Annotated in this window: 56 protein-coding genes, 1 tRNA gene and 2 pseudogenes (1 of these 59 cut by a window edge); 30 read left to right on the forward strand and 29 right to left on the reverse strand. The window is 70.6% G+C overall.

Annotation, left to right across the window (positions count from 1 at the left end):
* Nucleotides 1–121: 121 nt before the first annotated feature.
* From fabF to fasR, 5 genes are all read right to left on the reverse strand, one after another.
* On the reverse strand, nucleotides 122–1,408 hold the full coding sequence (gene fabF, locus ACWGJM_RS30800) for a beta-ketoacyl-ACP synthase II (RefSeq protein ID WP_453415013.1): 1,287 nt from the start codon (nucleotides 1,406–1,408) through the stop codon (nucleotides 122–124).
* A gap of 83 nt (nucleotides 1,409–1,491) precedes the next feature.
* A complete protein-coding gene (locus ACWGJM_RS30805) occupies nucleotides 1,492–1,740 on the reverse strand; it encodes an acyl carrier protein (protein ID WP_015660680.1) in 249 nt (82 codons plus the stop codon).
* Between the two features lie 103 nt (nucleotides 1,741–1,843).
* A complete protein-coding gene (locus ACWGJM_RS30810; protein WP_390735834.1) occupies nucleotides 1,844–2,845 on the reverse strand; it encodes a ketoacyl-ACP synthase III in 1,002 nt (333 codons plus the stop codon).
* 9 nt (nucleotides 2,846–2,854) lie between these two features.
* The gene (locus ACWGJM_RS30815; RefSeq protein ID WP_453415014.1) at nucleotides 2,855–3,793 is read right to left on the reverse strand and encodes an ACP S-malonyltransferase; all 939 of its coding nucleotides are present in this window, start codon (nucleotides 3,791–3,793) and stop codon (nucleotides 2,855–2,857) included.
* A gap of 89 nt (nucleotides 3,794–3,882) precedes the next feature.
* Nucleotides 3,883–5,088 carry a fatty acid biosynthesis transcriptional regulator FasR gene (fasR, locus tag ACWGJM_RS30820; RefSeq protein ID WP_453415015.1) on the reverse strand — a complete coding sequence of 402 codons (1,206 nt, stop codon included), beginning with the start codon at nucleotides 5,086–5,088 and terminating at the stop codon, nucleotides 3,883–3,885.
* Nucleotides 5,089–5,150: 62 nt separating this feature from the next.
* On the opposite strand from fasR, the gene ACWGJM_RS30825 reads away from it, so the two are divergent.
* Nucleotides 5,151–5,804, forward strand: coding sequence for a pirin family protein (locus ACWGJM_RS30825; RefSeq protein WP_453415123.1), 654 nt, complete (start codon nucleotides 5,151–5,153; stop codon nucleotides 5,802–5,804).
* A gap of 289 nt (nucleotides 5,805–6,093) precedes the next feature.
* On the opposite strand, the gene ACWGJM_RS30830 is transcribed toward ACWGJM_RS30825, so the two are convergent.
* Nucleotides 6,094–6,924 carry a serine hydrolase domain-containing protein gene (locus ACWGJM_RS30830; protein WP_453415016.1) on the reverse strand — a complete coding sequence of 277 codons (831 nt, stop codon included), beginning with the start codon at nucleotides 6,922–6,924 and terminating at the stop codon, nucleotides 6,094–6,096.
* 18 nt (nucleotides 6,925–6,942) lie between these two features.
* Complete coding sequence (locus tag ACWGJM_RS30835; protein ID WP_453415017.1) at nucleotides 6,943–7,425, reverse strand: GNAT family N-acetyltransferase; 483 nt, start codon at nucleotides 7,423–7,425, stop codon at nucleotides 6,943–6,945.
* Nucleotides 7,426–7,523: 98 nt separating this feature from the next.
* Between ACWGJM_RS30835 and ACWGJM_RS30840 the strand changes: the two genes are divergently transcribed.
* Nucleotides 7,524–8,012, forward strand: a complete 489-nt coding sequence (locus ACWGJM_RS30840; RefSeq protein ID WP_453415018.1) for a MerR family transcriptional regulator — start codon at nucleotides 7,524–7,526, stop codon at nucleotides 8,010–8,012.
* Entirely contained in the window at nucleotides 8,009–9,025 is a 1,017-nt protein-coding gene (locus tag ACWGJM_RS30845; protein ID WP_453415019.1) for an aldo/keto reductase, read from the forward strand. The genes ACWGJM_RS30840 and ACWGJM_RS30845 overlap by 4 nt, the downstream gene beginning before the upstream one ends.
* A gap of 121 nt (nucleotides 9,026–9,146) precedes the next feature.
* Here ACWGJM_RS30845 and ACWGJM_RS30850 read toward each other — a convergent pair whose 3' ends face one another.
* From ACWGJM_RS30850 to ACWGJM_RS30860, 3 genes are all read right to left on the reverse strand, one after another.
* Nucleotides 9,147–9,998, reverse strand: coding sequence for a DUF4429 domain-containing protein (locus tag ACWGJM_RS30850; protein ID WP_453415020.1), 852 nt, complete (start codon nucleotides 9,996–9,998; stop codon nucleotides 9,147–9,149).
* A 67-nt stretch (nucleotides 9,999–10,065) separates the two neighbouring features.
* Nucleotides 10,066–11,283: an alpha/beta hydrolase gene (locus tag ACWGJM_RS30855; protein WP_453415021.1), complete on the reverse strand. Its 1,218-nt coding sequence runs from the start codon at nucleotides 11,281–11,283 to the stop codon at nucleotides 10,066–10,068.
* An 82-nt stretch (nucleotides 11,284–11,365) separates the two neighbouring features.
* Nucleotides 11,366–11,998 carry a TetR/AcrR family transcriptional regulator gene (locus ACWGJM_RS30860; protein ID WP_453415022.1) on the reverse strand — a complete coding sequence of 211 codons (633 nt, stop codon included), beginning with the start codon at nucleotides 11,996–11,998 and terminating at the stop codon, nucleotides 11,366–11,368.
* A gap of 63 nt (nucleotides 11,999–12,061) precedes the next feature.
* Between ACWGJM_RS30860 and ACWGJM_RS30865 the strand changes: the two genes are divergently transcribed.
* Together ACWGJM_RS30865 and ACWGJM_RS30870 are read left to right on the forward strand one after the other, a co-directional pair.
* The gene (locus ACWGJM_RS30865) at nucleotides 12,062–13,678 is read left to right on the forward strand and encodes an MFS transporter (protein ID WP_453415023.1); all 1,617 of its coding nucleotides are present in this window, start codon (nucleotides 12,062–12,064) and stop codon (nucleotides 13,676–13,678) included.
* A 227-nt stretch (nucleotides 13,679–13,905) separates the two neighbouring features.
* Complete coding sequence (locus ACWGJM_RS30870; RefSeq protein WP_453415024.1) at nucleotides 13,906–14,214, forward strand: small hydrophobic protein; 309 nt, start codon at nucleotides 13,906–13,908, stop codon at nucleotides 14,212–14,214.
* Nucleotides 14,215–14,409: 195 nt separating this feature from the next.
* Here ACWGJM_RS30870 and ACWGJM_RS30875 read toward each other — a convergent pair whose 3' ends face one another.
* Both ACWGJM_RS30875 and aceE read right to left on the reverse strand, forming a co-directional pair.
* Nucleotides 14,410–15,162, reverse strand: coding sequence for a potassium channel family protein (locus ACWGJM_RS30875; RefSeq protein ID WP_453415025.1), 753 nt, complete (start codon nucleotides 15,160–15,162; stop codon nucleotides 14,410–14,412).
* 77 nt (nucleotides 15,163–15,239) lie between these two features.
* Nucleotides 15,240–17,987 (reverse strand): pyruvate dehydrogenase (acetyl-transferring), homodimeric type, encoded by a 2,748-nt coding sequence (aceE, locus tag ACWGJM_RS30880; RefSeq protein WP_453415026.1) that lies wholly within the window; start codon nucleotides 17,985–17,987, stop codon nucleotides 15,240–15,242.
* Between the two features lie 450 nt (nucleotides 17,988–18,437).
* On the opposite strand from aceE, the gene ACWGJM_RS30885 reads away from it, so the two are divergent.
* The 6 genes from ACWGJM_RS30885 to ACWGJM_RS30910 all read left to right on the forward strand — a co-directional run bounded on the left by ACWGJM_RS30885 (nucleotide 18,438) and on the right by ACWGJM_RS30910 (nucleotide 22,914).
* The gene (locus tag ACWGJM_RS30885; RefSeq protein WP_453415027.1) at nucleotides 18,438–18,875 is read left to right on the forward strand and encodes a DUF3052 domain-containing protein; all 438 of its coding nucleotides are present in this window, start codon (nucleotides 18,438–18,440) and stop codon (nucleotides 18,873–18,875) included.
* A gap of 124 nt (nucleotides 18,876–18,999) precedes the next feature.
* The gene (locus ACWGJM_RS30890; protein WP_453415028.1) at nucleotides 19,000–19,458 is read left to right on the forward strand and encodes a peroxiredoxin; all 459 of its coding nucleotides are present in this window, start codon (nucleotides 19,000–19,002) and stop codon (nucleotides 19,456–19,458) included.
* A 114-nt stretch (nucleotides 19,459–19,572) separates the two neighbouring features.
* Nucleotides 19,573–20,148: a calcium homeostasis/redox stress adaptation protein gene (locus ACWGJM_RS30895; RefSeq protein ID WP_132851078.1), complete on the forward strand. Its 576-nt coding sequence runs from the start codon at nucleotides 19,573–19,575 to the stop codon at nucleotides 20,146–20,148.
* 100 nt (nucleotides 20,149–20,248) lie between these two features.
* Entirely contained in the window at nucleotides 20,249–20,824 is a 576-nt protein-coding gene (locus ACWGJM_RS30900) for a TerD family protein (protein ID WP_453415029.1), read from the forward strand.
* A 123-nt stretch (nucleotides 20,825–20,947) separates the two neighbouring features.
* A complete protein-coding gene (locus ACWGJM_RS30905; RefSeq protein ID WP_453415030.1) occupies nucleotides 20,948–22,087 on the forward strand; it encodes a DUF475 domain-containing protein in 1,140 nt (379 codons plus the stop codon).
* A gap of 89 nt (nucleotides 22,088–22,176) precedes the next feature.
* Nucleotides 22,177–22,914 carry a TerD family protein gene (locus ACWGJM_RS30910; protein ID WP_453415031.1) on the forward strand — a complete coding sequence of 246 codons (738 nt, stop codon included), beginning with the start codon at nucleotides 22,177–22,179 and terminating at the stop codon, nucleotides 22,912–22,914.
* A 16-nt stretch (nucleotides 22,915–22,930) separates the two neighbouring features.
* Here the strand turns inward: ACWGJM_RS30910 and ACWGJM_RS30915 are convergent, their stop codons facing one another.
* Nucleotides 22,931–23,719 carry a TerD family protein gene (locus ACWGJM_RS30915; protein ID WP_453415032.1) on the reverse strand — a complete coding sequence of 263 codons (789 nt, stop codon included), beginning with the start codon at nucleotides 23,717–23,719 and terminating at the stop codon, nucleotides 22,931–22,933.
* A 189-nt stretch (nucleotides 23,720–23,908) separates the two neighbouring features.
* On the opposite strand from ACWGJM_RS30915, the gene ACWGJM_RS30920 reads away from it, so the two are divergent.
* Genes ACWGJM_RS30920 through ACWGJM_RS30930 form a run of 3 tightly spaced genes read left to right on the forward strand, consistent with a single transcriptional unit; the run spans nucleotide 23,909 to nucleotide 28,690 of the window.
* Nucleotides 23,909–25,075 carry an HpcH/HpaI aldolase/citrate lyase family protein gene (locus tag ACWGJM_RS30920; RefSeq protein ID WP_453415033.1) on the forward strand — a complete coding sequence of 389 codons (1,167 nt, stop codon included), beginning with the start codon at nucleotides 23,909–23,911 and terminating at the stop codon, nucleotides 25,073–25,075.
* Between the two features lie 13 nt (nucleotides 25,076–25,088).
* Nucleotides 25,089–27,878 (forward strand): phosphoribosyltransferase, encoded by a 2,790-nt coding sequence (locus tag ACWGJM_RS30925; protein WP_453415034.1) that lies wholly within the window; start codon nucleotides 25,089–25,091, stop codon nucleotides 27,876–27,878.
* Entirely contained in the window at nucleotides 27,878–28,690 is an 813-nt protein-coding gene (locus ACWGJM_RS30930; protein WP_453415035.1) for an HAD family hydrolase, read from the forward strand. Before ACWGJM_RS30925 ends, ACWGJM_RS30930 begins: the two co-directional genes overlap by 1 nt.
* A gap of 42 nt (nucleotides 28,691–28,732) precedes the next feature.
* Here the strand turns inward: ACWGJM_RS30930 and ACWGJM_RS30935 are convergent, their stop codons facing one another.
* Nucleotides 28,733–28,951 carry an FmdB family zinc ribbon protein gene (locus ACWGJM_RS30935; protein WP_453415036.1) on the reverse strand — a complete coding sequence of 73 codons (219 nt, stop codon included), beginning with the start codon at nucleotides 28,949–28,951 and terminating at the stop codon, nucleotides 28,733–28,735.
* Nucleotides 28,952–29,309: 358 nt separating this feature from the next.
* Between ACWGJM_RS30935 and ACWGJM_RS30940 the strand changes: the two genes are divergently transcribed.
* Nucleotides 29,310–31,565: a transglycosylase domain-containing protein gene (locus ACWGJM_RS30940; protein ID WP_453415037.1), complete on the forward strand. Its 2,256-nt coding sequence runs from the start codon at nucleotides 29,310–29,312 to the stop codon at nucleotides 31,563–31,565.
* A gap of 50 nt (nucleotides 31,566–31,615) precedes the next feature.
* Nucleotides 31,616–32,914, forward strand: a complete 1,299-nt coding sequence (locus ACWGJM_RS30945) for a hypothetical protein (protein WP_453415038.1) — start codon at nucleotides 31,616–31,618, stop codon at nucleotides 32,912–32,914.
* On the opposite strand, the pseudogene ACWGJM_RS30950 reads toward ACWGJM_RS30945, so the two are convergent.
* Nucleotides 32,907–34,087: pseudogene (locus ACWGJM_RS30950) on the reverse strand (RNA-guided endonuclease InsQ/TnpB family protein). The gene ACWGJM_RS30945 and the pseudogene ACWGJM_RS30950 overlap by 8 nt on opposite strands.
* A 150-nt stretch (nucleotides 34,088–34,237) precedes the next feature.
* Here ACWGJM_RS30950 and ACWGJM_RS30955 point away from each other — a divergent pair.
* Nucleotides 34,238–35,416: an amidase domain-containing protein gene (locus tag ACWGJM_RS30955; protein ID WP_453415039.1), complete on the forward strand. Its 1,179-nt coding sequence runs from the start codon at nucleotides 34,238–34,240 to the stop codon at nucleotides 35,414–35,416.
* On the opposite strand, the gene ACWGJM_RS30960 is transcribed toward ACWGJM_RS30955, so the two are convergent.
* The 3 genes and pseudogenes from ACWGJM_RS30960 to ACWGJM_RS30970 all read right to left on the reverse strand — a co-directional run.
* The gene (locus tag ACWGJM_RS30960) at nucleotides 35,404–35,982 is read right to left on the reverse strand and encodes a DUF4383 domain-containing protein (RefSeq protein ID WP_453415124.1); all 579 of its coding nucleotides are present in this window, start codon (nucleotides 35,980–35,982) and stop codon (nucleotides 35,404–35,406) included. The two genes, ACWGJM_RS30955 and ACWGJM_RS30960, sit on opposite strands and share 13 nt — an antisense overlap.
* Before the next feature lie 112 nt (nucleotides 35,983–36,094).
* Complete coding sequence (locus ACWGJM_RS30965; RefSeq protein WP_453415040.1) at nucleotides 36,095–37,363, reverse strand: hypothetical protein; 1,269 nt, start codon at nucleotides 37,361–37,363, stop codon at nucleotides 36,095–36,097.
* 74 nt (nucleotides 37,364–37,437) lie between these two features.
* A pseudogene (locus ACWGJM_RS30970) lies at nucleotides 37,438–38,037 on the reverse strand (DUF4097 family beta strand repeat-containing protein); the annotation flags it as partial.
* Between the two features lie 64 nt (nucleotides 38,038–38,101).
* Between ACWGJM_RS30970 and ACWGJM_RS30975 the strand changes: the two are divergent.
* Nucleotides 38,102–38,173: transfer RNA gene (locus tag ACWGJM_RS30975), tRNA-Val, on the forward strand.
* 44 nt (nucleotides 38,174–38,217) lie between these two features.
* Here ACWGJM_RS30975 and ACWGJM_RS30980 read toward each other — a convergent pair.
* Together ACWGJM_RS30980 and ACWGJM_RS30985 are read right to left on the reverse strand one after the other, a co-directional pair.
* The gene (locus ACWGJM_RS30980) at nucleotides 38,218–38,589 is read right to left on the reverse strand and encodes a hypothetical protein (protein WP_453415041.1); all 372 of its coding nucleotides are present in this window, start codon (nucleotides 38,587–38,589) and stop codon (nucleotides 38,218–38,220) included.
* Between the two features lie 67 nt (nucleotides 38,590–38,656).
* A complete protein-coding gene (locus ACWGJM_RS30985; protein WP_453415042.1) occupies nucleotides 38,657–39,109 on the reverse strand; it encodes a MarR family winged helix-turn-helix transcriptional regulator in 453 nt (150 codons plus the stop codon).
* Between the two features lie 60 nt (nucleotides 39,110–39,169).
* On the opposite strand from ACWGJM_RS30985, the gene ACWGJM_RS30990 reads away from it, so the two are divergent.
* Both ACWGJM_RS30990 and ACWGJM_RS30995 read left to right on the forward strand, forming a co-directional pair.
* On the forward strand, nucleotides 39,170–39,541 hold the full coding sequence (locus ACWGJM_RS30990) for a hypothetical protein (protein WP_453415043.1): 372 nt from the start codon (nucleotides 39,170–39,172) through the stop codon (nucleotides 39,539–39,541).
* 23 nt (nucleotides 39,542–39,564) lie between these two features.
* On the forward strand, nucleotides 39,565–39,795 hold the full coding sequence (locus ACWGJM_RS30995) for a DUF2277 family protein (RefSeq protein ID WP_453415044.1): 231 nt from the start codon (nucleotides 39,565–39,567) through the stop codon (nucleotides 39,793–39,795).
* Nucleotides 39,796–39,854: 59 nt separating this feature from the next.
* Here ACWGJM_RS30995 and ACWGJM_RS31000 read toward each other — a convergent pair whose 3' ends face one another.
* The 4 genes from ACWGJM_RS31000 to ACWGJM_RS31015 form a co-directional block, all read right to left on the reverse strand.
* Nucleotides 39,855–40,478: a DedA family protein gene (locus ACWGJM_RS31000; RefSeq protein WP_453415045.1), complete on the reverse strand. Its 624-nt coding sequence runs from the start codon at nucleotides 40,476–40,478 to the stop codon at nucleotides 39,855–39,857.
* Between the two features lie 131 nt (nucleotides 40,479–40,609).
* Entirely contained in the window at nucleotides 40,610–41,065 is a 456-nt protein-coding gene (locus ACWGJM_RS31005; protein ID WP_453415046.1) for a DoxX family protein, read from the reverse strand.
* A 276-nt stretch (nucleotides 41,066–41,341) separates the two neighbouring features.
* Entirely contained in the window at nucleotides 41,342–42,982 is a 1,641-nt protein-coding gene (locus ACWGJM_RS31010) for an alkaline phosphatase D family protein (RefSeq protein ID WP_453415047.1), read from the reverse strand.
* A 63-nt stretch (nucleotides 42,983–43,045) separates the two neighbouring features.
* A complete protein-coding gene (locus tag ACWGJM_RS31015; protein ID WP_453415048.1) occupies nucleotides 43,046–43,699 on the reverse strand; it encodes an HNH endonuclease family protein in 654 nt (217 codons plus the stop codon).
* Nucleotides 43,700–44,095: 396 nt separating this feature from the next.
* Here ACWGJM_RS31015 and ACWGJM_RS31020 point away from each other — a divergent pair, with 396 nt between their 5' ends.
* Together ACWGJM_RS31020 and ACWGJM_RS31025 are read left to right on the forward strand one after the other, a co-directional pair.
* Nucleotides 44,096–44,677, forward strand: coding sequence for a TMEM165/GDT1 family protein (locus ACWGJM_RS31020; protein WP_453415049.1), 582 nt, complete (start codon nucleotides 44,096–44,098; stop codon nucleotides 44,675–44,677).
* Between the two features lie 161 nt (nucleotides 44,678–44,838).
* Nucleotides 44,839–45,504 (forward strand): HAD-IA family hydrolase, encoded by a 666-nt coding sequence (locus tag ACWGJM_RS31025; protein WP_453415050.1) that lies wholly within the window; start codon nucleotides 44,839–44,841, stop codon nucleotides 45,502–45,504.
* A 35-nt stretch (nucleotides 45,505–45,539) separates the two neighbouring features.
* Here the strand turns inward: ACWGJM_RS31025 and ACWGJM_RS31030 are convergent, their stop codons facing one another.
* Nucleotides 45,540–46,454, reverse strand: coding sequence for a peptidoglycan-binding domain-containing protein (locus ACWGJM_RS31030; protein WP_453415051.1), 915 nt, complete (start codon nucleotides 46,452–46,454; stop codon nucleotides 45,540–45,542).
* Nucleotides 46,455–46,630: 176 nt separating this feature from the next.
* Between ACWGJM_RS31030 and ACWGJM_RS31035 the strand changes: the two genes are divergently transcribed.
* Complete coding sequence (locus ACWGJM_RS31035; RefSeq protein WP_453415052.1) at nucleotides 46,631–48,679, forward strand: DHA2 family efflux MFS transporter permease subunit; 2,049 nt, start codon at nucleotides 46,631–46,633, stop codon at nucleotides 48,677–48,679.
* On the opposite strand, the gene ACWGJM_RS31040 is transcribed toward ACWGJM_RS31035, so the two are convergent.
* Entirely contained in the window at nucleotides 48,672–49,163 is a 492-nt protein-coding gene (locus ACWGJM_RS31040) for a GNAT family N-acetyltransferase (RefSeq protein WP_453415053.1), read from the reverse strand. The two genes, ACWGJM_RS31035 and ACWGJM_RS31040, sit on opposite strands and share 8 nt — an antisense overlap.
* Before the next feature lie 274 nt (nucleotides 49,164–49,437).
* Nucleotides 49,438–49,953 (reverse strand): winged helix-turn-helix transcriptional regulator, encoded by a 516-nt coding sequence (locus ACWGJM_RS31045; protein WP_453415054.1) that lies wholly within the window; start codon nucleotides 49,951–49,953, stop codon nucleotides 49,438–49,440.
* 99 nt (nucleotides 49,954–50,052) lie between these two features.
* Here ACWGJM_RS31045 and ACWGJM_RS31050 point away from each other — a divergent pair, with 99 nt between their 5' ends.
* The 6 genes from ACWGJM_RS31050 (at nucleotide 50,053) to ACWGJM_RS31075 (ending at nucleotide 53,870) form a co-directional block, all read left to right on the forward strand.
* Nucleotides 50,053–50,838 (forward strand): SDR family oxidoreductase, encoded by a 786-nt coding sequence (locus ACWGJM_RS31050; RefSeq protein ID WP_453415055.1) that lies wholly within the window; start codon nucleotides 50,053–50,055, stop codon nucleotides 50,836–50,838.
* Nucleotides 50,839–50,863: 25 nt separating this feature from the next.
* Entirely contained in the window at nucleotides 50,864–51,223 is a 360-nt protein-coding gene (locus ACWGJM_RS31055; protein ID WP_453415056.1) for a nuclear transport factor 2 family protein, read from the forward strand.
* 128 nt (nucleotides 51,224–51,351) lie between these two features.
* Nucleotides 51,352–52,071: a helix-turn-helix transcriptional regulator gene (locus ACWGJM_RS31060; protein WP_453415057.1), complete on the forward strand. Its 720-nt coding sequence runs from the start codon at nucleotides 51,352–51,354 to the stop codon at nucleotides 52,069–52,071.
* A 79-nt stretch (nucleotides 52,072–52,150) separates the two neighbouring features.
* On the forward strand, nucleotides 52,151–52,570 hold the full coding sequence (locus ACWGJM_RS31065) for a nuclear transport factor 2 family protein (RefSeq protein WP_453415058.1): 420 nt from the start codon (nucleotides 52,151–52,153) through the stop codon (nucleotides 52,568–52,570).
* 98 nt (nucleotides 52,571–52,668) lie between these two features.
* Nucleotides 52,669–53,328, forward strand: a complete 660-nt coding sequence (locus ACWGJM_RS31070; RefSeq protein WP_453415059.1) for a hypothetical protein — start codon at nucleotides 52,669–52,671, stop codon at nucleotides 53,326–53,328.
* A 5-nt stretch (nucleotides 53,329–53,333) separates the two neighbouring features.
* Nucleotides 53,334–53,870 (forward strand): hypothetical protein, encoded by a 537-nt coding sequence (locus ACWGJM_RS31075; RefSeq protein WP_453415060.1) that lies wholly within the window; start codon nucleotides 53,334–53,336, stop codon nucleotides 53,868–53,870.
* Here ACWGJM_RS31075 and ACWGJM_RS31080 read toward each other — a convergent pair.
* A complete protein-coding gene (locus tag ACWGJM_RS31080) occupies nucleotides 53,859–54,311 on the reverse strand; it encodes a DnaJ family domain-containing protein (RefSeq protein ID WP_453415061.1) in 453 nt (150 codons plus the stop codon). The genes ACWGJM_RS31075 and ACWGJM_RS31080 overlap by 12 nt on opposite strands.
* A 98-nt stretch (nucleotides 54,312–54,409) precedes the next feature.
* Here ACWGJM_RS31080 and ACWGJM_RS31085 point away from each other — a divergent pair, with 98 nt between their 5' ends.
* A complete protein-coding gene (locus ACWGJM_RS31085; RefSeq protein ID WP_453415062.1) occupies nucleotides 54,410–54,802 on the forward strand; it encodes a hypothetical protein in 393 nt (130 codons plus the stop codon).
* On the opposite strand, the gene ACWGJM_RS31090 is transcribed toward ACWGJM_RS31085, so the two are convergent.
* Nucleotides 54,799–54,817, reverse strand: partial view of a hypothetical protein gene (locus tag ACWGJM_RS31090; protein WP_453415063.1) — the 3' portion only. Its footprint extends 593 nt past the window's final position; 19 of the gene's 612 nt are visible here — the last part of the coding sequence; its start codon lies beyond the right edge, outside the window; it ends in the stop codon at nucleotides 54,799–54,801. The genes ACWGJM_RS31085 and ACWGJM_RS31090 overlap by 4 nt on opposite strands.

Here is a 54,817-nt window from a genome sequence, read left to right on the forward strand (position 1 = left end):
GGGGGGCCGCCCCCCCCCCCCCCTGCCCCGCTGGGGGGGTACAACAAACCACCAAGCGGGGTGGGCCCGGCCTCCGAGAGGGAGTCCGGGCCAACGCCGTTCAGTACAGCCCCGGCCGAGTTCAGATCGTCCGGAAGGCCAGCACCACGTTGTGGCCGCCGAAGCCGAACGAGTCGTTCAGCGCGGCGATGCGGCCCTCGGGCAGCTGACGGGCCTCACCGCGCACGACGTCCGCGTTGACCTCGGGGTCGAGTTCGTCGAGGTTGATCGTCGGCGGAGCCACCCGCTTGGTCAGGGCGAGGATCGACGCGACCGTCTCGATGCCGCCGGCGCCACCGAGCAGGTGACCCGTCATCGACTTGGTCGCGGAGATCGCCATGTGGTCGACGTCGTCGCCGAACACCTTCCGCAGCGCCTTGACCTCGGCGACGTCACCCTGCGGCGTCGACGTGGCGTGCGCGTTCACGTGCACGACCTCGGCCGGCTTGAGGTCGGTGTTGTCCAGCAGGTTCTGCAGCGCGTGCGCGATGCCGTTGCCGGACGGCTCGGGCTGCGTGATGTGGTGGCTGTCGGACGAGATGCCCTGGCCGACGGCCTCTACGTAGATCCGGGCGCCGCGGGCCTTCGCGTGCTCCTCGGACTCCAGGACGATCACGCCGGCGCCCTCACCCATGACGAAGCCGTCGCGGCCGGAGTCGTAGGGACGCGAGGCGCCCTGCGGGTCGTCGTTGTTCTTGGACATCGCCATCATGTTGCCGAACGCGACGATCGGCAGCGGGTGGATGGCCGCTTCCGTGCCACCGGCGACGACGACGTCGGCGCGGCCCGTGCGGATCATCTCGATGGCGTAGCCGATGGCCTCCGCGCCCGAGGCGCAGGCCGAGACCGGGGTGTGCACACCGGCGCGGGCGCCCAGCTCGATGCCGACGTTGGCCGCCGGGGAGTTGGGCATCAGCATCGGCACGGTGTGCGGGGAGACACGGCGTACGCCCTTCTCCCGCAGAACGTCGTACTGGTCGAGCAGGGTGGTCACACCGCCGATGCCGGAGGCGATGACCGCACCCAGCCGGTCGGGGTTCACGGACGTGCCCGACGCGGAAGCGTCTGGTGTCACAGCACCGGCCTTGGCGGTGAAACCGGCGTCCTTCCAGGCCTCCTGAGCGGCGATCAGCGCGAACTGCGCGGACCGGTCCAGCTTGCGGGCCTGCGGGCGGGGGATGATCTCGCCCGGTTCGACGGCGATCTGCGCGGCGATCTTGACCGGCAGTTCGGCCGCCCACTCCTGCTCCAGGAGGCTGACGCCGGACTGGCCGGCGATCAGGGCCTCCCAGAACGAGGCTACGTCGCCACCCAGCGGTGTGGTTGCGCCGATACCGGTGACGACCACGGTGCGATTGGTCGGGCTCACGGGAATTCTTTCTCCAACGGAATGGGGATTCAACGGCGCCACCGCCGGGTGGCGGGGCCTAGCAGCCTGAGGGCCTAGAAGGCTCAGGCCTGGTGCTTGAGGATGTAATCGGTCGCGTCGCCCACGGTCTTGAGGTTCTTGACGTCCTCGTCCGGGATCTTGACGTCGAAGCGCTCTTCGGCGGCGACGACGACCTCGACCATGGACAGCGAGTCGACGTCCAGGTCGTCGGTGAAGGACTTGTCCAGCTGGACGTCCTCAACCGGGATGCCGGCGATCTCGTTCACGATGTCGGCGAGACCGGCGACGATCTCTTCCTGAGTGGCGGCCATGTCAGGCGCTCCTTCTTAGATATCCAGACGGTGTGTGGCGTCCCGCCGCGTGAGCGGCAGGCAGGTGCAGACCGCACCGGATGCATGATCCGGCACGGAGTGCCTAGGGGAGGGTAACGACCGTCGCGGCGTAGACGAGACCCGCCCCGAATCCGATGACGAGTGCGGTGTCGCCGCTCTTCGCCTCGCCGGTCGCCAGGAGCCGCTCCATCGCGAGCGGAATCGAGGCGGCCGAGGTGTTGCCGGTGGTGCGCACGTCGCGGGCGACCGTGACGTGTTCCGGCAGCTTCAGCGTCTTCACCATCGAGTCGATGATCCGCTCGTTGGCCTGGTGCGGAATGAAGACGTCCAGTTCGTCCGGGCTGATCCCGGCCGCGTCCAGCGCCTGCTGGGCGACCTTCGCCATCTCGAACACGGCCCAGCGGAACACCGCCTGGCCTTCCTGCGTGATCGCGGGGAACTTCTCCACCGCGCCGGCCCGGTAGTCCGTCCAGGGCACGGTCTGCTTGATGGTCTCGGACTTGTCGCCCTCCGAGCCCCAGACGGTCGGGCCGATCGCGGGCTCCTTCGACGGGCCCACGACGACCGCGCCCGCGCCGTCACCGAACAGGAAGGCCGTCGCCCGGTCCTCCAGGTCGGTCAGGTCGGACAGCCGCTCGACACCGATGACGAGTACGTACTCCGCCGAGCCCTCGACGATCATGCCCTTGGCGAGCGTGAGGCCGTAGCCGAAGCCCGCGCAGCCCGCCGAGATGTCGAAGGCCGCGGCCTTGTTCGTACCGAGCTTGTCGGCGATCTCGGTCGCGACGGCCGGGGTCTGCTTGAAGTGCGACACGGTCGAGACGATCACGCCGCCGATCTGCTCGGCGGAGATACCGGCGTCGGCGATGGCCTTGCCGGACGCCTCGACCGACATGGCGGCGACGGTCTCCTCGTCGTTCGCCCAGTGCCGGGTCTCGATGCCGGAGCGCGAGCGGATCCACTCGTCGGACGAGTCGATCGTCTCGAGGATCACCTCGTTGGGCACCACCCGGGTCGGGCGGTAGCCGCCCACACCGAGGATGCGCGCATACGGGGCGCCCTTGCTGGGCTTGATCTTCGCCATCAAGGCTCCTTAGGCACCGTGCTCGGCGATGAGCGCGCGGGCCGCGTCGAGGTCGTCGGGGGTCTTCAGGGCGAGCGTCGGCACGCCGGGCAGAGCGCGCTTGGCCAGGCCGGTCAGGGTGCCGCCGGGGCACACCTCGATCAGCGCGGTGACACCGAGTTCCTTGAAGGTCTCCATGCACAGGTCCCAGCGGACCGGGTTGGCGACCTGACCCACCAGCCGCTCGAGCACCTCGGGGCCGGAGGCGACGGTCCGCCCGTCCTTGTTGGAGACGTACGTGACCTTCGGGTCGGCCGGCGCCAGGGCCGCGGCGGCCTTGGCGAGGGTCTCGACCGCGGGGGCCATGTGGTGCGTGTGGAAGGCGCCGGCGACCTTCAGCGGGACGACCTTGCGGACGCCCTCGGGCTTGTCCTCGTTCAGCGCGGCCAGCTGCTCCAGCGTGCCCGCGGCGACGATCTGGCCCGCGCCGTTGATGTTCGCCGGGGTCAGGCCGAGCTTCTCCAGGTGCGCGACGGACACCTCCGGGTCGCCTCCGAGCAGCGCCGACATACCGGTCTCGGTGATCGCCGCGGCCTCCGCCATGGCCAGGCCGCGCCTGCGTACGAGGCCCAGCGCGGCGGTGTCGTCCAGTACGCCCGCGAAGGCGGCCGCGGTGATCTCGCCGACGCTGTGGCCGGCGACCGCGCCCGGCAGCCCCGCCGCGGCAGCGGCAGGTGCCGCGACACCGAGTGCCGCGGCGGACAGGAGCCCGGCCGCGACCAGCAGCGGCTGGGCCACCGCGGTGTCGCGGATGGCGTCCGCGTCGGCCTGGGTGCCGTAGTGGGCGAGGTCCAGGCCGATGGCGTCCGACCAGGCGGCGACGCGGTCGGCGGCGCCGGGCAGTTCGAGCCAGGGAGTCAGGAAGCCGGGCGTCTGGGCGCCCTGGCCGGGAGCGACGAGTACGAGCACTCTCACACTCTCTCTTGGGGACGGCCACGGCCGCCCGTGAGGACAGGGACGAAGAACAGGAGGGGGTTTTGTAGGCCCCCGACAAAAGCCTAGGGTTGGGCATCCCCATCGGCCAGACGCCCCAGGATCAGCGCGATCCGCAGCGTGAACGCGGATCGTACATCGGAGGGCGACCAGCCGGTGACGTCAGTCACACGTCGGAGCCGGTAGCGCACGGTGTTGGGGTGGACGAAAAGCATGCGCGCCGCTCCTTCCAGACTGCTCGCCTGCTCCAGATAGACGCTCAGGGTTTCCAGAAGCGCCGACCCGGCTTCCTCCAGTGGTCTGTAGATCTCCTCCACCAGCTGCTCGCGCGCCCCGGGATCACCGGCGATGGCGCGCTCCGGAAGCAGATCGTCCGCCAACACCGGCCGCGGCGCGTCCTGCCACGCCGAACAGGCCTTCAGTCCGGCCGCCGCGGCCTGCGCGGACCGGGTCGCGGCCAGCAGGTCGGGCACCACCGGGCCCGCGACGACCGGCCCCGCGGCGAACGGCCCGATGAGCGACCGGGCGACGGCCAGAGGATTGTCGCTGCCGCCCGCGATGACGACCAGCCGGTCCCCGAGCACCCCCGTCAGCACCTGGAGCTTGGCGTGGCGCGCGGCCCGCCGGATGGCCTCCACGGTCAGCTCGCTGTCCCCGTCGGGGGCGGTGCCCAGCACCACGCACACATGCTCGGGCGAGTTCCACCCCAGCGCCGCGGCCCTGCTGACAGCCCCCTCGTCGGCCTCCCCGCTGAGCACCGCGTTCACGACCAGCGACTCCAGCCGCGCGTCCCAGGCACCGCGTGCCTCGGCAGCCTGGGCGTACACCTGGGCGGTGGCGAAGGCGATCTCCCGCGCGTAGACGAGCAGCGCCTCCCTCAGCACCGACTCGTCGCCGGGCGCCGCGACCTCGTCGATCGCGGACTCCATGACCTCGATGGTGGTCCGCACCATCTCCACGGTCTGCCGCAGCGTGATCGCCCGGGTCAGCTCGCGGGGCGCCGTCCCGAACACGTCCGTGGAGATCGCCTGAGGCGCGTCCGGGTGCCGGAACCACTCGGTGAACGCGGCGATACCCGCCTGGGCGACCAGCCCGATCCAGGAACGGTTCTCCGGAGGCATCGCCCGGTACCACGGCAGGGTCTCGTCCATCCGCGCGATGGCCTGCGCGGCGAGACTCCCGGAGGACTTCTCCAGCCGCCTCAGGGTCGCTTGGTGCGAGTGGACGTCGGGCGCTGCGTGTTCGGTCTTGCCGGTTTCTGGTTCGGGCACGTGGACAAGACTGCCTTATCGGGACGGGCGGGTGCGCCGCCGGGTCTACCGTGGTGCCCGTGATCGACGTAAGGCGCGCCACGGAGCGCTACCACGGAGGAGACCCGGTGGCCGGGATCGACTCCCGCCACGCCTTCTCCTTCGGCCCGCACTACGACCCCGACAATCTCCGCTTCGGCGCGGTCATCGCCTGCAACGAGGAGCGGCTCGCCCCCGGCGCCGGCTTCGACGAGCACCCGCACAGCCACACGGAGATCGTCACCTGGGTCGTCGAGGGCGAACTGACCCACCGTGACTCCACCGGCCGCGAGACGGTCGTCCGCCCCGGCGACGTCCAGCGCCTGAGCTCGGCGTCGGGCGTCCGCCACGTCGAACGCAACGCCGCCGCCGTTCCCCTCACCTTCATCCAGATGTGGCTGGCCCCCGCCGCCCCCGGCGGCACCCCGTCCTACGAGATCGTCCACGGCATCGCCGACTCCACCCCGTACGCCGTCCCCTCGGCCGGGGCGATGCTCCACGTACGCCGCCTGACCCCGGGCGAGCGGACGGCGCTCCCGGACGCGGCGTACGTGTATGCGCACGTGGTCCGGGGCGAGATCGAACTGGCGGGGGAGAAACTGTCCCCCGGGGACTCGGCACGGATCACCATGGCCGAGGGCCTTGAGGCGGTGGCGACGAGTACGGCGGAACTCCTGGTGTGGGAGATGACCGCATAAGCCCAATGCACATCAGGCCACTGGGGGCTCCGCTCCCAGACCCCCGGGCCTATGCCCACCCACCACCCGTGCGAGTGGGCTGAGAGGCACGGCTCCCCTCTCCCGTCGGGGCCGACTGGGAGGCGAGGTCCCCCTTACAGCCCGTCCGGCGTTTGAGGACGAGGCCGTTCAGGCCGATGGGGGTCCAGGGGGCGGAGCCCCCTGGCGGGGTCGAAGGGGCGGAGCCCCTGGGGATGGGAATGGGCAGGGGCGGTGGGGGCGAGAAACCTCCCCCCGGGCCGAGCCCGCCTCAGCCCCGCAACTCCGCCAGCACCGCGTCCGTGAACACGGGCCACGCCTCGACCGCCCAGGGGCCGAACGCGCGGTCGGTCAGGGCGACCGTCGCCACCCCCGCCACCGGGTCGATCCACAGGAACGTACCGGACTGACCGAAGTGGCCGAACGTGCGAGGCGACGAGGAAGAACCCGTCCAGTGCGGCGACTTGGCGTCGCGGATCTCGAACCCCAGCCCCCAGTCGTTGGGGTTCTGATGCCCGTACCCCGGCAGCACGCCCTTCGTACCGGGATACTGCACAGTCATCGCCTCGGCCACCGTCCGCGGATCCAGCAGCCGCGGCGCCTGCACCTCCGCCGCGAACCGCAGCAGGTCGTCCACGGTCGACACCCCGTCCTTCGCGGGGGAGCCGTCCAGCGAGGTCTGCGTCATTCCCAACGGGGCCAGCACCGCCTGCCGCAGATACTCCGCGAAGGGAATGTCCGTCGCCTTGGCGACGTGATCCCCCAGCTGCTCGAACCCGGCGTTGGAGTACAGCCGCCGCTCCCCGGCCGCCGCCGTCACCCGGTGCTCGTCGAAGGCCAGCCCCGAAGTGTGCGCGAGCAGATGACGGACCGTCGAGCCGGGCGGCCCCGCCGGTTCGTCGAGCTCGATCGCCCCCTCCTCGTACGCGACGAGCACCGCGTACGCCGCCAGCGGCTTGGTGACCGAGGCCAGCGCAAAGCGCCGCCCGGCGGGCCCATGGGTCCCCAGGACCGTGCCGTCGGCCCGTACGACACCCGCCGCTGCGGTCGGCACGGGCCAGTTCTCGATCAACGCCAAGCCGGCCAAGCTGTTCAACGCCATGTCCCGAGCCTATGCGGATCAGAGCGCCAGCCGCATCGACGGGTCCGGCTTGCGCACGAAGCCCAGCGCCGCGTACAGCGGCTCGGCCTCGGCGGACGCGTTCAGGTCGACCTGCCGGGCACCCCGCTCGCGGAACCAGTCGAGCAGCTCCTCCATGCACGCGCGCGCGTACCCCCGCCGCCGCGCGTCGGGATCGGTGGCGACGCTGAAGACGTGCCCGACCCGCCCGTGCGGGTTGCCGGCCCGCCCGATCCGGTACTCCAGCGTCCCCACCACCAGCGCGGCCAGCGCTCCCGGCCGGTCGGGGTGGTCGACCACGAAGGCCGCGAAGTCCCCGTCGGGTTCGGCGAGTCGGGCCCGCAGGGTCGGCAGGGACTCCCCGTGCCAGTCGGCGGCACCGCCGTCCCCCGGCCCCGTCGCGAAGACGGAGTCGATCATGACCTGGCGCAGCCGCAGTACTTCGGCGGCGTCCTCCTGCGTGGCACGGCGTACGAGACTCATGGCCCGCACGCTAACGACCGCGCCCCCGGCCCGTCCTCCGGATTTCTTACCGGTTTCTGCTTGCTTGGAGTGCACTCCAAGGTCATAGCGTGGGGGCCATGACGGTGATGCAGACCACGCCAGCGGCCACCGAGCGAGAAGCGAACAACCCCGCCGACATCTGCTCCGCCCCACCACGACGGCACCCGCGTCCCGACGGCCAGGACAGATACACGATCAGCGAGGTCGTGGCCTTCACCGGCCTCACCGCCCACACCCTGCGCTGGTACGAGCGGATCGGCCTGATGTCCCACATCGACCGCTCGCACACCGGCCAGCGCCGCTACTGCAACCGCGACCTGGACTGGCTGGACTTCGTGACCAAGCTGCGGCTGACCGGCATGCCGGTCGCCGACATGGTCCGGTACGCCGAGCTGGTGCGCGAGGGCGACAACACGTTCGAGGAGCGGCAGGAGCTGCTGGAGGCGACCCGGCGGGACGTGCTGGCCCGGATCGCCGAACTGGGGGACACGCTGTCCGTACTCGACCGGAAGATCAGTTTCTACGCGGACGCGGGACGCGTCCACGCCACGGGGAGCAATCGATGACCGACAGCAGGATCCCGACGGTACGGCTCGGCGAGACCGGCCCGGAGGTGAGCGTCCAGGGCCTCGGCTGCATGGGCATGAGCGCCGCGTACGGCCCGGCGGACGCGGGGGAGGCGAGGGCCGCCCTGGAGCGCGCGCTGGAGCTGGGCGTGACGCTCTACGACACCGCGGACATGTACGGCTCCGGGGAGAACGAGCGGTTCCTCGCCCCGTTCGTCAAGGCGCACCGCGATGAGCTCGTCATCGCCACCAAGTTCGCCCTGTCGATCCCGCCGGACGATCCGAGCCGGCGGGTCGTGCGCAACGACCCGCCGTACATCCGCCAGGCCGTCGAGGCGAGCCTGAAGCGGCTGGACGTCGACGTCGTCGACCTCTACTACATGCACCGCCGCGATGTGAACGTCCCCATCGAGGAGACCGTCGGCACGATGGCCGAGCTGGTGCGCGAGGGCAAGGTCAAGCACCTCGGCCTGAGCGAGGTCACCGCCGACGAGCTGCGCGCGGCCCAGGGCGTGCATCCGATCGCCGCCGTCCAGTCGGAGTGGTCGCTGTTCAGCCGCGACATCGAGGCGAACGTGGTACCGGCGGCCGCCGAACTGGGCGTGGCCCTGGTGCCGTACTCCCCGCTGGGCCGGGGCTTCCTCACGGGCTCCTTCGCCAACGCCGAGAAGGACCTGACGGCCGGTGACTTCCGCCGCCATCAGCCCCGCTTCACCGGCGAGAACGCGGCGGCCAACGCGGCCCTCCTGGAGTCGATCCGCGACATCGCCGCCGCCCACGGCGCCTCCCTCGCCCAGGTCGCCCTCGCCTGGACCCACCAGCGGACCACCGTCCACAACCTGCCGGTGATCCCGATCCCGGGCACGACCAAGCGGCACCGGGTGGAGGAGAACGCGAAGGCTGTGACCATCAAGCTGACCGACGAGGAACTGTCCCTCCTGGAACCGATAGCGACAAAGGTGGCGGGAGACCGCTACGCGGACATGTCCTTCGCATCGGCAGGCCGGGAGTGACCAGCGCCCCGAAGGGGCGCGGGGCTGTATCGATCTGCGGCTCCGCCGCGTGGGCGCGAACGCCCCCCAACGACCCGCGGTCGACGCAACACCGCACCCGGCGGACGAACAGTCGCACCGGCTAAAGCTCCGCGAGGAGCTCCGCCTTCTTGAAGGAGAACTCCTCGTCCGTCACCAGCCCCGCCTGATGCAACTCCCCGAGATGCCGGATCCGCTCCGCGATGTCAGCGGGGTCGCGGCGCGCCGCCGCGGCCGGGACAGCGGCCGCCGGTCGTCGGTCCCGCACCGCCGCCAACACAGCGGCAGCGAACGGCAGCGACTCGTGCACCGGCCCGTACCCGAGCCCGAACACCACCGCCGCCGGATCCTGGTCCGCCGGCGTGGGCCGCTCGTTCGCCGAGTGGCGGGGCACGAGGCGGAGATGGCCCTCGAGGACCTCGGGGGAGCGCCACTCGACGCCGCCCAGGTCGGCGACCGGGAAGCTCTGGTCGCCGGCCTTCCACTTGGCCGTGGAGGCGCCCGTCCGGAACCACCGGAACCGTACCGAGGTCCCGTCGAAGAACGCCTTGCCGTCGTACGCCTTGAACTGGAGCGGTCCCGAGGGCGCCGCCACCAGGTGCCGGTCCGCCGGCCCTGACTCGGTCAGCAGCCCCCGCAGTTCGTCGGCGTAGTACTCCGCGAGTGTCTCCCGCTCGGCGGGCACCACCAGCCGGTACGGGTCGTAGGCGTCCTTCAGCTGTCCGGCCGCCGCCTCGATCAGCGGATCGGCGCCGGCGCGGGGCACGGCCCGCAGTACGACGGTCCCGCGCCGGCCGGGGGCGAGCGCCACGTCTTCGAGCGCGGCCAGGGGGATACGTCGTTCGCCCAACGCCTGGAACAGCTTCGGTGTTCGAATCCCCCGTTCGTAGCGGATGAGCACGGAGTCGGACTCGAACTCCCAGACGGCATGAAATCCGGCCAGTACGTCACCCATGCGGCTCATCGTAAGCGGCACCGGCTCCTCACGTCCCTCCCCGCGCGGACCGCACTTCCTGCTGTCTCTACGCGCGTCCGGCTGTCGTCGTACCGGACAAACCGTCCCGGCACCCGTCATCGCTGTGGGCGCACCGCACCGAGTCGTACGCGCCGACCCCGATGTCGGCGAAGTTGCGCAGGCTGTCCGTGCCCGGCTCGAAATAACCGGCGTGCCCCTCGGCGTCCTGGGCCGACAGCACCCGCGCGCCGAACGCCGTGGAGACCGGGTCGGCGCCGTGGCCGAGCCCGCCGAGCTCGAGGTACGGCACGTCCTGGATCCAGTCGGAGGCGTCCCGCATGGCCCACACCCGCGCTCCGGTGCCGAGGTGCGAGGCCTGTGAGGCGTGCATGCCGGGGCTGGCGGCCACGGCTATGTCGGCCACCCGGCGCGGCATCTGGTGCGCGGCCACGCCGCACAGTACGGAGCCGTAGCTGTGGCAGAACGTGGTGACGGGTGCGCTGCCGGGCAGCGCGCGCAGCAGCGCGTTCAGGCGTACGGCGCCGTCCTCGGCGCGCATCGCCGTGGCCGCGTCCACGCCGAGCCCGCTGGGCGCGGTGTAGTCGGCCCAGGCGATCACGGCCGTACGGGTCGTGGGGCTCGCGGTGCGCTCGGCCGCGTACAGGGCCTCGGCCATGCCGACCGGCGCGGTGTACTTGCGGTTCGTCCGCTGGAAGGTGAGCAGGTCGGTGTCGACGCCGGGGACGACGACGGAGATCCGCTCGGCCTCGTCGAGGTCGCCGAACACCTCGGCGATCCGGCCCGAGCCGTCGGGGTCGAAGGCGAGGATCTGCCGGCCCTTGCTCATGAGTGACTCGAAGCGGTGCATGCGGCGGCCCGCCTGCTCCTGCCCGGCCGGGGAGAGCCGGCTGTCGTGCATGCGCTTCTTCTCCACCTTGCGCTGCTTCTTCAGCGCGATGCGGTTGGCCCGGTAGCGCAGCTCGACGGGGGCGCCGTTCATGTTGCCGACCGCGAGCGGGTAGCTGTGGGCGAGGCCGGCGCGCTGCCGCTCGGTGAGCGAGGTGAAGAAGCGGGCGAGCCGGGTGGGACTCTCGTCCGGGTCCGGCAGCCGGTGCCCGCCGATGCGGCCGTGCTCCCAGGCGGAGAGCGAGGTCTGTAGGGGGGTCGTCTCCCGGTGCCCGCGCAGGGCGGTCCAGCCGGTGGTCGCGAGCATCACGAACACGACGGCCAGAGCGAGCAGCGCGCGCCAGACGTTGAGTTGCGGGGAGGTTTCGAAGGAAGTCACTGGGAGGACACACTAAGAGAACGGGAGGGTCTCGCGGTAACCGAGTGACAGGGATCACGTTTCGGTAGGTGTGACGGGGAACTCAGACGGACCGCCAGTTTCCGGTCAGCGCGGGCCCCACCTGGTCCAGGTAGGCGGCGGTGAGCTCGCGGATCGCCTCGACACTGCACTCCTCGCCCACTGACCAGGTCCGTTGAGTGACTCGCATCACTCCACCGAACAGGGCCACCAGGAGGCGCGGGCGCGGGTCGGCGCCCACGTCGAGGCCCTCGCGTTCGGCGATGATCCTCGCGATCTCCTCCTCCACTTCCTCCTGGCGCCGCAGATGAGCGGCGAGCAGAGCGGGTGTGGCCTCGATCATCTTGTAGGCGCGCAGGTGGAGTTCGACCGGGACGACCTGCTCGATGGCCTCCCCGATGGTGTCCCAGCTCGCCATGACGGCCTGTCGCAGCGCCTCCAGCGGGGCCTCGTGCGGCGGGCGTTCGCGTACGGCCCGGACGTAGTGCGACTCCGCGAGCCGGGTGACGAAGAAGGCCGCGTCCTCCTTGCCGGCGAAGTAGCGGAAGAAGGTGCGCTGCGAGACGTCGACGGCCTCGGCGATCTCGTCGACGGTCGTGTGCTCGTACCCCTGGGTGAGGAACAGTTCGAGCGCGGCGCGCAGCAGCGCGTCCCGGGTGCGCCGCTTCTTACGCTCGCGCAACCCCGCTTCACTCATGTGCTTCTCTCCGTAACTGAAATGTTTTGTCAATTGTCAGCGGCTGACACTAGCCTCACGCGTATGACTAGTCAGACCATCGACTCGACGGGGCCGGGGGACAAGGCACCGGCAGCCCCGTCGGACCCGACCCCGGCCGGCGGGCTGCGCGGTCACCCATGGTTCACCCTGATCACCGTGGCCGTGGGTGTCATGATGGTGGCCCTCGACGGCACCATCGTGGCGATCGCCAACCCGGCCATCCAAAAGGACCTCGGCGCCACCTTCGCGCAGGTCCAGTGGATCACCAACGGTTACTTCCTCGCCCTCGCGGTGTCCTTGATCACCGCGGGCAAGCTCGGCGACCGGTTCGGCCACCGGCAGACCTTCCTGATCGGCGTCGTCGGCTTCGCCGCCGCCTCGGGCGCCATCGGCCTGTCCAGCAGCATCGCCGCGGTCGTCACCTTCCGTGTCTTCCAGGGCCTGTTCGGCGCGCTGCTGATGCCGGCCGCCCTCGGCCTGCTGCGGGCCACCTTCCCGGCCGACAAGCTCAACATGGCGATCGGCATCTGGGGCATGGTCATCGGCGCCTCCACCGCGGGCGGCCCGATCCTCGGCGGTGTCCTGGTCGAGCACGTCAACTGGCAGTCGGTGTTCTTCATCAACGTGCCGGTCGGTCTCCTCGCCCTCACCCTCGGTCTGGTGATCCTGAAGGACCACCGCGCCGAGAACGCGCCCCGCTCCTTCGACATCCTCGGCATCGCCCTGCTCTCCGGCGCGATGTTCTGCCTGGTGTGGGCGCTCATCAAGGCCCCCACCTGGGGCTGGGGCGACGGCAAGACATGGGGCTTCATCGCCGCGTCCGCGGTGCTCTTCGCCGTGTTCTCCTTCTGGGAGACGAAGGTGAAGGAGCCGCTGATCCCGCTGGGCCTGTTCCGCTCGGTGCCGCTGTCGGCGGGCGTGGTCCTGATGGTCCTGATGGCCATCGCGTTCATGGGTGGCCTGTTCTTCGTCACGTTCTACCTCCAGAACGTGCACGGGATGAGCCCGATCGACGCCGGTCTCCATCTGCTCCCGCTCACCGGGATGATGATCGTCGGCTCCCCGCTCGCCGGCGCCATGATCACCAAGCTGGGCCCGCGCATCCCGCTCGCGGGCGGCATGGCGGCCACCACGATCGCCATGTACGGCATGTCCACGCTGGAGACGGACACCGGCAGCGCCGTCATGTCCCTCTGGTTCGCCCTGCTGGGCCTCGGCCTCGCGCCCGTCATGGTCGGCGCCACGGAGGTCATCGTCGGCAACGCCCCGATGGAGCTCTCCGGTGTTGCCGGTGGTCTCCAGCAGGCCGCGATGCAGATCGGCGGCAGCCTCGGTACGGCCGTGCTGGGCGCCGTGATGGCCTCCAAGGTCGACAGCGACCTGCCGGGCAACTGGACCGGCGCGGGGCTGCCCGAGCTCACCCCCGCCCAGCTGGACCAGGCCTCCGAGGCGGTCCAGGTCGGTGTGGCGCCGGTGGCCAAGGGCACGCCGCAGCCGCTGGTCGAGAAGATCACCGCCGTCGCGCACGACACCTTCATCTCCGGCATGAGCCTGGCGTCCCTGGTCGCGGCGGGTGTGGCCGCGGTGGCCGTCCTGGTCGCCCTGCTCACCAAGCGCGGCGAGAACGCGGAGGCGGGCGCGGGCGTGGGCCACATCTAGGTCTGCCGTCGCTTCCGGGCGAAGTTCCCCTATCAGGGTGACTCCGCTAAAGATTCCTCGCCCCCGGCACGCGCCGCAGGTCACAGTGGGTCAAGTCCTCCGCAGGGCATGGGAGGACAGTCGGACCGTGGCGCGCTGCCGGAGGGGGGCAGCGCGCAGGTCTGGGGACGCGGAACAGGGGTACCCGAGCATCGAACCCGAACAGTCCATGAGCGACCAGGGAGTTGATGATGGCGGGATTCGGGCACGGAACGCGCAGGTACCCCCGTTCACGCGGCCGGACGTGGCAGCGGAGCGGGCCGGATCGCGCAACGCTCGGAATTATCGGGACCATATGCGCGGTCGCCGGCTTCTTCACCCTGGGCATCATCCTCGGCCCGGTGGCAGTCGTCTGCGGCTGGCTGGCGATGGGCCGCACATGGTCGTCCGACCGCAACATCCCCGCTCTGGTGGCCCTGGTCCTGGGCGCCATCGACACCCTGCTGGCCATCATCTGGCTGGCGGGGTCGGCGACGATGGGCAACGGGTTCTTCTGAGCGGCGGTCTCCGGGGGCCCCGCCCCCGGACCCCGTTCGCCCCGGCTGACGCGGATCCTGTTCGGTCCGGCTGACGCGGTCCCTGTTCGGCCCGGTTGAGGCGGTCCCTGTTCGGTCCGGCTGGCGCGGGCCCCGTTCGGTCCTGGTGACACGGGGCCCGTTCGGTTCGGCTGACACGGACCCCGTTCGGCCCGGCTAACGCGGCTGTTCCTCGACGACCCGCTCCCGCGCGGTCAGCGCCGCGACTTCGGCCCGCAGCAGGCGGACCTCCTCCGTCAGAGACTCGATGGCCTCCGTCTGCCGACGTTCCTCGAGGTCGTCCTTGGCGAACTGCCCGATGAACCACGCGGCGATGTTCGCGGTGACGACACCGAGCAGCGCGATCCCCGACAGCATCAGCCCGACCGCGATCATGCGCCCGAGCCCGGTCGTCGGCGCGTGATCCCCGTACCCCACGGTCGTCATCGTGGTGAAGGACCACCACACCGCGTCACCCAGCGTCCGGATGTTCCCCTGCGGTGACTCCCGCTCCACGGACAGCACCGCGAGCGAGCCGAACATCAGCAACCCCACCACCGCTCCGGCGACATACGTCGTCAGCCGGATCTGCGAGGCCATCCGCGCCCGCCGCCCCACCAGCAGCAGCGTCGACACCATCCGCAGCAGCCGCAAGGGTTGCAGCATGGGCAGCACCACCGCGCACAGGTCCAGCCAGTGCGTCCGTACGAACTCCCCGCGCCGCGGGGCGAGCGCCAGCCGTATCAGGTAGTCGGTGGCGAACGCCGCCCACACCACCCACTCCGTGGCCGTGCACAGGACCGTCAGGGACCGGTTCGCCGAACTGTCCACGATCGGCACGGCATAAGCGACGGCGAAGGCCACCGCAAGCGCCAACAGGGGCCGTTGGGTGCGCCGTTCCCAACGTGCTTGCGCCGATTGTTGCTCCATGCCCGCATCGTAAAGAAAGGGTAAGGGCGGTGGAGACTCGAACTCCACCGCCCTGATCCGCTCAGGCCGCGCAGCGACTACGCGTCGCCCCCGGCCGCGCCCGGGTCCGCCGCCGACACGTCGAGCAGCTGGTACCGGTCGATGGCCTGCTTGAGCACGGACCGGTCGACCTTGCCCTCGCGCGCCAGCTCGGTCAGCACCGCCACCACGATCGACTGCGCGTCGATGTGGAAGAACCGCCGGGCCGCGCCCCGGGTGTCGGCGAAGCCGAAGCCGTCCGCGCCCAGCGACTGGTACGTGCCCGGCACCCACCGCGCGATCTGGTCCGGGACCGAGCGCATCCAGTCGGACACCGCCACGAACGGACCCTCGGAGCCGGCCAGCTTCCGCGTCACGTACGGCACCCGCTGCTCCTCCTCCGGGTGCAGCAGGTTGTGCTCCTCCACCGCCACGGCCTCGCGGCGCAGCTCGTTCCAGGAGGTCGCCGACCACACGTCGGCCTTGACGTTCCAGTCCGCGGCGAGGATCCGCTGGGCCTCCAGCGCCCACGGGACCGCCACGCCCGACGCCATGATCTGGGCCGGGATCGAGCCCGAGGTGGCGGCGCCGATCCTGTGGATGCCCCTGAGGATGCCCTCGACGTCCACGTCCGCCGGTTCGGCGGGGTGCTGGATGGGCTCGTTGTAGACGGTGAGGTAGTAGAAGACGTCCTCGCCGTACGGGTGCTCCGCGTCGCCGCCGTACATGCGGCGCAGGCCGTCCTGGACGATGTGGGCGATCTCGTACGAGTACGCCGGGTCGTAGGCGACACAGGCCGGGTTCGTCGAGGCCAGCAGCTGCGAGTGGCCGTCCGCGTGCTGGAGGCCCTCACCGGTCAGGGTCGTACGGCCGGCGGTCGCGCCCAGGACGAAACCGCGCGCGAGCTGGTCGGCCATCTGCCAGAACTGGTCGCCGGTGCGCTGGAAGCCGAACATCGAGTAGAAGACGTACACCGGGATCAGCGGCTCGCCGTGCGTGGCGTACGCCGAGCCGGCCGCGATCAGCGAGGCCGTGCAGCCCGCCTCCGAGATGCCGTCGTGCAGCATCTGCCCGGTCGGCGACTCCTTGTACGCGAGCAGCAGCTCGCGGTCGACCGACTCGTACTGCTGGCCCAGCGGGTTGTAGATCTTCGCGCTCGGGAAGAAGGAGTCCATGCCGAACGTGCGGTACTCGTCCGGCGCGATCAGCACGAACCGCCTGCCGATCTCCTTGTCCCGCATGAGGTCCTTCAGGAGCCGGACGAAGGCCATGGTCGTCGCGATGGACTGCTGGCCTGAGCCCTTCTTCACCGTCGCGTACGTCTTGTCGTCCGGCAGCGCGAGCGGCTTGGAGCGCACGACGCGCGTCGGGACGTACCCGCCGCACTTCTTGCGCTGGTCGTGCATGTACTGGAGCTCCTCCGAGTTCCGGCCCGGGTGGTAGTACGGCGGCGCGCCGGACTCCAGCTCCTTGTCGGAGATCGGCAGGTGCAGCCGGTCGCGGAAGCGCTTGAGGTCGTCGACCGTCAGCTTCTTCATCTGGTGCGTGGCGTTGCGGCCCTCGAAGTTCGGGCCCAGCGTCCAGCCCTTGACCGTCTTGGCCAGGATGACCGTCGGCTGGCCCTTGTGCTCGTTGGCCGCCTTGAACGCCGCGTAGATCTTCCGGTGGTCGTGACCGCCGCGGCCGAGCATCAGGATCTGGTGGTCGGTCATGTTCTCGACCATGGCGCGCAGCCGGTGGTCGTCGCCGAAGAAGTGCTCGCGGATGTACGCCCCGGTCTCGGTGGCGTACGTCTGGAACTGGCCGTCCGGCGTCGTGTTCATCCTGTTGACCAGCACGCCGTCCCGGTCCTGCGCGAGCAGCGGGTCCCAGGAGCGGTCCCAGATCAGCTTGATCACGTTCCAGCCGGCACCCCGGAAGACCGACTCCAGCTCCTGGATGATCTTGCCGTTGCCGCGCACCGGGCCGTCGAGGCGCTGGAGGTTGCAGTTGACGACGAAGGTCAGGTTGTCCAGGCCCTCGCGGGCGGCGATGCTCAGCTGGCCGAGCGACTCCGGCTCGTCCATCTCACCGTCGCCGAGGAACGCCCACACGTGCGACTTGGAGGTGTCCGCGATGCCGCGCGCCTCCATGTAGCGGTTCATCCGCGCCTGGTAGATCGCGCCGAGGGGGCCGAGGCCCATGGAGACCGTGGGGAACTCCCAGAAGTCCGGCATGGAGCGCGGGTGCGGGTAGCTGGACAGGCCGTCGGGGTACTTTGACTTCTCCTGGCGGAAGCCGTCCAGCTGCTGCTCGGAGAGCCGGTCGAGCAGGTACGCGCGTGCGTAGATGCCCGGGGAGGCGTGGCCCTGGAAGAAGACCTGGTCGCCGCCGTCGCCCTCGTCCTTGCCGCGGAAGAAGTGGTTGAAGCCCACGTCGTACAGGGAGGCGGAGGAGGCGAAGGTGGCGATGTGGCCGCCTACGCCGATGCCGGGGCGCTGCGCGCGCGATACCATCACGGCCGCGTTCCAGCGGGTCGCGTTGAGGATCTTGCGCTCGATCTCCTCGTTGCCGGGGAAGAACGGCTCGCTCTTTGTGGGGATGGTGTTGACGTAGTCCGTGCTGCGCATCTCGGGCACGGCCACGCGCTTCTCGCGGGCCCTCTCGATCAGGCGCAGCATGAGGAACCGGGCCCGTTCCCGGCCTCGCTCGTCGACGGCGGCGTCCAGGGAGTCGAGCCACTCCTGGGTCTCTTCGGGATCGAAGTCAGGAACCTGACTCGGAAGGCCGCCAATGATGATCGGGTTGCGATCGGATCCGGAAGCCACGCTGTTCCTTACCTGTCAGAGGGCCACTTTTTGTTGCTCGTGCCTACACCGTTCCCCATCGTGTACCTCGGGAAGGCGTACGTCATCTCTACCGTGAGGTAACCGAGGCGTCCGTACGGTCCCTCTCGAGTGGCGCTCGGGCAGGCCCGGCCAAAACGCAACGATACGCCCGACGAGTGATGGGGCTGGCAAACTTGTTCGAGGGTCGTATCCCTGGATGATTTTGAATGATTTCAAACCTCGCAAACCGGGCACAAGGGTGTGGTGTACGTCGGCCGGGCTCGCGATACGGTGCCGTAAGTTGCGGCGACACGGCCCGGATCGTCACCGTTTCGACGGTCCGGACGGCCGGGTACTTGCGCGATCCGCCCCGCCCGTGTGGACTACGGCCAATGCTTCGCGCACGCGCGTGGCTGAGATATTCACCAAGACATGATCAGGAGGCAACCCGTGAGCGCGACCGCGGACCACGCGGAGGAGCGGACGAGCCCTGCCGTCAGGCTGGGGTTCCAGCCCGAGCAGGTGGTCCAGGAGATCGGCTACGACGACGACGTCGACCAGGAGCTCCGCGAGTCCATCGAGGAAGTCATCAGCGGCGAGCTGATGGACGAGGACTACGACGACGTGGCCGACGCCGTCGTGCTCTGGTTCCGCGACGATGACGGCGACCTGACGGATGCGCTGGTGGATGCCACCACGTACATCGAGGAAGGCGGCGCCATCCTGCTCCTCACGCCGAAGACCGGCCGTTCGGGGTACGTGGAGCCGAGCGACATCTCGGAAGCCGCGGCCACCGCGGGGCTGACGGCGTCCAAGAGCGTCAGCGTCGGCAAGGACTGGAGCGGCTCGCGCCTGGCGACGCCGAAGGCCGCGAAGTCCAAGAGGTAGTCCCCTCGTCCCCGACACCGGACAGCGGACGGGCCGAGCCGTGCTCGGCCCGTCCGCCGTCCCGGGGTGGGCGCTGCGTAGGGTGTTCCCACCCGAACAGCCCCACCGAAGGGAAGCAGGACGCATGGCGATCCAGATCGGCGACAAGGCCCCCGGCTTCGAACTGAAGGACAACCACGGCAGGACCGTGAACCTGTCCGACTTCCACGGCCGGAAGAACGTGGTGCTGCTCTTCTACCCCTTCGCCTTCACCGGCGTGTGCACCGGCGAACTGTGCGAGGTGCGCGACAACCTGCCGCAGTTCGACGACCGCGACACCCAGGTGCTCGCCGTCTCCAACGACTCCATCCACACCCTGCGCGTCTTCGCCGAGCAGGAGGGCCTCGAGTACCCGCTGCTGAGCGACTTCTGGCCGCACGGCGAGGTCTCTCGCGCCTACGGCGTCTTCGCCGAGGACAAGGGCTGCGCCGTGCGCGGCACCTTCGTCATCGACAAGGAGGGCGTGGTCCGCTGGACCGTCGTCAACGCGCTTCCGGACGCCCGTGACCTGAATGAGTACGTCAAGGCGCTCGACACCCTGTGATTCTTCACCTCCAGGGACTGCGGGGTGCGGGAACCCGTCACTAGGATCGAATCGTTGATCCGGTATCCGACGCACGACGGGGCTCCCCGCCCCTGGACACCACATGGAGGACCCGTGGGAGTCAGCCTCAGCAAGGGCGGCAACGTATCGCTGACGAAGGAGGCCCCGGGCCTGACCGCCGTCATCGTCGGTCTGGGGTGGGACGTACGTACCACGACCGGCACCGACTTCGACCTCGACGCCAGCGCGCTGCTGCTGAACAACTCGGGCAAGGTCGCGAGCGACCAGCACTTCGTTTTCTTCAACAACCTCAAGAGCCCGGACGGCTCGGTCGAGCACACCGGTGACAACATCACCGGTGAGGGCGAGGGTGACGACGAGCAGATCAAGGTCAATCTGGCCGGCGTCCCGGCCGACATCGAGAAGATCGTCTTCCCGGTCTCGATCTACGACGCAGAGAACCGCCAGCAGTCCTTCGGCCAGGTCCGCAACGCGTTCATCCGCGTCGTGAACCAGGCCGGCGAACAGGAGATCGCCCGGTACGACCTGAGCGAGGACGCCTCCACCGAGACGGCGATGGTCTTCGGTGAGCTGTACCGGCACGGCGCGGAGTGGAAGTTCCGCGCCATCGGCCAGGGCTACGCCTCGGGCCTGCGCGGGATCGCCCAGGACTTCGGCGTCAACGTCTGAGGTACCCCGCTCGCTCTCTCCGGCGCCGCACCGTTTACGGTCGGCGCCGGACGCGCAGGACAACCGAAGAAGAGAAGTACCCCCGGGGAGGACCAGCAACATGGGCGTCACGCTCGCCAAGGGAGGCAATGTCTCCCTCTCCAAGGCCGCACCGAACCTCACCAACGTCATGATCGGACTCGGCTGGGACGCCCGCTCCACCACCGGCGCCCCCTTCGACCTGGACGCCAGCGCGCTGCTGTGCACCAGCGGAAGGGTGCTCGGCGACGAGTGGTTCGTCTTCTACAACCAGCTCACGAGCCCGGACGGCTCGGTCGAGCACACCGGCGACAACCTCACCGGTGAGGGCGAGGGCGACGACGAGTCGATCCTGGTCGACCTCCAGAAGGTGCCGGCCGGCTGCGACAAGATCGTCTTCCCCGTCTCCATCCACCTGGCGGACGAGCGCGGCCAGACCTTCGGCCAGGTCTCCAACGCCTTCATCCGGGTCGTCAACCAGGCCGACGGCCAGGAACTGGCCCGCTACGACCTCAGTGAGGACGCCTCCACCGAGACCGCCATGATCTTCGGCGAGCTCTACCGCTACGGCGGCGAATGGAAATTCCGCGCGGTGGGCCAGGGCTACGCCTCGGGACTGCGGGGTATCGCCCTGGACTTCGGGGTCAACGTCTCGTAGGGGCCAGGACCGGAACGCCCCTCCTGGCCGGGCTTGAGGGCCACACTCTAGACTTCGGGGTCAACAGTGAGTAAAGCCGAGTACGGCCCGGGGCGGACTCGTACCGACACGATGGGGTAAGCAGTGCTTCTCAAAACCTTCGGCTGGTCGTTCGCGGTGACCGCGATCGGCCTGGTCGCGGCGATCTTCTACGGGGGGTGGGAAGCCTTCGGCATCGTGGCCATCCTCGCCGTCCTGGAGATCTCGCTGTCCTTCGACAACGCGGTGGTCAACGCCGGGATCCTGAAGAAGATGAACGCCTTCTGGCAGAAGATCTTCCTCACGGTCGGCGTGCTCATCGCGGTCTTCGGTATGCGACTGGTCTTCCCGGTCGTGATCGTCGCCATCACCGCCAAGATCGGCCCGATCGACGCGGTCGACCTCGCGCTGAACAACAAGGACCACTACCAGCAGCTGGTCACCGACGCGCACCCGGCGATCGCGGCCTTCGGCGGTATGTTCCTGCTGATGATCTTCCTCGACTTCATCTTCGAGGACCGGGACATCCAGTGGCTGCGCTGGATCGAGCGCCCCCTGGCCAAGCTCGGCAAGGTCGACATGCTGTCGGTCTGCATCGCGCTGATCGTCCTGCTGATCACCTCCTTCACCTTCGCCACCCACGCCCACCAGCACGGCGGCGCGCACGTCGACAAGGCGCAGACGGTGCTGATCGCCGGCATCGCGGGTCTGATCACGTACATGATCGTCGGTGGTCTCTCCGGCTACTTCGAGGACAAGCTGGAGGAGGACGAGGAGCGCGAGCACGAGGAGGAGGAAGAAGCCGTCCGCACCGGCAAGAAGCGGTCCGCGGTCGTGCTGGCCGGCCAGGCCGCGTTCTTCATGTTCCTCTACCTCGAGGTCCTCGACGCGTCCTTCTCCTTCGACGGCGTGATCGGCGCGTTCGCCATCACCAACGACATCGTCCTGATGGCGCTGGGCCTGGGTATCGGCGCGATGTACGTCCGGTCGCTCACCGTCTACCTGGTCCGCCAGGGCACCCTGGACGACTACGTCTACTTGGAGCACGGCGCCCACTACGCGATCGGCGCGCTGGCCGTGATCCTCATGGTCACCATCCAGTACGAGATCAACGAGGTCATCACGGGTCTCGTCGGCGTCGTCCTGATCGCCTGGTCCTTCTGGTCCTCCGTCCGCCGCAACCGCGCACTGGCGGCCGCGGAGGGCGAGGCGGACGCGAAGGCCGAGGTCTCGTCCGGGGTGTGACAGCCCGCCGGGTGAGGAACGCTCTGAGCGGGGCGGCCGTCGACGGCGGCCGCCCCCTTCGCTTGTGATCTGAGGAGCTGGGGGCGGGAATGGGCTTCTTCGACGGGCTGCTGGGCGCGCGTGCGAACGATTTCGACTCGGGCAGCGCCGCGAGCAACGCCATCGAGCTCACCAAGCGGCACCACCAGGTGTCGCTCACCAAGCAGGGCGCGGCCACCGGGCACCTGCGCGTCAACCTGACCTGGCGGATGCGGACGTCCGACTTCGGTGACGGCCCGCGCGGGGGCCTGTTCCGGCGCCCCTTCCAGGCGCTCAAGCCGCCGGAGATCCTCGGGCACGGGCAGAGCATGGTCAACGTCGACCTCGACCTGGGCTGCCTGTACGAGCTCATGGACGGCAGCAAGGGCGTGGTGCAGCCCCTCGGCGGCTACCTCGGCGACGTCAACGGGCCGCCGTACGTCAAGCTCAGCGGCGACGACCGGTTCGGCTCCGCGTCCGGCGAGACGATCTACGTCAACCTCGACCACCGGGAGAACATCAGGCGCCTGCTGGTCTTCGTCTACATCTACGACCAGACGCCGGCGTTCGACCGCACGCACGCGATCGTCACCCTGTACCCGAGCAACGGCCCCCGCATCGAGATAGGCCTGGACGAGCGCCACCAGCAGGCCCGCTCCTGCGCCGTGGTGATGATCGAGAACGTCAAGGGCGAGCTGGTCGTCCGCCGCGAGGTGAAGTTCGTGTACGGGTTCCAGGCGGAGCTCGACCGGCTGTACGGGTGGGGGCTCCAGTGGGGGCGCGGCTACAAGACCAAGGCGGAGAAGTGACCGCCCGCGGGTCCGCTCAGCGTACGAACTGCGGTCCCTGTGGCGGCAGCCGGAAGTCCGGGTCCGGCAAGGCCGTCGCCGCGGGCGGGTAGCCGTATGCCGGCGGGCTCGTGGGGCTCGTCGGCTGGGGGTATCCGTAGGCGGGCTGCGTGGTCGGGGGCTGCTGTTGCTGGGGATAGCCGTACGTGGGCTGCGGCGGGACCGAGGTCGTCGGCTGCTCGGGGGGCAGCGGCTGGGACGGGGAGGGCTCCTCCGCCGTCTCCGACTCGTCCACCGAGATGCCGAAGTCGGTCGCCAGACCCTTGAGGCCGTTGGAGTAGCCCTCGCCCAGCGCGCGGAACTTCCAGCCCTCGCCCCGCCGGTACAGCTCACCGCAGATCAGCGCGGTCTCGGCGCCGGTCTCGGGCTTGATGTCGAAGTGGGCCAGCGGCTCCCCGTCCGGAACCGTCGCGTCGTACAGCAGGATGCGCAGGGCCTGTACGTGTTCGAAGGGGACGCCGTCGGCCGAAGCGACCAGGAGAATCCGGCCGACGCCGGGCTCGACACCGGTGAGATCTGTCTGGATCGTGTCGGTGAGGCCCTCGGCGGCACGCTTCTTGCCGAGCCGCCACACCTTCCCGGAGGGGTGCCGGGGCTGGTTGTAGAACACGAAGTCCTCGTCGGAGCGCACACGACCGCCGGGGCCGAGGAGCAGCGCCGAGGCATCGACGTCCGGGACCCCCTGCCCGGGCGTCCAGCGCAGCACGGCGCGCACCGCCGTGGCTTCGAGCGGGACGTTCGACCCCTTCAGCATCGCGTGCGTCATGCGGTCATCCTGCCCTCTCGGTCCTGGTCACGACAATGCGGGGTCCGGCTGCGGAAAAAGCACGCGCGCACACCCGCCGTTACTTGAAATTCATGCCCCGGGGGAACCCGGGACATAGACGTCTACGTACTATTACCGGCCACCTGTCTTCCAGAATCCACAGGCTTACTTTGTGCCACGGGGGAGTTTATGCGTCATTTCGGGCACATCGCCCCTGAGGTGCGGCGGCGCCTCTTCCACCAGGAGCCCTGCGAGTTCACCGCCGACTCCCCGGCCCGGCTGCTGTCCGCGGCCCTGGGGGCCACGCTGTACAGCCCCGCCACCCGGCCGCGGCTCGCCGACGACATCGTCAAGCAGGCCGGCAACGGCGTGGTCTCGATGGTGCTGTGCCTGGAGGACTCGATCGACGACGCGGACGTCGTGGAGGGCGAGGAGAACCTCGTACGCCAGTTCGCCGATCTGGCCGCGCGGAACGGTGCCGAACTGCCCCTGCTCTTCATCCGGGTCCGGGTGCCCGAGCAGATCCCCGACCTGGCCCGCCGGCTCGGCCCCGCCGTCCGGCTGCTGTCCGGATTCGTCATACCCAAGTTCACCGAGGAACGCGGCATCCTCTTCCTGGAGGCGCTGGCCACCGCGGAGACGGAGAGCGGCCGACGGCTGTTCGCCATGCCGGTGCTGGAGTCGCCCGAGCTGCTGTACCGGGAGTCGCGGGTCGATGCACTGGAGGGGATCTTCCGGGCGGTCGACAAATACCGCGACCGGGTGCTCGCCCTGCGCCTCGGCGTGACCGACTTCTGCTCCTCCTACGGGCTGCGCCGGGCCCCCGACATGACCGCGTACGACGTGCAGATCGTCGCCTCCGTGATCGCCGACGTGGTGAACATGCTGGGGCGGGCCGACGGCACGGGGTTCACGGTGACCGGGCCGGTGTGGGAGTACTTCCGGGTGCCCGAGCGCATGTTCAAGCCGATGCTGCGGCACAGCCCCTTCCTGGAGGGGCAGGCCGTGGGGCTGCGCGAGCGGCTCATCGAGCACGCGATGGACGGGCTGCTGCGGGAGATCTCCCTGGACCAGGCCAACGGCCTGCTCGGCAAGACCTGCATCCACCCCTCCCACGTGCTTCCCGTGCACGCGCTGTCCGTGGTCAGCCACGAGGAGTTCAGCGACGCGGTGGACATCCTGCGGCCGGAACGGGGCGGTGGGGGTGTACTCAGGTCGGCCTACACGAACAAGATGAACGAGGTGAAGCCGCACCGCGCCTGGGCCGAGCGGACCATGCTGCGCGCCGAGGTGTTCGGCGTCGCCAACGAGGACGTCGGCTTCGTGGAGCTGCTCGCCGCCGGGATACCCGGCTGAACACAAGGGACGCATGAACAAGGCACTGAACGACGGGGTCTGGTCCGGCGCCTGGGTCACCGAGCGGCTCGGGGTCGAACTCAGGGGCGACGACGGGCTGACGGACCTGCTGGGAATGGCCCTGCGCCGCAACCCCAAGCGGGCCCACCTGCTCGTCTCCCATGTGCTGGGCAAGCACGTACCGCAGTCGCCGTCCGTGGTGTACGGCCACGGGGTCGCCCTCGGCCGCCGGGTCCGTGAGCTGCTCGGCGACGAGGAGGCGGCCCGGGCGGTCGTCCTCGGCTACGCGGAGACCGCCACCGGCCTCGGCCACTCGGTCGCCGACGGCCTGGGCCTCGCCCCGTACCTGCACTCCACCCGCCGCCCGGTCGCCGGCGTCGCCCCGGCGGGGGGCTTCGAGGAGTCCCACTCGCACGCCACCTCCCACCTCCTGCTCCCCGCGGACCCCGGGCTGCTGGCGGGCGACGGCCCGCTGGTCCTCGTCGACGACGAGTTCTCCACCGGCAACACGGTCCTCAACACCATCCGCGACCTGCACGAGCGCCATCCACGGCGGCGGTACGTCGTGGTCGCCCTGGTCGACATGCGCTCCCCGCAGGACGCGGGCCGCCTCGCGGACTTCGCCCGGCGGATCGGGGCCCGCGTGGACCTGATCGCCGCCGCCTCCGGCACGGTCCTCCTGCCGGAGGGCGTGCTGGCGAAGGGACAGGAACTGGTGGCGCGGTACGAGTCCGCCGCGCCGGACACGCCGTGCGACACGGCTGCCGCCGCGATAGGCACCATCGGGACCCGCCCGGCCGCCCAGCCCCCCGCGACCGCCCCGGCCGAGCCGGGCGGTCCTGCGGCGGAGGCGGGAGTGGCCGAGGCGGTCGGTGGTGTGCCGGGCGCCGGCGTGACCGGCGATGCCGAGACGGCGGTGGACAGCCACCGGACGGCGGCGGAAGCGGCGGCCGGTGCCGTTGTGGCCGACGGCCGGGTGGCCGACGGTGGCGCGGCGGTGGGGGGCCGTGCAGCCGGTACGGCAAGCCCTGGAGCCGCGACCGCCGTGGGCGGGGGCCGGGCCGTCGGCGGGGTCGTGGCTGAGGCTGGGGCGGGGGCTCGTGGGCCGGTCGGCCGGGTCGCGCTCGGTTGGCCCGTCGGGGTCCCCGACGGGGGGCGGCACGGGTTCACGCCTGGGGACCGGGTTCGGCTCGAGGACGCGTTGCCCGGTATGGCCGCTCGGGTCGCCGAGGCGCTGCCCGCCGGGGCCCGGCGGGTGCTGGTGCTCGGGTTCGAGGAGCTGATGTACGCCCCGCTGCGGCTGGCCGAGGCGCTGGAGCGGGCGGTGGAGGGCGAGGTGCGGTACTCGACCACCACCCGTTCGCCCGTGCTCGCGGTCGACGACCCCGGCTACGCGATACGCAGCCGAATCGTTTTCCCCGCCCATGACGACCCCGCCGACGGCCCCGGCGAGCGCTACGCCTACAACGTCGCGGGCGCCGGCTTCGACGCGGTCGTCGCCGTCGTCGACTCGGTCGCCGACACACCCGCGCTGCACGCCCCGCACGGCCTCCTGGCCCGACTGGCCGAGCATGCCCCGTACGTCCTGCTCGGCGTCGTACCGTCATACGTCCCCGAGCCCCCGCACGCCCCCGAAAGGCCAGCCATGCTGCCCGAGCCCCTCCGCGGCCCCGCCTTCTCCTCGTACCCGCCCGAGGAGGTCGGCTGGCTGCTCCAGGACCTCTCGGACGTGACGCTGGAGGCGCCGACCGAGGAGCGCGAGGAGGCGATCCAGAGCGGCGGCGCGCACTACGCCGAGTCGCTGCCCGTCGAATACCAGCCGAGCGAGCAGTACCAGGCGCTGTTCCACGCCGCCCTGGAGGCCTCGGCGGCGCGGATCGCGCGGGCCGTGGGAGTCGTGACCGAGACCGTGATCGCCGAGCGGTCGCCCCGTCCGGTGCTGGTCTCCCTGGCCCGCGCGGGCACCCCCGTCGGCGTGCTGATGCGCCGCTGGGCGAAGTTCCGGCACGGTCTCGAGCTGCCGCACTACGCCGTGTCGATCGTGCGCGGCCGGGGCATCGACGCCAACGCCCTGCGCTGGCTGGCGGCCCACCACGACCCCCGGGACGTCGTCTTCGTCGACGGCTGGACCGGCAAGGGAGCGATCACCCGCGAGCTCGCCGACGCGCTCACGGAGTTCGAGGACTCCGACGGGGTCACCGGTTTCGACCCGGAGATCGCGGTGCTGGCCGACCCGGGCTCGTGCGTGCGGACGTACGGCACCCGCGACGACTTCCTCATCCCCTCCGCCTGCCTCAACTCGACCGTCTCCGGCCTGATCTCCCGCACCGTGCTGCGCGCCGACCTGGTGGGGCCGAACGACTTCCACGGCGCGAAGTTCTACCGCGAACTCGCCGGCGCGGACGTGTCCGTGGCCTTCCTGGACGCGGTCTCCGCCCGCTTCCAGGAGGTCGCCGACGACGTGGACGAGGCCGTGAAGGAGCTGGCGGCCGGCGACCGCACGCCCACCTGGGAGGGCTGGAAGGCGGTGGAGCGCATCAGCGAGGAGTACGGCATCCACGACGTGAACCTCGTCAAGCCGGGCGTCGGCGAGACCACGCGCGTGCTGCTGCGCCGTGTGCCGTGGAAGATCCTGGCCCGGGCCGGGGCGGGCCCCGACCTCGACCACGTACGCCTGCTGGCCGAGCAACGCGGCGTCCCCGTCGAGGAGGTGGACGAGCTGCCGTACACCTGCGTGGGCCTGATCCACCCCAAGTACACGCGCGGCGCGACCGGTGCCGACGGCAAGGCGGTGAACGTCTGATGCCGGTGCTGGTGGCGAGCGACCTCGACCGTACGCTGATCTACTCCGCGGCGGCCCTCGCGCTGACCATGCCGGACGCGCGGGCGCCCCGGCTGCTGTGCGTGGAGGTGCACGAGAGCAGGCCGCTGTCGTACATGACGGAGACGGCGGCCGGGCTGCTCACCGAGCTCGGGGACACGGCGGTGTTCGTGCCGACGACCACCCGTACGCGCAAGCAGTACCAGCGCATCAACCTGCCGGGCCCGGCACCCGAGTACGCGATCTGCGCCAACGGCGGCCATCTGCTGGTGGACGGCGTCTCGGACGCCGACTGGCACCGACGGGTGACCGAGCGGCTGGCCGGCGAGTGCGCGCCGCTCGCCGAGGTGCAGGAGCACCTGCTGCGGACCGCCGATCCGGTCTGGGTGCGCAAGCACCGCGTCGCCGAGGACCTCTTCGCCTACCTCGTCGTCGAGCGCGAACTGCTGCCCGAGGACTGGGTGAAGGAGCTCGCCGTATGGGCGGAGAACCGCGGCTGGACGGTCTCCCTCCAGGGCCGCAAGCTCTACGCCGTGCCGGGGCCGCTCACCAAGAGCGCCGCCGTCCGTGAGGTCGCCCGCCGTTCCGGCGCGGACCTGGTCCTCGGCGCGGGCGACTCGCTCCTGGACGCCGACCTGCTGCTGGCCGTCGACCGGGGCTGGCGCCCGGGCCACGGCGAGCTGGCCGACACCGGCTGGACGGCTCCCGGGATCACGGCCCTGCCCGAGCGCGGGGTGCTGGCCGGGGAGCGGATCACCCGTGAGTTCCTCAGGACCGCACAGGCGCCCAGGTAACCGACCCGGTAACCGCCCGCCTGGCGTCACCGCCCGGCGGGCTCAGCCGCAGCAGCCGCCGCCGCAGCACCCGCCACCGCCGCCCGCCCGCGGCGCGGGTGCCGGCGCGGCCGCCGAGCCGCCGACCGCGACCGTGGACAGCAGCTTGACCGTGTCGTCGTGACCGGCGGGGCAGGTCGCCGGAGCGGAGGACTGAGCCATGGGACGGGTCAGTTCGAAGGTGGCTCCGCAGCTGCGGCAGCGGTACTCGTAGCGAGGCATGCGGATAGGCTAACCGCCGGGGCCGTGACGAGGGCAGCTCAGAGTTTCATTAGTGTTGGGTTCTGTCCGGCACTTGTGCGGAGATATTGCAAAGATCGCTGATAATTTGTGAGTGCCGCGAGGAGCCGCAAGTCCGGAGCAAGACCGGGGGAAGAGGGGGGCGTACGCCGCGTCAGCAGCGGTCAAGTCCACCCGCTGAGTCTACCCGCGCGCAAGGCCGAGTGCGGAGGGAGACGCAGTAGTGACCGAGGCAGGGCAGGGGGAGGGTGCCCCGGAGGACGACCACCGTCTCCGGGGACGCCGTGCTGCGCCGGATGAACGGCCGTCGGCGGGTCCGTCGCTGCCGCCGGACGAAACGATGCAGTTGAAGGTCGACGCCCTGCGCAAGGCGGACGAGACCATGCAGCTGAGCGTCGAGGCCCTCCGCAAGGACGCCGCCCGCAAGGAGGCGCTCAAGAGGAACGCCCGCGACCAGGACGCCGGCGACGAGGGCGCGCCGCCGAGACCCGACGAGACCATGGCACTGCGCGTGTCCCAGCTGCGGGAGAGCATCCGCCCGCCCGGTCGGCGCGCCGACCGCCGCAAGCCGCGCGGCAAGCGCACGCTGCCGCCCGCCGTTGCTCGTGTCACCGCCACCGCCGCGCGGCACCTCGCCCCGCTCGCCGCCCGAACAGCCCCCTATGCCCGGAAACTGAAGCCGGTCTACCCACGCCCCGGCCGCACCGGCTGGCGCCGCTGGATACCCTCCTGGCGGCAGTGGCTGGGGGCCTGGCTGACGGCGATCGGCCTGACGGGCATGTTCCTGGTCGTCGCCTACGCCGTCACCGACATACCGGACAACCTCAACACGTACGCCACCCAGCAGGACAACGTCTACTTCTGGTCCGACGGCACGCCCATGGCCCGCACCGGCTGGGTGCAGCGGCAGGCGATGCCACTGAAGGACATACCCGAGGACGTCCGCTGGGCGGTCCTCGCGGCGGAGAACGAGAGCTTCTACAGCGACCCCGGCATCTCCTTCAAGGGCATCACCCGGGCCCTGTGGCGCACGGTCGGCGAAGGGGACACCGAGGGCGGCTCCACCATCACCCAGCAGTACGTCAAGAACGTCTACCTGACCCAGAACCAGACCGTCAGCCGCAAGTTCACCGAGGCGATGATCTCCCTCAAGCTCGACAACAAGATGAGCAAGGACCAGATCCTCGAGGGATACCTCAACACCAGCTGGTTCGGCCGCGGCACCTACGGCATCCAGCGCGCGGCCCAGGCCTACTACGGCAAGGACGTCAGCAAGCTCAACGCCTCCGAGGCCGCCTGTCTCGCCGGCCTCCTCAAGGGCGCCGGCCTGTACGACCCCACGCTCAGCAAGGCCAACCACAAGCGGGCCGAGGAGCGCTGGTCCTGGATCCTGGACCGGATGGTCAAGATCGGCAAGCTGTCGCCGCAGGAACGGGCCAAGTACACGAAGTTCCCCGACCCGCTGAAGACCAACCCGCTGTACGACACGGGTGAGCAGAGCGACTACCTGGTGGAGGTCGCGTCCCAGTACGCCAAGAAGTCCGCGCACATCACGGACAAGCAGTTCGACCTGGGCGGCTACCAGATCTACACGACCTTCGACCACAAGCGGGAGAAGGCACTCACCGACGCCGTGGCCAAGGCCCGCAAGCAGGCCGAGCAGGACCACCCCAAGGAAGCGAAGACCGGGCACTACGGGGCCGCCTCGGTGGCCACCGACGGCCGGATCCTCGCCGTCTACGGCGGCCCCGACCACCGTACCCAGGGCTACAACGAGTCCAACGCGACCACCGTCAAGGCCGGTTCGGCGTTCCAGCCGTTCGTCTACGCCGCGGGGCTCGAGCACGGCATCGTCAAGAAGCGCGACGGAGTCCCGAGCCCCATCTCGCCCGAGACGGTCTACGACGGCAACGACGGCCACGTCGTCACCACCCCCGAGGGGCCCTACTGGGACCGCAGCGGCAACCGGATCAAAGCCCACAACGACGACGGCAAGTCCTACGGGCAGATCACCCTGGACAAGGCGCTCGCCCAGTCGGTGAACACGCCCTTCATGCAGCTCGGCATGGACACCGGCCTCGACAAGGTGACCCGGACCGCCGAGGCGTCCGGCCTGCTCGCCTCCAGCATCGGCCCGCAGGTGCCCGCGCTGTCCATGGGCAACTCCACGCCCAGCGCGATCCGGATGGCCGGCGGATACGCCACGTTCGCCGCCTCCGGAACGCACACCGAGCCGTACTCGGTGCGCCGGATCACCCGCAACGGCGCCCAGGTCCCCATGGCCGTCCCGCGCCCGCAGCGCGCGGTCGGCGCGGACGTGGCCCAGGACGTCAGCCGGGCGCTCACCGAATCCTTCCGCATCGCACACCCGGCCGGGGCCCCCGTCACGGCCGAGGTGTCCGGGAAGGCCGGGACCACCGAGGACGACACCGCCTCTTGGTACACGGGCACCGCCTCGTCCGTGACCACCGCGGTCGTCGTCTACCGCATGGATCTGGCCAAATCCCTCGAACCGCTGCCGCTCAAGGGACTCGCCGGCACCACCACGGACAGCGTCCCGTACACCGTATGGTCGAAAGCCATGGGATTCGGCTGATCCCGGTGGCCGTCCCGCAACCCGCCGCCCCCTCGCAGAATGAGCCCCGCATGACCCGCACCAAGTCGTCGACCGGCCACCGCCGCAGGGCCCGCGCCCGCCGTCCCGCCCCCCGGGCCACCCGCCCGCAGGTCATGACCCTCGCCGCCCTGCTCGTCGTGGCGTCCGTGGTCGCGGGTTTCCTGGTCCTGACCCGGCCGGACCACACCGAGCCCACCGCCGCCGCGGGGTCGAGCAAGAGCGGCAAGGCCGCCCCCAAGAGCACCGCGGAGCCCAAGTGGGACGGCAAGACCAAGATCCTCGGGGACGGCTCCACCTCCTACACCGGCCCGCAGAAGGGCCAGTTGAAGCCCGTTCCGCTCAAACCGGGTGAGAAGCCGCCCCAGTTCGTCGTCTTCTCCTGGGACGGCGCGCTGGAGGGCAGCGACCACCTCTTCTCGCACTACCGGGAGCTGGCCAAGGAGTACAACGCCCACATGACCTTCTTCCTCACGGGCATCTACCTGCTGCCCAAGAGCAAGAAGGACCTCTACCAGGGCCCGATGCACCAGCGGGGCGACGCCGCGATCGACTACGCCACCGACGACCACATACGCACCACGCTGGAGCAGCTCCGGCAGGCGTACAACCAGGGCAACGAGATCGGCACCCACTTCAACGGCCACTTCTGCGAGGCCAAGGGCGGCAAGTACTGGAGTGTCGATCAGTGGAAGAGCGAGATCGACCAGTTCTACTCCTTCGTGGACAACTGGAAGACCAACACCGGCTTCAAGGACATTCCCGCGCTGCCCTTCGACTTCAAGAAGGAGGTCACCGGCGGCCGTGCGCCCTGCCTGGAGGGCCAGCCCAACCTGCTGAAGGCCATCAAGAGCTACGGCTGGCGCTACGACGCCAGTTCCCCGGGCGACTTCCAGATATGGCCGACGAAGAAGAACGGCATCTGGGACTTCCCGTTGCAGTTGCTCCCGTACACGGACAAGAACCAGGCCCTGTCGATGGACTTCAACTTCCTCTACAACCAGTCCAACGGCGAGGTCCACGGCGACCCGGCGCAGTACCCCGACTGGGAGCAGATGACCGTCGACTCGTACATGAAGGGCTTCAACCGCGTCTACTACGGCAGCCGGGCACCGCTGTTCATCGGTAACCACTTCGAGGACTGGAACGGCAGCATCTACATGAAGGCGATAGACCAGGTCATCAAGAACGTCTGCGCCAAAAAGGGTGTCAAGTGCGTCTCCTTCAAGGAGCTCTCCGACTGGATGGACGTACAGAAGCCCTCGACCCTGGCGGCCCTTCGCACCCTCGACCCGGCGCAGAACCCGGACTGGTCGGCGGTCGTCAAGTGACGCCTTTGACGTGCACCCTGGTTTGACGTCCAGGGATTCCGGCCTGGGCCATCTGGCCCTTCCGGGGGCTTCCTGCTTCAACGCGCTGTGCCGGGACTTTCGTCCTGGTCGCGTTGTGGTCGCGGTCGTGCACGGTGTGGCACTCGCCGCACGTCCACTCCCGGACATGCAGGGGCTTGGGGCCGTCCCGGTATCCGCAGGCCGAGCAGACCTGGGAGGATGGGAAGGCACGGTCCACTTTGGCGAAGGCGCGGCCGTGCCTGACCGCCTTGTACTCCAGCATGCCGACGAACGCGGACCATCCCGCGTCGTGCACGGACTTGGCGAGCCGGGTGCGGCCGAGGCCGGTCACCGCGAGGTCCTCCACGTACACCGCTTGGTTGTCGCGGATGATCTGTGTGGATGCCTTGTGGTGGAAGTCCCGGCGCTGGTCCGCCACCTTGGCGTGCTGGCGTGCGACTTTGATACGGGTTTTGGCCCGGTTCTTCGATCCCTTGGCCTTGCGGGACAACTCCCGCTGAAGACGCTTGAGCTTCTTCTCCACCCGGCGCAGGAAGCGGGGGCTGTCGGTCTTCCGGCCGTCGGACAGGACGGCGAAGGCGGACAGGCCGAGGTCAAGGCCGGCGTCGGTCTCCACCTCGGGGAGGATGTCCGGTGCGGTGTCCACGACGAAGCTGAGGAAGTACCGGCCGGAGCTGTCCTTGGTGACGGTCAGGGACGTGGGGGCGGCCGACAGCTTGCGGGACCACTTGACCTTGAGGTTGCCGACCTTGGCCACGTACACCATGCCGTTGTCCTGGAGGGAGAAGGCGTTGGTGTTGAGGCGGATCGACTGCCGGGTGTCCTTCTTCCGACTTGTACCGGGGAGGCCCGATCCTGCGGCCCTGCCGCTTGCCGTTGAGGCTGTCGAAGAAGTTCTTGCTAGGCGGTGTCCAGGTCTCGCAGGGACTGTTGGAGGACGACCGCTGAGACGTCGGCGAGCCAGGCGCGTTCCTTGGTGCGCTTGGCCTGGGTGATGTGAAGTCGGGACAGCTCGGCCGACTTCACATATGGCAGCCCGGCCGCGTGCGCTTCCTTCCGGTCGCGCAGGCAGTCGTTCCACACCACGCGGGCGCACCCGAATGCACTGGCCAGCGCACGGCGCTGGGCGGCGTCCGGGTAGGCCCCGCTCACTCATACACACCGGAACGCGCCCCAGCACGGTCAGCAGGTAGCAGGTCCCAACTCCTTGATTCCACTTGTGCATCCCCCTTCACAACCGACTCGCATGCCGTGCGAAGATGCCATCTCCCGGTAGGTGTACCGGTGTAGAGGGGAACAGCATTGAAATCTAGAAAACTGAGCCGTAAGCGGAGCCGCGCCGCCATAGTCTCGGCCGCTGCCGCCTCCGTGGTCGCCGGAGTGGCCCTGGTGCCCAACTGGAGCGCCGGCGCGGCGGTCGTCGACGATCCGACGGTGGACGCGGCGACCAAGGCGACCTTCCAGCGGCTGGCCGACGCGGTCTTCACCGACCGCACCGACGCCCTGGTGAACGGGACCGACACGAAGCGGGCCACGTCCGGGTTCACCGGCGACGTGAAGATGTCCGCTTCGCAGAACCGCGAGGAGAGCTCCGCGCTGAGCCAGCTGCGCGGCCGCAAGTCCCGCCTCGCGAAGCTGGGCGAGAAGTACAGCGCCGGCAGCACCCGGGTCACGCTGGACGCGACGCGGGTGACCGGCCGCACCGCCAAGGCCGATGTCACCGAGACCACGACGCTGACCTACGCGAAGGTCAAGGGCACCGAGCCGAAGACCACCGGGTTCCAGGCCCACCACGAGCTGACCTTCAGGGCCGACCGGCAGGGCAACTGGCAGCTGGCCGACGTCCAGGACACCGACAACGGCTACATCGCCGTGAACCAGGTGGCCACGCAGCCGGTCGCCGTCAAGGCCAGCCCCGCCCCGGCCGACGACGGTCCGCCCGAGGCGACCAGGTCGGCCACCACGTGGCCCGCGCCGGCCAACGCCAAGAACATGACCGCCAAGGGTTATGACTACAAGGCGATGGTGGCGTACGCGACGAAGTACTGGAACAACTACAACAAGGACTACCCGGACTTCAACGGGGCGGGTGCCGGCGGCGACTGCACCAACTTCGTCAGCCAGACCCTGAAGGCGGGCGGCTGGAAGCACGTGCCCGGTGACGGGACGGACTTCCACAAGTGGTTCGGCAACTCCGAGATCCAGTCGGACTCGTTCGTCGGCGTCAACGAGTTCTCCTGGTTCGCCCTGTCCTCCAAGCGCGTCACCAGCCTCGCCAACGTCTACCAGGCGGACATCGGCGACGTGCTCCAGATGGACTTCAACAAGGACGGCGAGAAGGACCACTCCATGGTCGTCACCTACCGCAGCCCGCAGGGCGTGCCGTACGTGACGTACCACTCCACCAACACCTACAACCGGTCGGTGGCGAGCCTCGTCGCGTCCTACCCGAACGCCGCGTTCTACGCCTACCGCACCTGATCCCGCGGGTCCTGGGGATCCTGCCGGTCCCGTCCCTCCTGCGCCGACCGCTGCTCCTGCGGCGACGGTTCGGGGTGGCGGGCCCGCCAGTACGGGTTGTCGTGCGGCAGGGACGTACCGACCCTGCCGTACATCCCGAAGACCATCAGCAGCAGGCCGACCACGAAGCTGAACAGCACGTTCTGGATCTTGAAGGCCAGGAAGTTGTAGTCGGTGTCGAGCAGTCCGAGGTTCAGGAAGCCGTTCAGGATGAACAGCACGCCGAGGACCATGTTCAGCCACGAGGCGAAGTTCCCGCCGATCACCATGCCGACGAACAGCAGCAGCCCGACGCAGATCGACAGGATGCTCAGCGTGCCGTTGGTGTTCAGGCCCATGACGGCGTTCCCGCCGGTGTCGAAGAAGCCGATGTGGTTGATGACGCCGAAGACGCCGAAGACCAGCAGGAAGAGGCCCATCAGGCCGGCGCCGACCCGGTAGACGGTGTTCAGCCGGTGGTCCACGGGCAGATGCTCGTCGAACCTGATCCGCCGGCTGCTTTCCGGGGGCACTGTGTGCGAGGCCATCTCCGCCTCCCTGTCCGTGCGGGCGCAGAAGGTGCGTATCTCCCAATATCCGCCCGCCATGCCCCGACGGCAACGGCTCGGCACACGCCGGGGTGTGCCGGCGGCAGACGGCTCAGTGGGCGCCGCCGCGTTCCTCGCGGATCTGGTTGACCACCCGGGTCACCGTCTGTCGTACCGCCTCGGTCTCGGTCAGGAAGTGCCAGTAGTCGGGGTGGCGGCCCTCCAGCGTGGTGATCGCGCGATCCAGGCGGGCCACGGAGTCGTCCAGCGGCCGGGCGTGCCGGGGATCGGGTGTCGTCCGGCCGGTCATGGCCAGCCGCTGCGCGTCCCGGATCGCGAACCGGGTCCGGTCGATCTCCTGCTGCGGGTCCTTCTGTACGGCGTTCAGCCGGGCCAGCCGGTCGCCGGCGGCGGACACGGCCTCGTCGGTGGTGTTCAGCAGCGCCCGCACGGTCGACAGCAGCGAGGTGGCGTCCGGCCAGCGCTGGGTGTCCCGGGCGGCCTGCGCCTCCGACAGCTTCCGCTCGGCCTGCCGTACGTTCTCGGCGGCCTGCTCGGGCACGTGCTGGAGGTCCTGCCAGCAGGCGGCGGAGAACCGCCGCCGCAGCTCGCTCAGCACCGGCTCCACCTGCCCGGCCCGGGTCGTCAGCGCCTGCGCGCGGGTCCGCAGGCTGACCAGCCGGTGATCGATCTCGGCGGCCTTCTCCGGCAGCCCCGCGGCCGCCGCGCGGATCGCCTCCGCCTCCCGCTGCACCCGCTCGGCCCGCTCCAGCGTCTGCGGCACGCCGTGCTGCCCGGCGCCCTGCTTGAGCTTGGTCAGCTCGGGGGAGAGGGTCGCGAGCCGGGCCGCGAGGTCGTCGGCCTTCAGCCCGGACTCCCGTACGGCGTCCAGGGCGTTGGACGCGGCCAGCAGCGCCTGCCGGGCCCGCTCCACCGCCGGGGCCAGCCGGGCCAGCTGCGTCTCGGCCTTGCCCAGCAGCGGCCCGAGGGAGCCGCCGAAACGGTCCAGCTCTTTCTTGACGTCGACCAGCTCGTCCTTGGCGGCGCTCAGCTCGGCGCGGGCCCGGCCGGCGACGGAGGCCTCCAGGTCGTCCCGGTCCAGGTCGTGCGCGTCGACGGCCTGGATGTACCGCTGACTGACCTCGTCGATGCGCCGCCCGAGCGCCTCGAAGTCAGCGACCGCGCGGCGGGCCGCCGGGGAGTCGTCCACGGCGGCGATCGTCTCTATGGAGATCCGCAGATCCCGCTGAGCGGTGTCCAGCTCGTAGAACGCGGCGGCCGCGGCGTCCTTGGCGGCCTGCGCCTCCGCCCGCTGGGCCTCCGCCCGGCCGCCGAACCAGCCACGGACCGGACCGGGGGTCCTTCGGGGTGTCGCCGCCACATCCCTCTCCTGTGCCGTGGTTCGCCCTGCGAGGAGACATTCTCCCACCCGTTGAAGACGAACACACGCGCCGTTCAGTTCGCGGTTCGCACGGTGACTCTCCCGTCGTCGCTGCGGGCGGAGACGACATGGGGACTGGAGTCGCTCCGGGGCACGGTGACGTGGCTCCCGCCGTCGGCGCTCTTCGCCGTCACCCGGTACGTGGCCCGGGGCAGCCCGATGGTGACCGAGCCGTCGTGGGTGCGGGACTCCACCAGGTCCGGTACGGCACCGAATTCCACGTGGACCGAGCCGTCCTGGGAGGTCACCCGCACCCGGGGCGAGGAGACGTCGGCGTGCGTGGAGCCGTCGTCGGTGCGGATCTCCAGTGGGCCGGTGGAGTCGGTGACGCGCACGGACCCGTCGTGCGTACGGATCCCGAGGGCGTCGTGGAACCCGCGCGCCCGCACGCTGCCGTCGTCGTCCTCCACCTTGACCGCGATCCCGCGCGGTACCTCGATGCGGTGCTTCGCGGAGCAGTCGGTGATGAATCCGGAGCACGTCATCCGCAGCACCAGGCGGTCGTCCTTCATCGACCAGGTCACTTCCGGGTCCTTGCCCACGACGGTCGAGCCCTCGAACCACCGGGTGACCTCGACCGTGCCCGCCTTGTTCGAGTCGGCGGCGACGATCTGGGTAACCCCCGGATACGGGTTTGCGAGACAGTGCTCCCGGCAATGTAGGCTGTCGACTCGTCGCGGGTGCGTAGCTCAGGGGTAGAGCGCCTGCCTTACAAGCAGGATGTCGGCGGTTCGAAACCGTCCGCGCCCACCGTGGGGAAGACCCCGGCCGGTTCCGGCCGGGGTCTTCCGCTGTCAGTCCCCCTCTTTTCCCTCTTCTCCCTCTTCCTTCTGTTCCTGCCGCACCTCGTTCGCGTGCTTGAGCTTCATGCGGGCGTCGACGCGGTCGCTCGCGGCCACCTCGGACCAGAAGCGGTGGCCGCTGACGAAGACCGCCAGTTCGTGCTCGCGCTGCCGGAGCTTCTCGACCTCGGCCTGTTCGTCGGCCGTCCAGCCCGGGGAGGCCGGGCGCTCCACCTTGCGCCAGCCGCCCTCGTCGCTGAAGCCGTCCAGCGGCTCGACCGACCAGGGCAGCCGCTTCAGCAGGGCCGACAGCTCGGCCCTGACCTGATGCAGCTCCTCCTGACCGGCGAGGAGGTCACTCGGAAAGTCATAGGTCGCAGCCACAGCCCAATGCTACGCCTGTTCGATTTTGGGAGGCGAGTTCGTTCGGGAGGTTCATGCGAACGAGTGCTCAGTCCGTCGGGAGGCCCGCCCGGGTCGCGAGCGCGCCCAGGGCTTCCCGCAGGATCTCCCGCTGGGCGGGGGAGAGTTGGGCGGTGATCTCGGCGTCCAGGGCGCGGGCCTCGGCGGCGCAGTGGCCCAGCAGCCGGTGGCCCTGCTCGGTAAGTGTGAGGACCTGGCGACGCCGGTCGTCCGGATCCCGTACCCGCCGCACCGCCCCGAGGCCCTCCAGATGGTCGGCGAGCGACACGACCAGGCTGGGAGCCACGCCGAGCCGTCCCGCCAGGTCCTGCTGCGAGGCGAACGGGCCCTGGCCCAGGGCGGTGAGCAGACCCACGTGCTTGGGCTTGAGGGCGTACGGCTCGATCCGCTCGGCGAAGCGGTCGCCGATCACCGCGCCGAGGGTGCCGAGACGGAAGGCCAGGGTCTGCGGCAGGCCTGCGGAGCCCTTGACTTCATTCATGGCGAGTACGGTACCTTCGGGCAATCATTCAGAGCCAGAACGATTCACGAGGTGATGGGAATGTCCGCGCACACCGCACACCTGCTGATCGGCCTCCTCAACGCGTTCGGCGCGCTCGTCTCGGGACTCTTCGCCGCGGTCGGCACCGCCCGTCCCGCCCTGGCCCTCGGCCCGGACGAGCCCGCCCACACAGGCGTGGTGTTCTTCGCCCGTGCCTATGCCGTGCGAGCCGTCCCGCTCAGCGCGGTCGTCCTGGCGCTCCTCGCCGCGGGCGCCTGGGACGCCGTCGCCCCCGTCCTCGTCGTCGCCGGCCTGGCCCAGCTCGGCGACGCGGTCATCGGCGCCACCCGGCGCAACCCGGGCATGCTCGGCTCCTCCGTCACGCTCGCCGCGCTGCACCTGATCTCGGCGGGATGGCTGCTGACGTACTGAGCGTCGCCGGGGACACTGGGGGCATGTGCCGGAGCATCAAGACACTGCGCCCGCCCGCGTTGGCCGAGGAGGCCACGGAGGAGGAGATCCGGGCCGCCGCCTTGCAGTACGTACGGAAGGTTTCCGGGTTCCGGGCACCTGCCGCCCACAACCGGGAGGTGTTCGAGCGAGCCGTGGAGGCGGTGGCGGAGGCCACCGCGGAGCTGCTCGGGGGGCTGGAGGTGCGGGGAGGGGCTGCCAGGCCGGGGAGTTAGGCGAAGCGGGGGTCTGGGGGGCGGCCGCCCCCGGTGGCCGTGACCTGAACGAACCGGAACTACACCGGCTGGCGGCGCATCACGTAGGCCGCGCCGGCTCCCGCCAGGAACAGCGCCGCCAGGGAAACCCCCGTGGCCAGCCAGGTGGCGCCCAGCCACTGCGCGCCGAAGTAGCCGAGGGCGACGCTGTAGGCGGCCCAGGACAGGCCGGCCAGGGCGGACCAGGGGAGGAAGTCGCGGGCACGGCGGTGCGCGGCGCCCGCGCAGAAGGAGACGACAGAGCGGCCGGCGGGGGCGAAGCGGGCCAGGACGACCAGGGCGCCGCCGCCCCGGGAGAGGGCCGCGCCGAGACGTTCCTGCGCCGTGGTGAGACGACGGGAGCGGGCGATCGCGCGGTCCAGCCGTTCCCCGCCGCGCCAGGCCAGCCGGTAGGCCACGAGGTCGCCGACGAGGGAGGCGGTGGCCGCGGAGACGATCAGGGCCAGGATGTCCGGCACGTCGTGCGGGACGCCTCCCGTCGCCGCGTTCGAGCCGGCCGCCGCCGCGGTCGCCGCGGTGATCACCAGCACCCCGCTCGGCAGCACCGGCAGGAAGACGTCGAGCAGGACCGACAGGGCCACCATGGCGTAGATCCATGGACCGGCGGCGGTCACAGCTGCCAGTGACCCCACGTTCTCGAACACGACTACTCCCCGTTGGTCCCCCGATGCCAGCCATACAGCGTACGCCGGAGCTGTGACAGGAGGTGCATAGGGGGCTGATGTGACGGTGCCCTCCCCCGCGCGGCAGGGGAGGGCACCGTGACCGGGGCTGGTCAGGCCGCTACCGTGGCCCGCTCCGTCGTCCGCTTCTCCGCGCCGGAAGTGCGCCGGGCCAGCAGCCGGTCGAGGCCGAAGGCGCCCGAGCCGGTGAAGACGAGCAGGAGGAACGACCAGCTGAACAGCGCCGCCAGTTCGCCACCGTTCTGGATCGGCCACAGGGCCGCCTTCTGGTGGATGTCGAAGTAGGCGTACGCCATGGACCCGGAGGCGATCAGCGCGGCGCCGCGGGTGCCGAGGCCGAGGAGGGCCAGTCCGCCGCAGACCAGCTGGATGACGGCCGCGTACCAGCCGGGCCAGGTGCCGGCGTCGATGGTGCCGCCGTCGGTGCCCATCGCGCCGCCGAGCACGCCGAAGAGCGAGGCGGCGCCGTGCACGGCGAAGAGCAGGCCGACGACCATCCGGAACAGGCCGAGGGCGTAGGGCTGAGCGGTGTTGAGGCGTTCGGACATGGGGGGTTGCTCCTTCGGTTTCGGTCGGACCGGTCGGGGACTGACCGGTCGGGTGGGGGCGGCGGTACCGAACGAGGGACCCAGGTTAGGAGTACCTAATGGATGCTTGCAAGTTCAACATTTGGCCATGGTTCCGCTTCCGTTTGCGGTTCCGTCTCGGCCACAGCCGCACGTGAGGCGGCGCTCGCGACCGTTTCGGCGTCCGAAAGCGTGTCCGAATCCACGCCCGGCCGGGCGCCGGTGGCGGTCACCCGGTGTACGGCCTGTCATGTGCCCTCATGCGGGGCTGATCACGGACTCCTCGACGGTCTCCAGTGCCCCGTCCGAGCCTCGGCGCGCCCGTGCCCGCTCCAGGCGCAGCCGGGCCGAACGCCCGTGCAATGTCAGGGTCATCAGCTGGTTCCCGAACCACGGCCCGCCCGTCCTGCGCCACCTGACCGGCGGCCGGGGGCAGCCGCCGTGCCGGGCGAAGAGCCGGCCGAGGAGGCGGGCCGGGGCGCTCCAGCCGACGCGGAAGCCGAGCCGGATGGACGACGACACGGAGTTGTGGACGGGGGAGCAGGTAAGTTGCAGGATCCGGGCCTCGGGCGGGCGGGCCGGCCAGGACGGCTCGGCGGTGTAGGCGTGGTGGACGTCTCCGGACAGCACGCAGACGCTCGCCGGTGCCTCCGGGCCCGACCCGGCCTCGGCGAGCAGCCCGGCCAGGTCGGCGAAGGACTCCGGGAAGGCCGCCCAGTGCTCCAGGTCGGCCCGGCGGCGCAGCTTCTCGCCGAACCGCGCCCAGCGCGCGCCCCGCACGCCCCGGCACAGGGCGGCGTCCCATGCCTCGACGTCGTGCACGAGGTGGGGCAGCAGCCAGGGCAGCGAGGTGCCGACGAGGAGGTGGTCGTACCCGTCCCGGTCGCCCAGCGCCTGGTCGCGCAGCCATCGTGCCTCGCCGGGGCCGAGCATCGCGCGGCGGTCCTCCTCCAGCACCCGCGCCGCCCGTGAGTCGACCATCAGCACGCGTACGCGGCCGAAGTCGCGCCGGTAGCTCCAGCGGACCGAGGCCGGGTCGGTGTCGGCGCGGGCGGCGAAGGCACGCAGCAGGTCGGTGCCGTCGGGGGCGGCGCGTACGGCTTCGTGGACGGGGTCGGCCGCCAGCTCGGCGGGGGAGAGGTTGCCGATGTGCTGGTACACCCAGTACGACATCAGCCCGCTCAGCAGCCGCTCCTGCCACCATGCGGTGTCCCGGATGTCGGCGAGCCAGGCGGCGGAGGTGTTCCAGTCGTCGACCACGTCGTGGTCGTCGAAGATCATGCAGCTGGGCACGGTGGACAGCAGCCAGCGGACCTCGGGGTCCAGCCAGGACTCGTAGTAGAGCCGGGTGTACTCCTCGTAGTCCGCCACCTCGCCGCCCGGTGCCTCGCGCAGGTCGCGGCGGGCGGCCAGCCAGCGCCGGGTCTCGGCCGAGGTCTCGTCGGCGTACACCTGGTCGCCGAGCAGCAGCAGTACGTCAGGCCGTTCGCCGTCGGGGTCGGCCGCCAGGCGGGCGGCGAGGCAGTCGAGGGCGTCGGGGCCGACCGGGTCCGCGCCGTCGGCCGGGGACGCGGCCCAGCGGCAGGAGCCGAAGACGACGCGGACCGCCTGGTCCCCGGTGGGGGCGGCGATGACCGAGGGCGGGAAGCGGGAGCCGGCGAGCGGCCAGACGGGGGTGCCGTCGAGGAGCACCTCGTACGGCACCGACGTGCCCGGTGTCAGTCCGGTCACCGGCACCAGGGCGTAGTGGTGGCCGGCCACCTGGAAGGTGCGGGCCGTGCCGCCGGCTCCGTCGGCGCAGCGCACCTCGGCGGTGCACGGACGGCTCGCCTCGACCCAGACGGTCGCGCACGCGCCGTCGACATACCTCAGCAGTGGTCCCAGGCGCAGTGCGGCCACGGCGATCACCCTCCTCCGTCGCCCCGTACGGTACGGAACGCGGAGGAGGGCGGGGAGGGTCCGTCAGCAGCTCGCCAGGTAGTTGGTGAGCGCGGTCTTCTCGGCGGAGTCGACCGAGAGGTCGTAGTAGTACTTCACCTGCACCCAGGCGCGGACGTAGGTGCAGCGATAGGACGTCAGCGAGGGCATCCACTCGGCCGGGTCCTTGTCGCCCTTGGACTGGTTCACGTTGTCCGTGACGGCGAGGAGCTGCGGGCGGGTGACGTCGTTGGCGAGGGCCTCGCGCTGGGCGGTGGTCCACTTGCTGGCACCGGAGTCCCAGGCCTCGGCGAGCGGCACCAGGTGGTCGATGTCGACGTCGGAGGCGGCGGTCCACGTGGCGCCGTCGTACGGGGAGTACCAGCTGCCGCTGGTGGCGGTGCAGGCGGAGTTGGTGACGACGTTCGTACCGTCGCGCTTGAGGATCCACTCACGGGTGTTGCAGGTGCCGCTGATGGTGTCCCAGGTCGGGAACAGGTCGCGCGCGTAGCCGGTGCGGTTCTCGGTGGCCACGGTGAGCGAGGCGAGGTAGGTGCGGGCGGTGGCGGCGCTGACCGGTGTGGGGAGGGCGGCGGAGGCGCTCGGGGAGTTGAAGAGGGCGGCGGAGGCTATCAGGCCGGTGAGGGCCGCGAGTATGCTCAGCCGTCGACGCGCGTAGAACCTTGCGGAGCGGGCCATGCGAACTCCCTTGTGGGGTGGGGGCGTTGGGGTGCGAGCGAGGGAATGCTCGCGGCGCGGCGTTGCGGGGAGGTGTGCGCCGGGTAAGAAGTTAATGACGCGTACATGACACGACAAGGTCCAGGGATGAACTTTCGGGCTCCGAGGCCCACGGAGGCCTCACGTACCATGGAGGGCGTTGAAGGGGAGTAGCTCTTCGCCGGACCGTCGACATACTGCTCAGCCAGCCTGAGCCGGCGCCCGGAGGCGGATCCCGCGCGGACCGCCCAGCGAGACCTTCGGCAAGCAGTGCACGCCCGTGCCGCACGGCACGGGCGTCGAGTGTGCTGCCGTGCCGAGGTGTCTCATGTGAGGTTCAGCACTCTCGGCGGGGCGGCCCCGACCGATTGAGGATCCTTGATCAGCATCACCGTGACGGCGCTCGTCTTCGGCGTCATCTTCCTCGCCGAACTGCCGGACAAGACCGCGCTCGCCGGGCTCGTCCTCGGCACCCGCTACCGCGCCTCGTACGTGTTCGCGGGCGTCGCCGCCGCCTTCCTCCTGCACGTCGTGCTCGCCGTCGCGGCCGGCAGCGTGCTGACCCTGCTGCCCCAGCGGATCGTGCACGCGATCACGGGCGTCCTCTTCCTCGGCGGTGCGGCGGTGCTGCTGCTGAAGAAGGGCGAGGACGACGAGGAGATCCGCAAGCCCGCCGACCAGTCCTTCTGGAAGGTCGCGGGCACCGGCTTCATGCTCATTCTCGTCGCCGAGTTCGGCGACCTCACCCAGATCATGACCGCGAACCTCGCCGCCCGGTACGACGACCCGGTCTCCGTCGGGCTCGGCGCGGTCCTGGGCCTGTGGGCGGTGGCCGGGCTGGGCATCGTCGGCGGCAAGGCCCTGATGAAGCGGGTGCCGCTGCGGCTGATCACGCAGATCGCGGCCCTGCTGATGCTGGGGCTCGGTGTGTGGAGCCTGTACGAAGCCGTGGCCGGCTGAGCTGAACGCCGGGTGAACGCTTGCCGGGGATGGTGGCGGATACCGGGAAGGTTTTGTACCGTGAAGGAACAAAGTGGCTCCCGTCCGTTTTCCCTGACCGGCGGGCGGGGCGCTTTGTCTCTCTTCCTTCACCTCGGGGTCTCTCGTCATTGGAGCTGCCGATGCCGGCCACCGTCCTCACCGCCCGTGCCCTGCTGCTCGACATGGACGGCACCCTCGTCAACTCCGACGCCGTCGTGGAACGGATCTGGCGTCGCTGGGCCGAGCGGCACGGGCTGAACGGGGACGAGGTGCTGAAGGTCGTGCACGGGCGGCAGGGGCACGCGTCGATGGCGGTACTGCTGCCCGACCGGCCCGTCGAGGAGAACCTCGCGGACAACGCGCGCATGCTCGCGGAGGAGACCGCGGACATGGACGGCGTGGTGGAGGTGCCGGGCGCGGGTGCCTTCCTGGCCTCCCTGCGTGACGCGGCGGTGCCGCACGCGCTGGTGACCTCCGCCGACGTGCCCTTGTCCACGGCGCGGATGGCCGCCGCCGGGCTTCCGCTGCCGGATGTCCGGATCACGGCCGAGTCCGTCGGCGCGAGCAAGCCCGACCCCGAGGGCTTCCTGAAGGGGGCCGCCCAGCTCGGCTTCGCTCCCGCGGAGTGCGTGGTCTTCGAGGACTCCGGGGCCGGAATCGCGGCGGGGCGCGCCGCGGGCATGCGCGTCGTGGGGATCGGCCCGCGAGCCGGGTTCCACGGGCCGGATGTGGCCGTGGCGGATCTTCGTCAGGTGCGGGTGGAGGCGGTCGAGGGCGGGGGCGTTCGGCTGTACGTCGGCCGGTAGGTGCGGGTCGGCTGGGGCTGGGGGGAGTAGCGCGGCTACGGCTCCGACGTTTCCGACTCCAGCCTTGTACGCGTCCCGGTGTCGTAGACGCCCAGTTCGTCGGTCTCGATGCCTCGGGCCCACTGGTAGGTGCGGACGGCGGTCTCGACCTGGGTGGTGTAGTCGCCGTCGACCTTGCCGGCGTAGAGGTTGAGCTGGCGCAGGCGGAGCTGGAGTTCGGTGACCTCCGCACCCTGGTCGCCGGGGCGCAGTACCTGGGCGGAGGTCGGGGCCGCCGGGACCGGGGTGTTGGCGAGCGTGGCCGTCTGGGTGGGCTGGGCGGAGCGGGTGGGAGTGGGCGACGCGGAATTCGCCGATGCCGACGCCGAGGGTGACGGGGACGAGGACAGGTTCGGCGTGTCGGACGGGGTGGCGGGCGCGGACGTCCGGGCGGGCGGGGCGGCGGGGGCCGAGCTCGGTGTCGTCGGGGCGCTCGATGTCACGTCCGGGACGCTCTCCCGTACCTCCTGGGGCTCGGCGCCGTCCCGCGACGGTGTGTCGTAGGAGAACAGGCCGCTCGCGAAACCGGCCGCCGCGAGGAGTGCGGCCAGGGCGGCGCCCGTGGACAGCAGCAAGGTGCGCCGGCGGCGCGGCGCGGGGCTCCCGGGTTCGCCGAGCCGGTCCTCCGGGTCCGGCTGGTCCGGTCCCACCGCACGCAGGGGCCTCGTGACCGCGGACGCAGCGGGTTCCGGCTCGGGCGAGCGCAGCGGCATCGTGGAGTCCGCCGGGGCGTCCAGGTCGACGTACGGCCGTATCCGCAGCGGGTCGAAGTCCTCCGCCGCGGCCGCCTCGGCCGTACGCGTGTCGCGCAGGGCTTCGGCCGTCCGCTGGGCGCAGTCGCACGACGGGGCGCTGTCCGGCCCCCTCGGCGCGCCGCATTCCGGGCATGGGTGGCCCTTCGGTCCTGTCACGTGTTCGTCCCCTCCCGTACGAATCACCGACCCCAGGGCTCCACAGATTATGCAGAAGTCCCCCACAACCGCCCGGCGGCGCCCCGGGCGAGTACCGTCACCGAAAGGATTCAACAGGCCATAACGGGTGACACCGAAGACGATGGAATGTGTCACACGAGCCGCGGGAGGTCTCCATGGCCCTGGATGCGCATGGCACGGCGAGGAAACCGCAGAGTCCCGCGGACGCCGAGCACGTCCGCGGCAACGTCCTCGTCTCGATCGGCGCCCTGCTCCTCGGCCTGCTGCTCGCCGCCCTCGACCAGACGATCGTGTCGACCGCGCTGCCGACCATCGTCAGTGATCTCGGTGGACTGGAGCATCTGTCGTGGGTGGTCACCGCGTATCTGCTGGCCTCGACCGCCGCGACCCCGCTGTGGGGCAAGCTCGGTGACCAGTACGGGCGCAAGAAGCTCTTCCAGACCGCGATCGTGATCTTCCTGATCGGCTCCGCGCTGTGCGGCATGGCGCAGAACATGCCCGAACTGATCGGCTTCCGGGCGTTGCAGGGCCTGGGCGGTGGCGGGCTGATCGTGCTGTCGATGGCGATCGTCGGCGACATCGTCCCGCCGCGCGAGCGGGGGCGCTACCAGGGGCTGTTCGGTGCCGTCTTCGGCGCGACCAGCGTGCTGGGGCCGCTGCTGGGCGGGCTGTTCACCGAGCATCTGAGCTGGCGCTGGGTGTTCTACGTCAACCTGCCCGTCGGCGTCGTCGCCCTCGCCGTGATCGCCACGGTCCTGCGCATCCCGCGCCGGGCCGCCCACCACGTCATCGACTACCTGGGCACCTTCCTGATCGCCGCGGTCGCCACCTGCCTGGTGCTGGTCGCCTCGCTGGGCGGCACCACGTGGGGCTGGGGTTCGGCGCAGACCGTCGGGCTCGCGGTGCTGGGCGTCGTCCTGGCCGTCGCGTTCGTCGCCGTGGAGCGCAGGGCCGCCGAGCCCGTGCTCCCGCTGAAGCTCTTCCGCATCCGCACCTTCACGCTCGCAGCGGTGATCAGCTTCATCGTCGGCTTCGCCATGTTCGGCGCGATGACCTACCTGCCGACCTTCCTCCAGGTCGTGCACGGCGTCTCGCCGACCATGTCCGGCGTGCACATGCTGCCGATGGTGTTCGGCCTGCTGCTGTCCTCGACCGTCTCCGGACAGATCGTCAGCCGCACCGGCCGCTGGAAGGTCTTCCCGGTGGTGGGCACCGGGGTGACCACGCTCGGCCTGCTCCTGCTCCACCGGCTCGACGAGCACAGCTCGACGGCGGTGATGAGCGTGGACTTCCTCGTCTTCGGCCTGGGCCTCGGCCTGGTCATGCAGGTCCTCGTCCTCATCGTGCAGAACGCCGTCTCCTACGAGGACCTCGGCGTCGCCACCTCCGGCGCCACCTTCTTCCGGTCCATCGGCGCCTCCTTCGGCGTCGCCATCTTCGGCACGGTCTTCGCGAACCGGCTCGCCGACAACCTCGCCACCGCCTTCCGGGGCGTCCGGCTGCCCGGCGGCCTGTCCGCGGACACGCTGAAGTCCGACCCGCGCGGCATCGCCGCCCTGCCGCCCACACTGCGCCCGGCGGCCCTGCACGCGTACGCGTCCTCGATCACCGACGTGTTCCTGTACGCGGCCCCCGTCGCCCTCCTCGGTTTCGTACTGGCCTGGTTCCTGAAGGAGGACCAGCTGCGCGGCTCGGTCACGGCACCGGACGTCTCGGAGACCATCGCCCCCAACCCGGTCGAGCGGTCCTCGTACGACGAGGTGTGCCGCGCGCTGTCCCTGCTCGGCACCCGCGAGGGGCGGCGGGAGGTCTACCTGAAGATCACCGAGCGCGCCGGGTACGACCTGCTGCCCGGGGCGAGCTGGATGCTGCTGCGGATCAGGCGGTACGGCTCGGTGGAGCCGGGCATGCTCGCCGAGCGCACCACCGTGCCGCTGAACGTGATCATCGAGGCCGCCCGCCAGATAGAGGAGCGCAAGCTCGCCGTGCGGCAGGGCCTCGACCTCACCCTGACCGACACGGGCCGTGCCGTCGCCGAGCAGCTGGCCAAGGCACGCAAGGAGTCGCTGGCCGAGCTGCTGGGCGACTGGTGGGGGCCCGCCCGCCCCACCGACCTGGACCGGCTGGTGCGGGAACTCACCGACGAACTGTGCGGCTCGGAACGGGAGCGGCCGCACAACGGGACTGTGCCGAAGGTCAGTTGAGGTCCTTGCGGAACCAGTGCTCGGCGTACACGTCGTCGTTGTGCGGCTCGGTCTCCGTGTAGCCGAGCCGGGCGTACAGGGCGCGGGCCTCCACCAGGTCGGTGCGGGTGTCGAGGATCATCCGCCCGGCGCCCAGCGAGCGGGCCGCTTCCTCGGCGGCGGCCACCAGCAGTGCCGCGCCACCCCTGCCGCGCATTCCCTCGTACAGGAAGACCCGGGTGAGTTCGGCGGTGGCCGGGTCCAGGAGCCGTACGCCCGCGCTGCCGACGGGCTCACCGCCGTACCGGGCCACCAGCAACCGCCCTGTGGGCGGCGCGAGTTCGGCGCCCGTACGGGCCGCGATCTCCCGCTCCAGCTCCGCCGGCCCGGTGCGCCGCCCCTCGTGCAGCAGGTACCAGCGGTCGCTGACCTCGGTGTAGTACGCGCGCCAGAGGGCGGCGGCGACGGGGGAGTCCGCGGGCTCGGAGGCGACGGTCCAGGTCATGCCCGCATTGTCCGGACGCGGTGGGCGTCCGGCGCAACCGAATATGCGTGTGGTGCTGGGTGGCCACCCGGGACGAGGGCGGGCTCGCACTGGCGCTGACGGCGATTCCTGGAAACGACCGGTGTTGCTCCTCGCCTCACTTGATCCAGTTCTCAATGACTGGGCCCGATGGGCCTGGGAGGTGCCGGCGGCGAGCCTGTGCGCCTGGTCGATCCGGTGCAACCTGTGCGTTCCGGCTCTGTTCAAGGCCGTTCGGTGCTCGTCCGGGGCAGCCTTACGCCTCCGCGGGCGTGGCCGGTCGTGTCGCGTAACGGTGGCGCATGGCGTCGCTGGCCGCGGGACCTGCGGTGAAGACGTAGGTGCCGCTGTCGTCGAGTCGGCGGCCGGTCTTGGCGTCGACGACGACGGGCTCGACTTCCTCGCCGCTGTGCGCGTCGATGAGGATCATGCTGCGCTCGGCCGGTGCGAGGCGGGAGTTGCCCCACGCGGCCAGGGCGACGATCACCGGTCGCAGAGAGCGCCCCCGTTCGGTGAGGACGTATTCGTGGCGTACGGGGTTGGTCTGGTAGGGCCGGCGCTCCAGCAGCCCGTCCGCGACCAGGGCCTTCAGCCGGGCGGTGAGCATGCTGGAGGAGATGCCCAGGCTCTCCTGGAACTGGTCGAAGCGGGTGTAGCCGTCGAAGGCGTCGTGGAGGATCAGCAGCGTCCACCACTCGCCGACGTGTTCCACCGTTGTGGACAGCGGGCACTCCCGGTCTTCCAGCCTGATCCGGCTTGCCACGGCGACCATCCCCTCAGTTGCTGCTAAAGTCGAAGTTAGTAACTTCCATTTTAGCAGTAACGACGGGAGCGGTGCCTTCCGCGATCGCACCCGGGAACGGAGCACACCGTGACCACACCCCTCAGTGAATCCCTCGAAGGCCGGCGCGCTCTGGTCACCGGCGGCACCAAGGGCACCGGAGCCGCCATCGCGCGACGTCTCGCCCAGGCCGGCGCAACCGTACTGGTGACCGCCCGCAGCCGCCCCGACGACATCGAGGAGAAGACGTTCATCACCGCCGACCTGTCCACCGCCCAGGGCGCATCCCACGTAGCCGCCGAGGTGGACGCCCGTGCAGGAGGCGTCGACATCCTGGTCAACACCCTCGGCGGCTCCGAAGCACCGGCCGGAGGGTTCGCGGCGCTCGCCGAGGACGACTGGGCCAGGGAGCTGAACACCAACCTGCTGGCCGCCGTCCGCCTGGACCGAGCACTCCTGCCGCACATGATCACCAAAGGTAAGGGGGCCGTCGTGCACGTCACCTCGATCCAGCGCCGCATGCCACTGTGGAACGGCACCCTGGCCTACGCCGCCGCCAAGGCCGCCCTGACCACCTACAGCAAGGGCCTGGCCAACGAGGTCGCCCCGCACGGCGTCCGTGTCAACACCGTCTCGCCCGGTTTCGTTCAGACCTCGGCCGCCGACAACCTCGTCGCCCGGATCGCCCACGGCGCGGACATCACCCAGGAAGCGGCCCTGGGCCGGCTCATGGATTCGCTGGGCGGCATTCCGCTGGGCCGTCCGAATCGGCCCGAGGAAGTCGCCGAGCTCGTCGCCTTCCTCGTCTCCGACCGCGCCTCGGCCATCGTCGGCGCCGAACACGTCATCGACGGCGGCACCACCCCCACCGTCTGAACCCGCCACCACCCCAAGGAACGTCATGCACGACAACCAGCCCCGAACCAGCGCTCCGGACATCCTGCCCGAGGTGATCACCCGCTACCTGACAGCACACCGCGCCCATGACACCGCCACCGCGATCAGCGCGTTCACCAGCGAAGCCACGGTGATCGACGACGGCAACACCTACGCGGGCACCGAGGCGATCGAGGAGTGGCTCGGCCGATCCGCCACCGAGTTCACCTACACCATCCACCTCACGAACGCTCAGCAGGCCGACGCGACCCGCTACATCGCCACCCACCACCTCGAGGGCAACTTCCCCGGCGGGACGATCGATCTGCGCTACCGGTTCACACTGCGGGACAGCCTCATCGAACGCCTCGTCATCGAACCCTGAGTGCCCCAGCCGTAGCTGACTCCGGGGGCGACCGCCCAGGGACTCGCGCCCCGACCCGGGGCCGGCGACGTACCCGTCCAACGACATGGCCAGCCGCGCGACGCACGAGTGTCGTCGAGACTGGAGCCGTGAACCGCACCGACCGCCTCTACGCCCTCGTCGAAGAACTCCGCGCCGCCGCCCCGCGCCCGCGCAGCGCCCGGGAGCTCGCCCGGCGGTTCGAGGTCAGCGTCCGGACGGTCGAGCGGGATCTCGCGGCGCTTCAGCAGTCCGGGGTGCCGATCCACGCGCAGCCGGGCCGCACCGGGGGGTACGTCCTCGACAAGGAGCGCACGCTGCCGCCGCTGACCCTCACCCCGGCCGAGGCGACGGCCCTCGCGGTGGGGATGCACGCGCTCGCCGGAACGCCGTTCGCGGCCGACGCGCGCAGTGCGCTGCACAAGGTGCTCGCCGTGATGCCCGGACGGGAGCGGGCCGCGGCGGCCGAGATGGCGGGGCGGGTGCAGCTGCTCGTACCGGTCGCGCGGCCGGCGCGGGCAGCCGGCCCGGTGGTGCCCGCGCCGCTGCGGGAGGCGCTGTCCGCGGGCCGGGTGCTGCGCCTGGAGTACGCCGACGCCCAGGGCGCCGTCACCGCGCGGGACGTCGAACCGCTCGGCTTCCTCGGCGGTGACGAGCACTGGTACCTGGCGGCCTGGTGCCGGCTGCGCGGCGCGGCCCGCGGCTTCCGCCTGGACCGCATCCAGGCCGTGGCGGCCCTCGACGAGCCGGTGCCGCCCCGCCCGTTCGACCTCGCCCGACTCGACACCCTGGGCTCGGACCTGCGGCCCCTGGGCGAACTCGGAATGTGACGGCAATCACCGACAGGACGGTGTCGTCGGCGGGGCGGACGCTGGTGCCCGTTCCGAACACGTACGACGAAAGGCCGTCATGACCGCCACCGGCACTCCCACCGCCACCGACACCCTCACCCCGGGCACCGGCATCGCCCTCTTCGACCGCTGGACCGCCCTGTGGAACGGCGACTTCACCGACCCGGAGCGCTTCCTCGCCCCCGGCTTCCGCATCCGCTTCGGCAACGACCCGGAACGTGGGGCCGAGACCGACGCGGTGGCGGGCCCGCAAGGCATCGTCGACCTCGTCGCCGCCTTCCGCGACGCGAACCCCGGGCTGCGTTTCACCGTCGACGGCACACCGCTCGCCGACCCCGGGCTCGGCCGGGCCGCCTGCCGCTGGTACGTCACGTTTCCCGACGGCGTCCAGAAGAGCGGCATCGACCTGATCGAGGTCGTGGCGGGGCGCATCGTCACCGTCTGGTCGGTGACCGGAGCGCGCCGCTTCGCTGACTGAGCGTCGTTTGTGGGCCGCCTTCCGGGCAACCCGGGCAGAGAACCGGCCTACGGGGCCGACACAACCGGCCTACGGGGCCGACACACCGGAAGGCAGACATGTCCACAGGCTTGATCATTGCTCTGGTCGTGATCGTGGCGGCCGTGGTCGTTGTCGCGGCCGCCTTGGCCCGGCGCGCCCGCGGCGGGACCGGCGGGAACCTGAGGCGGCGCTTCGGGCCCGAGTACGACCACGTGCTCGCTCGGCACGACGGCGACACCAAGGCCGCCGACCGCGAGCTGACCGAGCGGCTGGAACGGCATGGCGGGCTGCGCGAGCGGCCGCTGGAGCCCGCGGAACGTGAACGGTTCGAGGCCCGCTGGGCGGCGGCCCAGGAGCACTTCGTCGACTCGCCGCGCGAGGCGGTGGCGGAGGTCGACCGGCTGATCGCCGACGTGGCCGGCGCGCGCGGCTTCCCGGACGGCGGGCAGTACGAGGAGCAGCTCGCCGCGCTGTCCGTGCACCATGCCGGGAACGTGCAGGGCTACCGGCGCGTGCACCGCGCCGCCGCCACGACCGGCACCGCCGGGGGCGCCATGGGCGCCGGGGACGGGTCCGGCACCGACACCGACACCGAGGAGCTGCGCGCCGCGATGCTGGAGGCGCGCGACCTGTTCGCGGACCTGACGCGTTCCGACCAGCGGGCTCCGGTCTCCCACAAGGCACAGCGCTCCCACCGGCCGCACCTGTTCCACCGGCACCAGGTCGCGGGGAGGTGACACACATGACCGACATGACCCGACGCGGCGCGACACCGCAGCCGACCGAGACGCCCGCGAGCCGGACACCCGCGACGGAGACGCCGCCGACCGAGGCGCGCGGCACCGAGGCGCCCGGGACGGAGGCACGAAGGCCCGTGACTCCCGTGACCCCCGTGACTCCCGTGACCCCTGCGACGACCGGGAGCTCCGAGACGACCGGGACCACCGGGACCACCGGAGCCCGGGGAGCCGCGACGCCCGCGACCGCCGCCTCCGCTTCGTCGCTCGTCCCCCACGAGGAGACCGACAAGCTCGGACTGCGGCTGCAACAGGCGGTCTCCGGGTTCGTCGACGAACCCCGGGACGCCGTGGAGGAGGCCGACCGGGTGGTGGAGGAGATCGCCGCCCGTTTCACGGAGGCGGTCACCCAGCGCCGGCGCACCCTGCGCAGGTCCTGGCAGTCCACCGACGACAAGCCCGGCTCGACGGCCGACACCGAGCAACTCCGGCTGGCCCTGCGGGACTACCGGGAACTGGCGGACCGGCTGCTACACCTGTGACCCGTCAGTGACCCCCGGCGCAGTACGCGCACCACCTGCCGCCGCCCGGCGCTCCCGCCACTCGCGTACGACCTTCTCGACGTCGTACGGCTTCATACCCAGCGGGGGGCCGGGCGGTGGCTTGAACATCATGTCGCGGAGCTTGACGTTCACGTCATCGATGATCTTCCGCGCGATCCGCTCCGAGGGCGCCGCGTACGCCGCCGCGAGGGCGTCCTCGGCCTCCTTGCGCAGGGCCAGGGCCGGCGGCAGGATCGCCAGGCCCTCGCGGGCCATTTTGCGCTTCACCCACCACAGTTCGTCGTAAGAGGTCTCGAGGTCCCTCGGCAGCGGCTTGCCCGCGCCGGGCAGATGGTCGAACTCGCCGCGCCCCTCGGCGTCACGGATCTGCTTGTCGACCCAGGACTCGAACGGCACCCCGGGTGGCTTTCGCTCGGTCATGAGGCCATTGTGCCGGACGTGGCCCGGCCGGGCGTTTTATCATGCGGCGGCGGAGCGCCAACCGGCCGCCGTACCAGCACATTCCAGGGGGAACGCACGTGCTCGAACTCACGATGGCCACCGTCTCCGCGGCGGACGCGGGCGCCACGGCCGGCATGACGATGGCCGACGCGCCCAGCGAACCGGGTGCCGTGCTGAGGGTGGGCCGGGACGCGGCCGTGTGCCGTCTGGTGACGCCCGAGGACTGGCTGTTCGTCTCCCGGGTCCACCTGGAGTTCCTGTGCGGGCCGGACGGCGGCTGGCAGGTGTCCTGGTTGCGCGGCTCGCAGACCGACCCGTCGGCCGAGGTGCGGCTGACCGTCGGCGAGTACGCGCAGACCATCTCCTACGGAGGCACCGTACGGCTGCCCCGGGGCGGCTCCGGTGAGATCATCGTCCAGGACCGTACCGAGCCGCGCAGCGTGAACGTGGGCTTCTACCACGAGGGTTAGGGCCCGCCCTGGATC

Source organism: Streptomyces sp. NPDC054834, assembly GCF_053611185.1.

Bases quoted from the DNA above. Each gene is read 5' to 3' on its own strand.
- ACWGJM_RS30805 (WP_015660680.1), bottom strand. From the start codon at position 1,740: ATGGCCGCCACTCAGGAAGAGATCGTCGCCGGTCTCGCCGACATCGTG.
- ACWGJM_RS30810 (WP_390735834.1), bottom strand. From the start codon at position 2,845: ATGGCGAAGATCAAGCCCAGCAAGGGCGCCCCGTATGCGCGCATCCTC.
- ACWGJM_RS30830 (WP_453415016.1), bottom strand. From the start codon at position 6,924: ATGGCGTTGAACAGCTTGGCCGGCTTGGCGTTGATCGAGAACTGGCCC.
- ACWGJM_RS30835 (WP_453415017.1), bottom strand. From the start codon at position 7,425: ATGAGTCTCGTACGCCGTGCCACGCAGGAGGACGCCGCCGAAGTACTG.
- ACWGJM_RS30840 (WP_453415018.1), top strand. From the start codon at position 7,524: ATGACGGTGATGCAGACCACGCCAGCGGCCACCGAGCGAGAAGCGAAC.
- ACWGJM_RS30845 (WP_453415019.1), top strand. From the start codon at position 8,009: ATGACCGACAGCAGGATCCCGACGGTACGGCTCGGCGAGACCGGCCCG.
- ACWGJM_RS30850 (WP_453415020.1), bottom strand. From the start codon at position 9,998: ATGGGTGACGTACTGGCCGGATTTCATGCCGTCTGGGAGTTCGAGTCC.
- ACWGJM_RS30860 (WP_453415022.1), bottom strand. From the start codon at position 11,998: ATGAGTGAAGCGGGGTTGCGCGAGCGTAAGAAGCGGCGCACCCGGGAC.
- ACWGJM_RS30865 (WP_453415023.1), top strand. From the start codon at position 12,062: ATGACTAGTCAGACCATCGACTCGACGGGGCCGGGGGACAAGGCACCG.
- ACWGJM_RS30870 (WP_453415024.1), top strand. From the start codon at position 13,906: ATGATGGCGGGATTCGGGCACGGAACGCGCAGGTACCCCCGTTCACGC.
- ACWGJM_RS30875 (WP_453415025.1), bottom strand. From the start codon at position 15,162: ATGGAGCAACAATCGGCGCAAGCACGTTGGGAACGGCGCACCCAACGG.
- ACWGJM_RS30890 (WP_453415028.1), top strand. From the start codon at position 19,000: ATGGCGATCCAGATCGGCGACAAGGCCCCCGGCTTCGAACTGAAGGAC.
- ACWGJM_RS30900 (WP_453415029.1), top strand. From the start codon at position 20,249: ATGGGCGTCACGCTCGCCAAGGGAGGCAATGTCTCCCTCTCCAAGGCC.
- ACWGJM_RS30910 (WP_453415031.1), top strand. From the start codon at position 22,177: ATGGGCTTCTTCGACGGGCTGCTGGGCGCGCGTGCGAACGATTTCGAC.
- ACWGJM_RS30915 (WP_453415032.1), bottom strand. From the start codon at position 23,719: ATGACGCACGCGATGCTGAAGGGGTCGAACGTCCCGCTCGAAGCCACG.
- ACWGJM_RS30920 (WP_453415033.1), top strand. From the start codon at position 23,909: ATGCGTCATTTCGGGCACATCGCCCCTGAGGTGCGGCGGCGCCTCTTC.
- ACWGJM_RS30925 (WP_453415034.1), top strand. From the start codon at position 25,089: ATGAACAAGGCACTGAACGACGGGGTCTGGTCCGGCGCCTGGGTCACC.
- ACWGJM_RS30930 (WP_453415035.1), top strand. From the start codon at position 27,878: ATGCCGGTGCTGGTGGCGAGCGACCTCGACCGTACGCTGATCTACTCC.
- ACWGJM_RS30935 (WP_453415036.1), bottom strand. From the start codon at position 28,951: ATGCCTCGCTACGAGTACCGCTGCCGCAGCTGCGGAGCCACCTTCGAA.
- ACWGJM_RS30940 (WP_453415037.1), top strand. From the start codon at position 29,310: ATGCAGTTGAAGGTCGACGCCCTGCGCAAGGCGGACGAGACCATGCAG.
- ACWGJM_RS30945 (WP_453415038.1), top strand. From the start codon at position 31,616: ATGACCCGCACCAAGTCGTCGACCGGCCACCGCCGCAGGGCCCGCGCC.
- ACWGJM_RS30960 (WP_453415124.1), bottom strand. From the start codon at position 35,982: ATGGCCTCGCACACAGTGCCCCCGGAAAGCAGCCGGCGGATCAGGTTC.
- ACWGJM_RS30985 (WP_453415042.1), bottom strand. From the start codon at position 39,109: ATGAATGAAGTCAAGGGCTCCGCAGGCCTGCCGCAGACCCTGGCCTTC.
- ACWGJM_RS30990 (WP_453415043.1), top strand. From the start codon at position 39,170: ATGTCCGCGCACACCGCACACCTGCTGATCGGCCTCCTCAACGCGTTC.
- ACWGJM_RS30995 (WP_453415044.1), top strand. From the start codon at position 39,565: ATGTGCCGGAGCATCAAGACACTGCGCCCGCCCGCGTTGGCCGAGGAG.
- ACWGJM_RS31005 (WP_453415046.1), bottom strand. From the start codon at position 41,065: ATGTCCGAACGCCTCAACACCGCTCAGCCCTACGCCCTCGGCCTGTTC.
- ACWGJM_RS31015 (WP_453415048.1), bottom strand. From the start codon at position 43,699: ATGGCCCGCTCCGCAAGGTTCTACGCGCGTCGACGGCTGAGCATACTC.
- ACWGJM_RS31025 (WP_453415050.1), top strand. From the start codon at position 44,839: ATGCCGGCCACCGTCCTCACCGCCCGTGCCCTGCTGCTCGACATGGAC.
- ACWGJM_RS31035 (WP_453415052.1), top strand. From the start codon at position 46,631: ATGGCCCTGGATGCGCATGGCACGGCGAGGAAACCGCAGAGTCCCGCG.
- ACWGJM_RS31040 (WP_453415053.1), bottom strand. From the start codon at position 49,163: ATGACCTGGACCGTCGCCTCCGAGCCCGCGGACTCCCCCGTCGCCGCC.
- ACWGJM_RS31045 (WP_453415054.1), bottom strand. From the start codon at position 49,953: ATGGTCGCCGTGGCAAGCCGGATCAGGCTGGAAGACCGGGAGTGCCCG.
- ACWGJM_RS31055 (WP_453415056.1), top strand. From the start codon at position 50,864: ATGCACGACAACCAGCCCCGAACCAGCGCTCCGGACATCCTGCCCGAG.
- ACWGJM_RS31065 (WP_453415058.1), top strand. From the start codon at position 52,151: ATGACCGCCACCGGCACTCCCACCGCCACCGACACCCTCACCCCGGGC.
- ACWGJM_RS31070 (WP_453415059.1), top strand. From the start codon at position 52,669: ATGTCCACAGGCTTGATCATTGCTCTGGTCGTGATCGTGGCGGCCGTG.
- ACWGJM_RS31075 (WP_453415060.1), top strand. From the start codon at position 53,334: ATGACCGACATGACCCGACGCGGCGCGACACCGCAGCCGACCGAGACG.
- ACWGJM_RS31080 (WP_453415061.1), bottom strand. From the start codon at position 54,311: ATGACCGAGCGAAAGCCACCCGGGGTGCCGTTCGAGTCCTGGGTCGAC.